This is a genomic window from Mycobacterium gordonae, from assembly GCF_002101675.1.
Taxonomy (GTDB): Bacteria; Actinomycetota; Actinomycetes; order Mycobacteriales; family Mycobacteriaceae; genus Mycobacterium; species Mycobacterium gordonae.
The window spans coordinates 1-44,256 of record NZ_LQOY01000071.1 but is presented as its reverse complement, the minus strand read 5'-3'; the positions used below and the strand labels follow the sequence as shown (position 1 = coordinate 44,256).

The 44,256-nt window shown below is 63.5% G+C and carries 66 protein-coding genes and 1 tRNA gene; 4 read left to right on the top strand and 63 right to left on the bottom strand.

The window, feature by feature from the left end:
* Positions 1 to 384 precede the first annotated feature (384 nt).
* The 53 genes from AWC08_RS11495 to AWC08_RS11260 form a co-directional block, all read right to left on the bottom strand.
* A complete protein-coding gene (locus tag AWC08_RS11495; protein ID WP_244906495.1) occupies positions 385 to 1,725 on the bottom strand; it encodes a terminase in 1,341 nt (446 codons plus the stop codon).
* 82 nt (positions 1,726 to 1,807) lie between these two features.
* On the bottom strand, positions 1,808 to 2,107 hold the full coding sequence (locus tag AWC08_RS11490) for a hypothetical protein (protein ID WP_085087798.1): 300 nt from the start codon (positions 2,105 to 2,107) through the stop codon (positions 1,808 to 1,810).
* Positions 2,108 to 2,450: 343 nt separating this feature from the next.
* Positions 2,451 to 2,960, bottom strand: coding sequence for an AAA family ATPase (locus AWC08_RS11485; protein WP_085087807.1), 510 nt, complete (start codon positions 2,958 to 2,960; stop codon positions 2,451 to 2,453).
* Positions 2,961 to 3,226: 266 nt separating this feature from the next.
* The gene (locus AWC08_RS39015; protein WP_069435506.1) at positions 3,227 to 3,613 is read right to left on the bottom strand and encodes an HNH endonuclease; all 387 of its coding nucleotides are present in this window, start codon (positions 3,611 to 3,613) and stop codon (positions 3,227 to 3,229) included.
* Positions 3,614 to 3,643: 30 nt separating this feature from the next.
* A complete protein-coding gene (locus AWC08_RS11470) occupies positions 3,644 to 4,267 on the bottom strand; it encodes a hypothetical protein (protein ID WP_069435507.1) in 624 nt (207 codons plus the stop codon).
* A complete protein-coding gene (locus AWC08_RS36430) occupies positions 4,264 to 4,410 on the bottom strand; it encodes a hypothetical protein (RefSeq protein WP_156803213.1) in 147 nt (48 codons plus the stop codon). Before AWC08_RS36430 ends, AWC08_RS11470 begins: the two co-directional genes overlap by 4 nt.
* The gene (locus AWC08_RS11465; RefSeq protein ID WP_069435508.1) at positions 4,407 to 5,123 is read right to left on the bottom strand and encodes a hypothetical protein; all 717 of its coding nucleotides are present in this window, start codon (positions 5,121 to 5,123) and stop codon (positions 4,407 to 4,409) included. Before AWC08_RS11465 ends, AWC08_RS36430 begins: the two co-directional genes overlap by 4 nt.
* Positions 5,120 to 6,127, bottom strand: a complete 1,008-nt coding sequence (locus AWC08_RS11460; protein WP_069435509.1) for a hypothetical protein — start codon at positions 6,125 to 6,127, stop codon at positions 5,120 to 5,122. Before AWC08_RS11460 ends, AWC08_RS11465 begins: the two co-directional genes overlap by 4 nt.
* Positions 6,124 to 7,044, bottom strand: coding sequence for an NAD-dependent epimerase/dehydratase family protein (locus AWC08_RS11455; protein WP_069435510.1), 921 nt, complete (start codon positions 7,042 to 7,044; stop codon positions 6,124 to 6,126). Before AWC08_RS11455 ends, AWC08_RS11460 begins: the two co-directional genes overlap by 4 nt.
* A 1-nt stretch (position 7,045) precedes the next feature.
* The gene (locus AWC08_RS11450; protein WP_069435511.1) at positions 7,046 to 7,354 is read right to left on the bottom strand and encodes a hypothetical protein; all 309 of its coding nucleotides are present in this window, start codon (positions 7,352 to 7,354) and stop codon (positions 7,046 to 7,048) included.
* 377 nt (positions 7,355 to 7,731) lie between these two features.
* Positions 7,732 to 8,466, bottom strand: coding sequence for a hypothetical protein (locus tag AWC08_RS11440; RefSeq protein WP_085087795.1), 735 nt, complete (start codon positions 8,464 to 8,466; stop codon positions 7,732 to 7,734).
* Positions 8,467 to 8,671: 205 nt separating this feature from the next.
* Positions 8,672 to 8,938 (bottom strand): hypothetical protein, encoded by a 267-nt coding sequence (locus AWC08_RS11435; protein ID WP_085087792.1) that lies wholly within the window; start codon positions 8,936 to 8,938, stop codon positions 8,672 to 8,674.
* Positions 8,939 to 8,974: 36 nt separating this feature from the next.
* Positions 8,975 to 9,229, bottom strand: a complete 255-nt coding sequence (locus AWC08_RS11430; RefSeq protein WP_069435595.1) for a hypothetical protein — start codon at positions 9,227 to 9,229, stop codon at positions 8,975 to 8,977.
* 501 nt (positions 9,230 to 9,730) lie between these two features.
* Entirely contained in the window at positions 9,731 to 9,949 is a 219-nt protein-coding gene (locus AWC08_RS11425) for a hypothetical protein (RefSeq protein WP_069435596.1), read from the bottom strand.
* 220 nt (positions 9,950 to 10,169) lie between these two features.
* Entirely contained in the window at positions 10,170 to 10,370 is a 201-nt protein-coding gene (locus tag AWC08_RS11415) for a hypothetical protein (protein ID WP_069435598.1), read from the bottom strand.
* A complete protein-coding gene (locus AWC08_RS11410) occupies positions 10,367 to 10,726 on the bottom strand; it encodes a hypothetical protein (RefSeq protein WP_069435599.1) in 360 nt (119 codons plus the stop codon). Before AWC08_RS11410 ends, AWC08_RS11415 begins: the two co-directional genes overlap by 4 nt.
* Positions 10,727 to 10,885: 159 nt before the next feature.
* A complete protein-coding gene (locus AWC08_RS39010; RefSeq protein ID WP_264073094.1) occupies positions 10,886 to 11,008 on the bottom strand; it encodes a hypothetical protein in 123 nt (40 codons plus the stop codon).
* Between the two features lie 48 nt (positions 11,009 to 11,056).
* Positions 11,057 to 11,716 carry a DUF7341 domain-containing protein gene (locus AWC08_RS11405; RefSeq protein WP_069435600.1) on the bottom strand — a complete coding sequence of 220 codons (660 nt, stop codon included), beginning with the start codon at positions 11,714 to 11,716 and terminating at the stop codon, positions 11,057 to 11,059.
* A gap of 2 nt (positions 11,717 to 11,718) precedes the next feature.
* Complete coding sequence (locus tag AWC08_RS11400) at positions 11,719 to 12,117, bottom strand: DUF7374 family protein (protein ID WP_142283530.1); 399 nt, start codon at positions 12,115 to 12,117, stop codon at positions 11,719 to 11,721.
* Complete coding sequence (locus tag AWC08_RS11395; protein WP_085087786.1) at positions 12,114 to 12,293, bottom strand: hypothetical protein; 180 nt, start codon at positions 12,291 to 12,293, stop codon at positions 12,114 to 12,116. The genes AWC08_RS11400 and AWC08_RS11395 overlap by 4 nt, the downstream gene beginning before the upstream one ends.
* On the bottom strand, positions 12,290 to 12,538 hold the full coding sequence (locus AWC08_RS11390) for a WhiB family transcriptional regulator (protein ID WP_159459984.1): 249 nt from the start codon (positions 12,536 to 12,538) through the stop codon (positions 12,290 to 12,292). The genes AWC08_RS11395 and AWC08_RS11390 overlap by 4 nt, the downstream gene beginning before the upstream one ends.
* 92 nt (positions 12,539 to 12,630) lie before the next feature.
* On the bottom strand, positions 12,631 to 12,954 hold the full coding sequence (locus AWC08_RS39615; protein WP_419196909.1) for an FDXHR family putative zinc-binding protein: 324 nt from the start codon (positions 12,952 to 12,954) through the stop codon (positions 12,631 to 12,633).
* Positions 12,954 to 13,094, bottom strand: a complete 141-nt coding sequence (locus AWC08_RS36425; protein WP_159459983.1) for a hypothetical protein — start codon at positions 13,092 to 13,094, stop codon at positions 12,954 to 12,956. Before AWC08_RS36425 ends, AWC08_RS39615 begins: the two co-directional genes overlap by 1 nt.
* Positions 13,095 to 13,123: 29 nt before the next feature.
* Positions 13,124 to 13,435 (bottom strand): hypothetical protein, encoded by a 312-nt coding sequence (locus AWC08_RS11385; RefSeq protein ID WP_085087779.1) that lies wholly within the window; start codon positions 13,433 to 13,435, stop codon positions 13,124 to 13,126.
* 344 nt (positions 13,436 to 13,779) lie between these two features.
* A complete protein-coding gene (locus AWC08_RS39610; RefSeq protein ID WP_419196908.1) occupies positions 13,780 to 14,013 on the bottom strand; it encodes a zinc finger domain-containing protein in 234 nt (77 codons plus the stop codon).
* Positions 14,006 to 14,617, bottom strand: coding sequence for a hypothetical protein (locus AWC08_RS38125; RefSeq protein WP_232008136.1), 612 nt, complete (start codon positions 14,615 to 14,617; stop codon positions 14,006 to 14,008). Before AWC08_RS38125 ends, AWC08_RS39610 begins: the two co-directional genes overlap by 8 nt.
* 101 nt (positions 14,618 to 14,718) lie before the next feature.
* On the bottom strand, positions 14,719 to 15,171 hold the full coding sequence (locus tag AWC08_RS35175; protein ID WP_142283528.1) for a hypothetical protein: 453 nt from the start codon (positions 15,169 to 15,171) through the stop codon (positions 14,719 to 14,721).
* A gap of 171 nt (positions 15,172 to 15,342) precedes the next feature.
* The gene (locus tag AWC08_RS11380) at positions 15,343 to 15,705 is read right to left on the bottom strand and encodes a DUF4326 domain-containing protein (RefSeq protein WP_085087776.1); all 363 of its coding nucleotides are present in this window, start codon (positions 15,703 to 15,705) and stop codon (positions 15,343 to 15,345) included.
* Complete coding sequence (locus tag AWC08_RS11375; protein WP_069435665.1) at positions 15,698 to 15,961, bottom strand: hypothetical protein; 264 nt, start codon at positions 15,959 to 15,961, stop codon at positions 15,698 to 15,700. Before AWC08_RS11375 ends, AWC08_RS11380 begins: the two co-directional genes overlap by 8 nt.
* Positions 15,962 to 16,180, bottom strand: coding sequence for a hypothetical protein (locus tag AWC08_RS11370; protein ID WP_069435664.1), 219 nt, complete (start codon positions 16,178 to 16,180; stop codon positions 15,962 to 15,964). It lies immediately after the preceding gene.
* Complete coding sequence (locus AWC08_RS11365; protein WP_142283527.1) at positions 16,173 to 16,790, bottom strand: hypothetical protein; 618 nt, start codon at positions 16,788 to 16,790, stop codon at positions 16,173 to 16,175. Before AWC08_RS11365 ends, AWC08_RS11370 begins: the two co-directional genes overlap by 8 nt.
* Positions 16,783 to 17,124, bottom strand: a complete 342-nt coding sequence (locus AWC08_RS11360; protein WP_069435662.1) for a hypothetical protein — start codon at positions 17,122 to 17,124, stop codon at positions 16,783 to 16,785. The genes AWC08_RS11365 and AWC08_RS11360 overlap by 8 nt, the downstream gene beginning before the upstream one ends.
* 166 nt (positions 17,125 to 17,290) lie before the next feature.
* Positions 17,291 to 17,938 (bottom strand): DNA cytosine methyltransferase, encoded by a 648-nt coding sequence (locus AWC08_RS39605; protein WP_372513477.1) that lies wholly within the window; start codon positions 17,936 to 17,938, stop codon positions 17,291 to 17,293.
* Between the two features lie 65 nt (positions 17,939 to 18,003).
* The gene (locus AWC08_RS35170) at positions 18,004 to 18,303 is read right to left on the bottom strand and encodes a DUF6197 family protein (RefSeq protein WP_142283526.1); all 300 of its coding nucleotides are present in this window, start codon (positions 18,301 to 18,303) and stop codon (positions 18,004 to 18,006) included.
* Positions 18,300 to 18,608 (bottom strand): hypothetical protein, encoded by a 309-nt coding sequence (locus AWC08_RS11350; RefSeq protein ID WP_069435320.1) that lies wholly within the window; start codon positions 18,606 to 18,608, stop codon positions 18,300 to 18,302. The genes AWC08_RS35170 and AWC08_RS11350 overlap by 4 nt, the downstream gene beginning before the upstream one ends.
* A gap of 612 nt (positions 18,609 to 19,220) precedes the next feature.
* Positions 19,221 to 19,388, bottom strand: a complete 168-nt coding sequence (locus AWC08_RS36420; protein WP_156803182.1) for a hypothetical protein — start codon at positions 19,386 to 19,388, stop codon at positions 19,221 to 19,223.
* The gene (locus AWC08_RS11340) at positions 19,385 to 20,356 is read right to left on the bottom strand and encodes an AAA family ATPase (RefSeq protein WP_069435322.1); all 972 of its coding nucleotides are present in this window, start codon (positions 20,354 to 20,356) and stop codon (positions 19,385 to 19,387) included. The genes AWC08_RS36420 and AWC08_RS11340 overlap by 4 nt, the downstream gene beginning before the upstream one ends.
* The gene (locus AWC08_RS11335; protein WP_085087765.1) at positions 20,346 to 20,552 is read right to left on the bottom strand and encodes a hypothetical protein; all 207 of its coding nucleotides are present in this window, start codon (positions 20,550 to 20,552) and stop codon (positions 20,346 to 20,348) included. The genes AWC08_RS11340 and AWC08_RS11335 overlap by 11 nt, the downstream gene beginning before the upstream one ends.
* Positions 20,549 to 21,022, bottom strand: coding sequence for a hypothetical protein (locus tag AWC08_RS11330; protein ID WP_069435324.1), 474 nt, complete (start codon positions 21,020 to 21,022; stop codon positions 20,549 to 20,551). Before AWC08_RS11330 ends, AWC08_RS11335 begins: the two co-directional genes overlap by 4 nt.
* Positions 21,019 to 21,333 (bottom strand): hypothetical protein, encoded by a 315-nt coding sequence (locus AWC08_RS11325; RefSeq protein ID WP_142283525.1) that lies wholly within the window; start codon positions 21,331 to 21,333, stop codon positions 21,019 to 21,021. Before AWC08_RS11325 ends, AWC08_RS11330 begins: the two co-directional genes overlap by 4 nt.
* Complete coding sequence (locus AWC08_RS11320) at positions 21,330 to 21,911, bottom strand: 3'-5' exonuclease (RefSeq protein ID WP_232008131.1); 582 nt, start codon at positions 21,909 to 21,911, stop codon at positions 21,330 to 21,332. Before AWC08_RS11320 ends, AWC08_RS11325 begins: the two co-directional genes overlap by 4 nt.
* 14 nt (positions 21,912 to 21,925) lie before the next feature.
* The gene (locus tag AWC08_RS11315; RefSeq protein WP_069435327.1) at positions 21,926 to 22,180 is read right to left on the bottom strand and encodes a hypothetical protein; all 255 of its coding nucleotides are present in this window, start codon (positions 22,178 to 22,180) and stop codon (positions 21,926 to 21,928) included.
* A complete protein-coding gene (locus tag AWC08_RS11310) occupies positions 22,177 to 22,458 on the bottom strand; it encodes a hypothetical protein (RefSeq protein ID WP_069435328.1) in 282 nt (93 codons plus the stop codon). Before AWC08_RS11310 ends, AWC08_RS11315 begins: the two co-directional genes overlap by 4 nt.
* A gap of 276 nt (positions 22,459 to 22,734) precedes the next feature.
* Positions 22,735 to 23,232: an NUMOD4 motif-containing HNH endonuclease gene (locus tag AWC08_RS11305; protein WP_083271415.1), complete on the bottom strand. Its 498-nt coding sequence runs from the start codon at positions 23,230 to 23,232 to the stop codon at positions 22,735 to 22,737.
* A gap of 691 nt (positions 23,233 to 23,923) precedes the next feature.
* A complete protein-coding gene (locus AWC08_RS11300; RefSeq protein WP_069435329.1) occupies positions 23,924 to 24,232 on the bottom strand; it encodes a hypothetical protein in 309 nt (102 codons plus the stop codon).
* Between the two features lie 332 nt (positions 24,233 to 24,564).
* Positions 24,565 to 24,750: a hypothetical protein gene (locus AWC08_RS35165; protein ID WP_142283524.1), complete on the bottom strand. Its 186-nt coding sequence runs from the start codon at positions 24,748 to 24,750 to the stop codon at positions 24,565 to 24,567.
* A complete protein-coding gene (locus AWC08_RS11295) occupies positions 24,747 to 24,974 on the bottom strand; it encodes a hypothetical protein (protein WP_142283523.1) in 228 nt (75 codons plus the stop codon). Before AWC08_RS11295 ends, AWC08_RS35165 begins: the two co-directional genes overlap by 4 nt.
* 182 nt (positions 24,975 to 25,156) lie before the next feature.
* Positions 25,157 to 25,459, bottom strand: coding sequence for a DUF4406 domain-containing protein (locus AWC08_RS11290; RefSeq protein WP_085087762.1), 303 nt, complete (start codon positions 25,457 to 25,459; stop codon positions 25,157 to 25,159).
* Positions 25,456 to 25,683 (bottom strand): hypothetical protein, encoded by a 228-nt coding sequence (locus AWC08_RS11285; RefSeq protein ID WP_142283522.1) that lies wholly within the window; start codon positions 25,681 to 25,683, stop codon positions 25,456 to 25,458. Before AWC08_RS11285 ends, AWC08_RS11290 begins: the two co-directional genes overlap by 4 nt.
* A gap of 278 nt (positions 25,684 to 25,961) precedes the next feature.
* Entirely contained in the window at positions 25,962 to 26,756 is a 795-nt protein-coding gene (locus tag AWC08_RS11275; RefSeq protein WP_069435332.1) for a phage antirepressor KilAC domain-containing protein, read from the bottom strand.
* Entirely contained in the window at positions 26,753 to 26,968 is a 216-nt protein-coding gene (locus AWC08_RS11270; RefSeq protein ID WP_159459982.1) for a helix-turn-helix transcriptional regulator, read from the bottom strand. Before AWC08_RS11270 ends, AWC08_RS11275 begins: the two co-directional genes overlap by 4 nt.
* Positions 26,969 to 27,162: 194 nt before the next feature.
* The gene (locus AWC08_RS11265) at positions 27,163 to 27,408 is read right to left on the bottom strand and encodes a hypothetical protein (RefSeq protein ID WP_069435334.1); all 246 of its coding nucleotides are present in this window, start codon (positions 27,406 to 27,408) and stop codon (positions 27,163 to 27,165) included.
* Positions 27,409 to 27,480: 72 nt separating this feature from the next.
* Positions 27,481 to 27,553 (bottom strand) — tRNA-Asn (locus AWC08_RS11260).
* Positions 27,554 to 27,730: 177 nt separating this feature from the next.
* Between AWC08_RS11260 and AWC08_RS11255 the strand changes: the two genes are divergently transcribed.
* Positions 27,731 to 28,021, top strand: a complete 291-nt coding sequence (locus AWC08_RS11255) for a hypothetical protein (RefSeq protein ID WP_065137528.1) — start codon at positions 27,731 to 27,733, stop codon at positions 28,019 to 28,021.
* Between the two features lie 7 nt (positions 28,022 to 28,028).
* On the opposite strand, the gene dnaG is transcribed toward AWC08_RS11255, so the two are convergent.
* Both dnaG and AWC08_RS11245 read right to left on the bottom strand, forming a co-directional pair.
* Complete coding sequence (gene dnaG, locus AWC08_RS11250) at positions 28,029 to 29,957, bottom strand: DNA primase (protein WP_065137527.1); 1,929 nt, start codon at positions 29,955 to 29,957, stop codon at positions 28,029 to 28,031.
* Between the two features lie 9 nt (positions 29,958 to 29,966).
* Positions 29,967 to 31,241 carry a deoxyguanosinetriphosphate triphosphohydrolase gene (locus AWC08_RS11245; protein ID WP_065137552.1) on the bottom strand — a complete coding sequence of 425 codons (1,275 nt, stop codon included), beginning with the start codon at positions 31,239 to 31,241 and terminating at the stop codon, positions 29,967 to 29,969.
* A 189-nt stretch (positions 31,242 to 31,430) separates the two neighbouring features.
* Here AWC08_RS11245 and AWC08_RS11240 point away from each other — a divergent pair, with 189 nt between their 5' ends.
* Both AWC08_RS11240 and AWC08_RS11235 read left to right on the top strand, forming a co-directional pair.
* Complete coding sequence (locus AWC08_RS11240; RefSeq protein WP_065137526.1) at positions 31,431 to 32,387, top strand: esterase family protein; 957 nt, start codon at positions 31,431 to 31,433, stop codon at positions 32,385 to 32,387.
* Positions 32,388 to 32,446: 59 nt separating this feature from the next.
* On the top strand, positions 32,447 to 34,456 hold the full coding sequence (locus AWC08_RS11235; protein ID WP_065137525.1) for a TPM domain-containing protein: 2,010 nt from the start codon (positions 32,447 to 32,449) through the stop codon (positions 34,454 to 34,456).
* Between the two features lie 134 nt (positions 34,457 to 34,590).
* Here AWC08_RS11235 and AWC08_RS11230 read toward each other — a convergent pair whose 3' ends face one another.
* The 4 genes from AWC08_RS11230 to AWC08_RS11215 all read right to left on the bottom strand — a co-directional run bounded on the left by AWC08_RS11230 (position 34,591) and on the right by AWC08_RS11215 (position 37,796).
* Positions 34,591 to 34,875: a WXG100 family type VII secretion target gene (locus tag AWC08_RS11230; RefSeq protein WP_065137524.1), complete on the bottom strand. Its 285-nt coding sequence runs from the start codon at positions 34,873 to 34,875 to the stop codon at positions 34,591 to 34,593.
* 61 nt (positions 34,876 to 34,936) lie between these two features.
* Positions 34,937 to 35,233, bottom strand: a complete 297-nt coding sequence (locus tag AWC08_RS11225) for a WXG100 family type VII secretion target (RefSeq protein WP_065036524.1) — start codon at positions 35,231 to 35,233, stop codon at positions 34,937 to 34,939.
* A gap of 128 nt (positions 35,234 to 35,361) precedes the next feature.
* On the bottom strand, positions 35,362 to 35,691 hold the full coding sequence (locus tag AWC08_RS11220) for a hypothetical protein (RefSeq protein ID WP_082977931.1): 330 nt from the start codon (positions 35,689 to 35,691) through the stop codon (positions 35,362 to 35,364).
* A gap of 563 nt (positions 35,692 to 36,254) precedes the next feature.
* A complete protein-coding gene (locus AWC08_RS11215) occupies positions 36,255 to 37,796 on the bottom strand; it encodes a phospholipase C (RefSeq protein WP_065137523.1) in 1,542 nt (513 codons plus the stop codon).
* Between the two features lie 782 nt (positions 37,797 to 38,578).
* Between AWC08_RS11215 and AWC08_RS11210 the strand changes: the two genes are divergently transcribed.
* A complete protein-coding gene (locus AWC08_RS11210) occupies positions 38,579 to 39,295 on the top strand; it encodes a GAP family protein (RefSeq protein WP_174900767.1) in 717 nt (238 codons plus the stop codon).
* 81 nt (positions 39,296 to 39,376) lie between these two features.
* Here the strand turns inward: AWC08_RS11210 and AWC08_RS11205 are convergent, their stop codons facing one another.
* The 4 genes from AWC08_RS11205 to AWC08_RS11190 all read right to left on the bottom strand — a co-directional run.
* Entirely contained in the window at positions 39,377 to 40,570 is a 1,194-nt protein-coding gene (locus AWC08_RS11205) for a PPE family protein (protein WP_065137522.1), read from the bottom strand.
* A 236-nt stretch (positions 40,571 to 40,806) separates the two neighbouring features.
* Positions 40,807 to 41,091 (bottom strand): WXG100 family type VII secretion target, encoded by a 285-nt coding sequence (locus AWC08_RS11200; RefSeq protein ID WP_065049602.1) that lies wholly within the window; start codon positions 41,089 to 41,091, stop codon positions 40,807 to 40,809.
* A 162-nt stretch (positions 41,092 to 41,253) separates the two neighbouring features.
* A complete protein-coding gene (locus tag AWC08_RS11195; protein WP_069434379.1) occupies positions 41,254 to 42,432 on the bottom strand; it encodes a PPE family protein in 1,179 nt (392 codons plus the stop codon).
* 235 nt (positions 42,433 to 42,667) lie between these two features.
* Positions 42,668 to 44,256 (bottom strand): PPE family protein (locus AWC08_RS11190; RefSeq protein ID WP_218621743.1); only part of this gene is annotated, 1,589 nt, incomplete at its 5' end.

The window sequence follows — 44,256 nt, the reverse complement described above, 5'->3', positions numbered from 1 at the left end:
CCTGAGCCACCACCTCCTCGCCGAGGTGGTCCCGAATCAAGCCGTCACAGTGGTCCTGAGTCAGGTTGACATAGAGAGATACACGCCCACGCCGTATCAACAAGCCGACTCAACCCGTGCGCACCGTTAAAACCCCCCGCAATGCCCCACATCGGGGTATCCCACTGCGACGGCCACCCCGACCAGGGAGACGGCGCCGGGAACGGCAGGGACCGACTGTAGGTCTCCTCACCCTCCAACACCACCCCATCGGGGTCGCCGGGGTTGAAGTCCAGTCCGACACTTTCAGGGTTCTCGGTGGTGGCGTTCGGGACGACACCATCGAAAGATGGTGCACCGTTACGCAGCCACGTCCAAAATCCCAACCGTCACACCACCTTTCATCTAGTAGATCGCCGCTATCGGTGAATCAATCAAGCCCCACCGGTAAAACGCCGCCGAGCACGCCACCAGCGGCGAATCATCCACCTGCGGGTCTCGGCGGTCCCACACCTCCGACTCACCCGAGAAACGCGTTTTAGCGTTAGTCATCGCCACATACAGTTGCGTCTGGCCCACATGGGTGACAGCACCATCGGCCACCGCTACCTGGAACGCCGCGCACGCGGCACCCATGTCTGAAGCCGATAACGTCACGAAATCCACGCCCACACGCACCAAATCCGGCTGCAACGCCCGCGCCTGCGCCCCCGCCAACGCCACCTCAACCACATTGTGAGACCGCGACAACTCAGCAACCTTCTCCGCAACACCCGACAATCCGGCCATTGAGAAACACAGCACCACCGTGCGCTCGCCCGCTTCGCCCGCAACTCCGATACACGCCCATGAACGGTCCTGGGCCACCGCAACCGCCAACGCCACCTGGCTAGGCTCTGCCACATCAGGGTCAGCGGCAGCAGACCAGCGCTCCATGTCGAACACTCGCCCACCCGAAGCCGGCCAAATCCCCATCGCCTCACGGCGCCAGGCGTCGTCATCGGGGATGTTCTCGCGCATCCGCAGCATCGACTCCAACGGGGTGCGGTGCGGAAACGACGGATTCATCCGCGGCCACTGCGACTGGTCATCCGGGGACGCATCCGGCTCAGCGCCGATCTCCGCATACACCTGGTTGCCGCCGGTGAACACCGTCTGGCCCTCAGGTTTAAGTTTGAGCGCCTGGTTACGCTTGGCCAGGAACGCCTCTCCCGGGTCCGTTGGCCGCGGCGGCGTACCCAAAAAGAACAGCAGCCCGCCGTGGGGATGGCGGGCCTGGTTGACCGCCGGAACCATGTCCTCCAACGCCTTCAGCGTCAAAATCTGCGCCTCGTCGAACACCTCGACGTCCACAGCGTCCATCCCACGGCCGAAACCTTGCTCCCGGGCGCCAAACATTAGGATGGAGCCGTTTTTGAACCGGATCTCCTGCTCACCGTTGGCCGCCCGGATACCGTCGCTACGCGGCGAATGGTCCAGATGCGGATAGATCGCCCGTCGGCGCACCAATCCCTGAAGCGAACGGAAAGTGTTCATCGTCGTGCGGTTGTGATGCGACGTCCACACCGCTTTGAGTCCGGGAAACTCCAACGCCATGCCGATTATCAGCCCGCCAATTGTGAACGTTTTTCCGGTCTGGCGTGGAATCGACACCACCACACCACCGATAGTCGCTGCGTACTTGCCGTCCGCGCGGCAGCCCAGCGCCACCGACGCCAACCCCTGCTGCCAGGGGTCGAACTCCACCCCCGCACGCGACAACCGCCGCGCAATCCTCGGATAAACCGATGTCACAATCCCCTCGGGGATCACCAAGTGACGGGCGACCTCAGATAGCCGAGGCGTCGAAACTGCTGTCGACATCACCGCGGTCGGCCGGCGGGTCCTGGGCGGCCCGCTCGTCGAGGACCTCGATTTCCTTCGCGATCTCCTGCAGTCGGCGAGTCAACGCCGCCAGGTCTCGCGGGGGGCAGTCCGGGCTCGAGACCGCCTTGGCTACCCGCTCGCGCATCGCCAACAGCAGCTCGCGGTGGCTACCCGATGCAGCGGCGGCAGCGACGGTTTTCGGTGCGCTCGGCGGCGGCGGATCATTTGGACGAACCGCACGCAGCCCCGGCTTCTGAGCCATGACTGGCCTCCTTGATGTTTGCTGACGGAGTTTGCTGGGTGTGTTTGCTGGCGGCGCCTTTTCAATGGTCCGCTTCCCAACCCCCAGTTGTGGTCGCGTGAAAGGCGTTGCAAATACGCCACTTTCGCGGCCCCCTAAGTGCCTGAAAGCTGTTGTGCCACAACCACTTTGGGTACCCCCAGGGGTATGGGGTATACCCCCCCGTGGGTAAAGGAAAAAACGGCGGAGGGAGATTTGACAGGAGAGGGAGGAGTCAGAACGCGCCTACTTAAAAAAACGCGAATCTTGTTGTGCCTCAACGATTTTCGGATGAGCGACTTCCGTTGTTACACAACACTTTCGGTTACCCGCCCATCTCCCGTCCATGCCCACCATCATCATGCTGGATTGAGGTGAAGAACCGCAGTGCCGGCGCATCGCTGTCGTGTTTGCTGGCACTGTCGGGAAGTTTGCTGGCGTCACCTGGGTGTTTGCTGGCGTACCACTGCTTGGCTGCCTGCATGATGCGCCACGGACGTTCGACCTTGCATCGCGCCATGACGATCTCCTCACCGGGATCAATCGTGATGACCTCAGCACCATGCGATCGGTATATGTCCATGAGTGCGGCACTGGGTGTGGAGTGGATGACGTACACCGCGTGGTTGCCAGGCTGGGTGAGAGCTGTGTCGATGGCAGCTTGTCTGGCCGCCTTAGTGACGGCTTTGATGTGCTGCGGGTGATCATGTGGGTTTGGTCCAGGTGGGCTTAGCGTGTTGGCGATTGCGTCGAAGTCGATAGTAATGTCTCCGGGCTGCGCGTGTTGGCGTACCCAAGTGGATTTCCCTGCGGCTGGTGGCCCGATGACGAGGATGAGGCGGCCGGTATGTGGTTGCTTGGTGTTGCGTCCGTTGGTGGCGCGGTTGCAGCGGCGGTGCTCTGGGCCGCGGTATTGGGTGCGGTCGTGGTCGTCGTGGCCGAGGTCCCACGGTTCGCTGGGGTGGATGGGGTGTGCGCAGCGCCAGCAGACGGCTTTTCCTGCGGCGACTATGGGTTTGTAGTGGGCTCGGATTTTCTGGTGGGAGTTGCCGTATCCGCGGCGAGTGGTGTTGGAGTGTGCCCTTGCGCGGCCTGGCATCGTCATCCAATTAGCGCGAGCTGGTCGCCGTGTCCGGTCCAGCTCTTGGTTGCGTTGCACTTCCAGTGCGCGGCCTGGACGTTTACGTAGGTGTTCGGTCCGCCTAGTTTGATGGGCACCACGTGGTCGACTACCGCGCTCATGGGGTGTGGATGTTGAAGGCGTTTGTCTATCTTCTTACGGCAGATGCCGCATTTCCAGCCGTCGCGTTCGAACACGGTGGCGCGCTTGATGGGTTCGTGTCGGTGGCGGCGTTTGGCTGCCAGTAGGCGGTTGGGGCCTGGGCATAGCTTGTGGACGCACTGGCCGGCAGAGACGAACGCTGAGATCACGTCGTTGATGGGTTGTCTGCAGGCAGCGCATTTGACCGGGCGGTTGGAGAGCGGCATGGGAGGGGCCTTCGCTTGCGGATTGTGCTGTTATCGGTAGTCGACGTATTCGGTTGAGCCGGCGTATTTCTCCGCTACAGCTCGTCGGTGTGCTGCGGTGTCGGCTCGTTCTTGTGCGGTGACGGTGGAGGGTGTTTGGCGGGTGTAGTCCAGGGCGTGCCAGACACCGTGCTTGGCGGCGGTGAGGTCGGTGAAGGGGTGTGTGGTGAGTCCGGCGTTGTGGATTCGTTGTGACCATTCGGCGTGTTCGCCGCCCCAGCGGCCGAATTCGGTGCGCATGCCGCCGATGGTGTCGATGACTGTGCGGTGGGCGTAGAGGAGGACTCCGCGGGGCCAGGTCCAGGTGGTGTAGTGGCCGTCATCGTTGATGAGTCGGCGTGCGCCCCAGCAGTGCATGAGGTGCAGGGCTGGGTCTTCGACGTATGGCCGCCACCATTCGGCTTTGATGGGGGTGAGGTCGTCGTCGGCGAGGAAGAGGTGTTGGCAGCCGGCGTCCATGAGTGTGGCGATACCGCGGTTTTTCGTCGCCGCTACACCGTGTCCGTGGACGTCGTGGGTGACGGTGAGGATGTCGGGTAGGTATTTCGCCCACTGCCGTAAACCTCGGGAGAGGACGTCGGGTCGTTGGTGGGTGGAGATGGCGACACCGATCACTTCAGGCGGACTCTCTCCACCCGGCCGTTGATGATGCGGCGCTCCCACACTTTGCGGGGCTGGTAGCGGGTTTTCATTTCGGCGAACTTGGCGGCCAGTATGGCTTTCGCCTCGTCGGACAGCTCGTCGGTCAGCGGGTTCATCGTTTGCCTGTGGTCAGTTCCCGGACTTGCGCTGCTGTGGTGGCCCGCCGGTAGAGCTGGTGGCGGCGGCGGTTGGCTTCGGTGGCGGCGTGTTCACGTGGGGGCACGTCTGCGCCGCCCCGAAACGATCCTCCGGCCTTCCAACCAGGTGTGTGCCACAGATGCACCCCAGGCCCGGATATGAACCGGGTAGGCGATTCTGTGGCGATTTCGAAAGCGTGGGACATGGCGCGGTCGTCATAGCCCCAACCTTGGAATTTCTCATCCCAACGGCCCACGGCGGTCATTGTTTCGGCGGAGACGACGTTCACGGCGCCGACGGAGCGCCCTTGGGGCATCACATAGTCGGGGGTGCAGTCGTGAGGGGTGGCGCCGTTGTGGACGCGGGTGGTGTCTTCACGGGTGAGGTAGCGGTAGATGGTGAACGGGACGATCAGGCCCGGTTGGGTGGCGGCGTCGATGGCCTGCTGTAACTGCTCAGGGTTGATGATCATGTCCGCCTCGTAAAACACGTACACATCCGAGCTGGGGTGTTGGCGTATGCCGGTGTTGTAGGCGGCTGAGCGGTTGAATGGTGCGCTGCCGGAACGCCCGTCGGGGGTGACGACCACGGGTGCAATGTCGATCTTGGAGAGGTGGCTGAGGACGGTGTTGAGGTTCGCTTTGCGCCACGGGTCGCCCTTGTCGCGGAAGGGGACGATGATGACGGTCATCGTAGGACGGTGGGTCGCCCCGGTTCGTGCCGCAAACTGTCGACCAGCCTTGTGCGGCCGTTGCCGCGGAACCCGATGTGCGCGCACACCGCCCTTGTCGGCTCGGGGAGAGGGCCGGGGTTGGTGAAGTCGCTGCGGGACAGATACTCGCGCGCTAACTCTGCGTACCCGGTACGCCACCTCGACAGTTGTTCGTCGGTGGGGTTCTGCGGCCCGTAGGACAGGTGCGCGGCGGTGAATCCCTGCATGATGATGCGGCGGCGGGTCTGGAACACCCCTTCGTCGCCGAACCGTTTACCCCAGTTACGCATGTTGCGGCCCGCCAAAGCCGGAGGGTGCGGGGTTCCGATTGTTTTCAGGATGTTCGTCAGGAACTCCCAGTCGTATCCGACGGCGTTGATCGACAACCAATCCTCGGTCGGCACCAACGTGATCGGCTGGTCCAACACCTCGTCGTGGTGGTGGCGCATGTAGGTGTGGGCTGCGTCGGCGAAAGCGTTGCTGCGGTGGATATCCAGCAGTGGGATGCCGAGTTTGGAGAACTCTGACCACAGTTTCGGTGTCAGGGGTGTGCAGGCGCCGTTGTTGATGGTGTTGGCGACCAGTGAACACCCCCGGTGGGTGTCGATGGCCTCAATGAATTTCCCGAACCGTCCGGTTTCGAGGAACGTGATGTCGTCGTCGAGTTTGACGAACAAATGGTCCCGATATTCGGGGTTGGCGTAGTGGTTGTAGGCGGCGTTGTGTTCGTTGGCGCCGAACTGCACCGCCCCGGGGGCGTTGGTGGGGGCCGGGGAGTCGAACCCTTGTTCGGCTGGCCCGTTCCACACGGTGATCCGTTCACCTGTGATGGTTTTGATGTATTCGCGGTCTTCGTCGTTGCGGGCGAAGTTCCACAGGTGATACTCAACGTTCGGGTGGTCTTGCAGGATGCGGTGCGCGAACGGCAACTGCAGCTCGAGGTTCGGTCGGCGGCCGGCGAAAACGAACACAATGACGTTCACAGTGTTTTCATCTCCGTAATCCCATCGACCAGTTGGATTCTGGGACTCCACCCGATGAGGCGTTTCGCGCGGCCGATGTCGGCGTGAGTTGACTTCAGGTCGATACGGCGCGGCGGGAGGTGGGTTTGGTTCGGGGAAATCATGTCCGCCAACTCTTTGACGGTGTGGCGTTGACCGGAGCCGATGTTGACCGGCAAACCTTCGGAGTTCTTCACCAAAGCCATGACGTTGGCGCGCGCCACATCCGTGACATGGACGAAGTCACGCGACTGGCTGCCATCACCCTCGATGGTCAACGGTTCCCCCGCACAGTATTGGCGCAGGAAGATTCCCGTGACCAGGGCGTAAGCGCCGGTGGTGGGCTGGCCGGGTCCGTAGACCTGGAAGTATCTGAGCACGGTCGCTTTGATCCCGAACGTGACAGCGAACGCCCGAATGAGTTCTTCGCCGGCGAGTTTGGTTGCGGAGTAGGGGCTTTGGACCGCAGGAAGGTCGTGTTCACTCTGCTTAGGGCGGCCACGTAGGTAGGCGCCGTTGCCGTAGGCGGTGGAGGAGCCGGCGTAAACCAACGCCAAATGGGGGGCGGTTTTCGCGATGGCGGCGAGGATGTTCGCGGTCCCCAGGACGTTGGTTTCTGTGGAGGCGATGACGTTGTTCGGGTCGCTCAACGACGGTAGGACGCGGCTGTCGGCGGCCAGGTGGATGACGCCGTGGCGGCATCGGCTGACGAGGTCGGTGACGACTTCCTGATCACGCACATCGGCGTTGACGAACGTCACCCGCTCCCCCAAGTCGGTGTATTCGCTCAGGGAAAGGTTGTCGAGGCAGCAGATTTCCGCCGTCGGATACTCCGCTTTCAAAGCGGTGATGGTGTGGCGGCCGATGAAGCCCATGCCGCCGGTGACGAGGTAGTCCATGTCAGGGCACCAGTTCGCCGAGCATCACAGCGGGTTTGTCGTCAGGGTCGGCCCAGTGCGCCGACTGTAATTGCCAGGTCCAGCGTTTCTCCGGCCCCGCCAAATGCAGAAAAGTGTGGTCTTCAGCTTGAGTGACGGTGGTGGACAGACTGTTATCAATGTGGGGTTGTTCCCGCAGAACCTCGACAGCGTCGGCGGCGATCACCACCAACCGGGGGGGTTGGCTGCTGTTGAACACCAAGCTGGAGTCGATGTCACCCAACGGTGAGGTGATGCGGCCGTCTGTGGTCATGCGCAGTTCGACGGACATTTAGTCAGGCCACCTTCCGATAAGAATTTCTGGCCCCTGCCCATCCCACCAGTGGGCGTCGAACAGTTCCCACGTCCATCGGTGCCCGTTAAATTCCTTGTGCACGAATACGCGTTCGTCCACCACGGTCGCGGAGTCAATATCCCCGTATGGCCCAATGTGCGGTTGGAACTGAAGCAGTTGCGCATGTTCGGGCGTAATCAACATCAGATGCCGAGGTCCGCCCTCACGGAGTGGGTCTGCGCTCGTGTTCTCTAAAATGCCCCACTCGCAAACTAGTTCATGCTGGCAGGACGCCTTTTTGCGCTTCGTTACGATCAGGCCATCGGAAACTGGATGCGGTGTCCCACAACGGCAATCGCCCGTTACCGCCATTCTCAGTTCGACGGACATTCGGCCTCATATCGACTCGGGGTGGGGAACATGGTTTTGAACCGGGCGCCGAAGTACATCCGCCATGACGCGTCGTCGGTGGAGTGGAACGGTGCGTGGATCGGCCCCGGTTTGCTCATCTTGCAATCACGTGTTGCCTGCTGGCCGCCGATGTTGTTGACGTTGCCGTACAGGCTGCGCCATTGCGGTGGGTTCTCCGGTGTGACATCAACGAACTTTTCGAGGGTTTCCGCCATCAAATGTTTGTTGACCACGAACGGGGTGTGCAGTTCGTAGCTCAGCGGTGCGTCGTAGCCGAGTTGACGCAAACAATCCAGTGTGGTGCGCAGCGACGTCGCCCACCACCCGCCAGGGTTTTGGCGGAGCTTCGGAATCCGCAAATGCTCCACCAGCAGGCCCCGGTACTGGGTGGGGATCTCCGTCACCGGTTCGGTGACGAAGAAGTCATCGTTGAACACCACGAACTCGTCCGGGGTGTGCGGGTGCCGGCAGGCGGCGAGGATGTTGTGGAACACGTTGGCGTGCCGGAACTGTTGGGTGTTCCCGGGAATATGGTGGACCCACGTCATCCACGGTGGCCGTTCTCCAACAATCCACACCCGGCCGTGGGGGTAGTTCGCCTCGACACTGCGCAGCGACCACCGGAGTTCTTCGTTCACCACGCCCGGGCGGACCGGGTAGACGATGTCGAGGAGCTTCCGGGGGTCGGCTAAAGTCATAGACGACACCCGCTTCTCCGCGTGGGGTTTTCAGATTCGGTAGCCGGTTATCGTCACGGCACACACCCTGAGGGTGTCATCCAAAATTATTTGTGGGTCACCAAAGACACCTCTGACACAATAACCCGCCACCTGCGGATTCGCACGCACTCACTGCACCGGCGTGGCGGCGTGTCGTCAAGTCCCATAGGAGCCGGTTCTTCTGTCAGGTAGTGGTTTGCCCGGTGTCGGGTTCGTACTTCGCTTTGAGGCGCGCTAGCTGTTCGCGTTCGCGGCGCTCGCATTCCTCGGCTCGCTGCATTTCAACGAGGGTGTTGTAGCCGCTGCGGGCTTTGGCGTAGCAGTTGAGGAACCATTCCTCGATGCGGGTGTCCATGCCGCCAGGGTTGTTCCAGTTCAGCGATGCATCCCAGTCGAAGTCCTGGCCGTAGATGCTGAACTTGACGTCAATTTCAAACCTGTGGTCGCTCATCGTTGCCTCTCCTGTAACTCACCGGGTAAGTGGTCTTTACGTCAGCCCGCCGGGGAATCGCGGCGACACCGCGTAAATGGTGGTCCGTCGCTCGTCGGCGTACCAGTTGACCTCAATCGTGCCGTCTGTATTGGCGAGCGTCACTTCATGCCAAGCTGGGCCACGGCTCCAAACGTTGCGCTCAACGCGGTAAACCTTGTCATCCCAGATGATCAGGTGGCCGACGCGCAGGTCTTCGACTGCGGTCGAGGCGTTGGCGATTAGCGCGTTCAATGTGTGCTGTTCAGTCATGCTGAGTATCCCTTCTTAATGTCGGGTGGCAGTTTGCGGTGTGTGTGGTCAGGTGTCTCCACTCGCCGCGCTCGTAGTAGCGCCACCGGCCACACTTCGGGCACGTGCCGAGGTCTGGGATCACGTAGGGGTGTTCACTCATATCCTTACGTTAACTGCCGATTTGCTAGCGGCAGTCGCCGCAGCCACCACCGTTGCAAGTCGCACACCCCCCAAACTCGCGGCTGATGTAGCGGCCATCGCCAAGGTCTTCGTCTATCGCGTTCTCTGCCTGGTAGTTCTCCCAGAACATTTGCGCGTCTGGGTTCATCCAATCCGCGCCGGTCCAATCGGTTTTCACCGTTCCTCCGTTCTTACGTCAGGTAGTGGTTTGCTGCGGCGGGTGCGCTGGACACTCGGGGTTCCACTCCATCTGGCTCCCCGGTTCGACGGCCCCGCAGTGGGTCGTCCAATACTTCGGGTCAACCCAGAAGCATTCACACTCAGGCGTTTCGCTCATAGTCAGGTAGTGATTTGCCAGCGGTCGGCCATGGCCGCCAGGTCGGTCGCCAGACTGGGGAACTCGGCGGCGCATGATTCGGCGTATGCCCGAAGTGCAGCGACCGCGTGGGGGTCGTGTTCTTCTAGAACGAAGCATTGGCCGATTGGCTTGCCGTTGACCTTCTCGACGCGGTACTTGCCGTACAGGCCGCGCTGGGTGTCGGGGTCGGTAATTGTCATTGCTACTCCTGTGATTTCGTGCCGTGTGGGATTTCTTACGTTAGGTAGTGGTTTGCTCGGGCTGCGCGGTCGCAGTGTTGGTCGGTGATACATTCCGTTGCAGGCGCATTCCGCACGGGCCGTAGCTGTTTCGACAGTCGTCGCTGCAGTAGTGGCGGTCTGCGCGGTTGGTGGTGAAATAGTCACCACACTCAGGGCAGGTGCGTCCGATGATTCCCATTTAGGTCAGGTTGCGCTGGGACATGATGCGTTGCTCCGCCGCCTTGGCGAAGGGGTGCAGCTTGTCCAATGCCTTCGCAACGTCCTCGCGATTCATCGTTGAGTCGACCAGGCCGCGATGGTGCAGCAAGCTCAGGATTGAATAACTACTGACCAACGCCTCAAGCAGCGCGGGATCGTCTCTCTGTGCGTCATCACTCATCGTTGCCACTCCTGTATCTCGCAGATGACGTGGTGCCCTTTACGTTCCGCGCAGTTTTCGAGTGCGTAGTCGGCGCGGACGGGGTTCTCGAATACGGCGCTGATCGGCACGTACACGAAGCCTGATTTGTGGTCGCGGTAGTTCGGGTGCTCGCGGGTCACATGGTCACGGCGGCACACGAGGTATCCGGCTGGTGGTGGCCGGTTCTCCCCGGCCGCGATAGCGCGTATTGCGTCCTGCACTCTGGCGACAGCCCGCTCACGGGGATCGAACAGGTAGCGTTGCGCGGCTGGCCCGATCCACGCACCGATGAACGTGTCGAGTTCGTGAAGCGCCAGGTCAGTTGCGTTAGTCATACTCGCCTGTCGCCTCGTCGTGAAGGTTCGTTACGATCTTGCGTCTCATCCCCGGTCGCTCCCGCAACTTGTCGTCCAGGGGGTCGCGGCCAAACTCAGGGCAACGGCATTCCAGGCATTGGCCATCGTGGACCTGATGGCCGCCGCAGTCATAGCACCTCATGGCAGCCCGTGGGCATCGCGTGTCTCGCCGCAGTAGGTCGCATCGGTCCCGTCGCGGCGGTAGGTGCATTCGTCGTCGTCGGGGTGGCCCTCGACGGGCTGGAAGTCGTGGTCAAGCATTTTTGCTCCTTTGCTGGCTACCGATATGCAGGCGCCGTGTCAGGTTGGTCATGTCTCGATGACCCCCTCGATTTTTGGGCACCCGAGCAGCCGGCCGAGGAACGGCAGTTCCCGACGGTCCCAATGCTCCCCGCAGTTATTACACGTGGCGGAGCAGTCGTCGGGGCCGTTGATGTCGATGCGCAGCGCGGGGCCACGCACATACTCCCCTTCGTCGTTGAGGCGGCGGGCTATCTTCGCCTGGCAGTGAGGACACGGCCCGTCGAGGAACTTCGGGGGGACAGCGAATAGCTTGTCGACAGCGGCGGCGAGTCTGACGAGTTCTTTCGTGAGTTCCTCGATGATGTCGGTGTCTTGGGGCCGCCACTTACGGGCGTCGATGATGCGGAACCGTTGAACCGTCGGATAATCATCGCAGTCACTGATAGGCCAGTGGGGTTCGTGCCTGTGCGCAAGTGTGTCGATTTCGATGAGGGCAGCCAGGGCAGCCACCCACAGCGGGGCCTGCGATTCCGGTTTCCCGCGGCTGCTGCCGATCCGTTGGGCGTCGATAGCTTCACGGAGTTCGTGGTAGAGAGGGTTGAGCCAATGAGTGTGCCCGTCGAGGTGTTGTGGGCGGGGATCAATCAACGCGGAGATAGCGTCCCCCAGGAGGCGTTTGGCTTGGGGGAGATTCCCATCCGTCGGAATAGGGCGGGTAGCGGTCACAGTCACAGGGCCTCCGGGTCGTCTTCTGTCAGCGGCCGTTTCCAGCCGTCGATGGCGGTGCAGCTGTGACACCAGGAGCAGTCGTCTTCGGAGTCAACGAAGATGGCGGCCACGGCTGCCGCGACTGCGTTCATGTCGAGGCCCGCGCCGGATGCGTCGACCATGTCCATTTCCCGGTCTACGTACGGCCCCATGCCTTCTTCGGATTGGCGTTCGAGTTCCGCCCAGATGGTGTCGGCGATAGTGGCGATGAGTTGGTCACGGTCCGACGGGGGCGGTGGTGACGGCTTCGGTTGGGTCCACATGCAGCCGCAGACGTCGCAGCGCTCTAAGCCTGTGAGAAGGCCGTCATGGTTATCCCAGAGATACCCACAATGCGGACAGATGTCGGTGTTGCTCATGCTGTTCCTCCCGCTGAGCCGTCGCGGTGTGTCGCTTCAGACCACCAACCGGCGTGCCTCGTTATCTCGTCCATCAGCCAGAAGATGTCGGTCCCTGCCTCTTTGGTGATATGGCGGAACCGGTGGCCGAACTCCGCGTTCAAAGCATCCAATTCGTCCGGGCTTAGGTCGCTCATGGTGTTCCTCCTGCCACGTGGCGCAGCATCTTCAGCGCCGCTGACCTACCGCCTCCCATGCCCGGTATCCACACCCCCGCGTAGAAGCCCATCGGCATGTCCCGGACAGCGTGTTGGGCGCATTGGCGGCGGATGGGGCAGTCGTTGCAGACGGCCCGCATCTGGGACTGGTGGAACGGGCTTGGGGCGGTCTCTGCCACCCACGGCAGGCCGGGTCGGAGGGTGCAGGCGGCGGCGGCGTCCATCGTCCCCAACGTGGAAGGCCCCGTTTTACGCCTCCGTGGGGCTGTGTAGCGCCCGTTGGCCCGTTCGGTGGGTGTGGGCATGGGTATGACACTCACTGCGCCTCCCACCGTGTGTCGTCACCAGGAAGCCCCCAGCCGGACCAGTGCGGCTTCTCAGCCCGGACGAGGCGGTGTTCGCCTTTCTGGTTGACGATGTCGGCGGGGTCGCTGCACTGGCCGCCGACGCGGTGGATGTCGAACGCGGACAGTCCGGTGAAGGTCCTATGACAGCCGGAGCAGTGACAGGCAGACAGCCCCGTCCAACCCGCCCCACACCCGGCGCACGTGATGAGGTTTGGTGGCCTCGTTTTGCCGTCGCATGAAGCCGTGGAGCGACGAACCCCGGTTTCCGCGTGTGGTTGGGTGGGCAGCGGCATCACAGCGTCTCCTCGGTGGTTTCGTCGGTTAGGTTCAACATCGCCTTCAGGTTGGCGATGAGCCGGTCCCAATCCAGGTCCTGCACGGTGGCTTCACGCTTCGCCGCGGCCTGCTTCCGTGCCTTCCCCGAGTTCTTCACAGCGTTAGCCCGCTGCAAAGCAGACAACCTCACAACGCCTCCCCAGGAAGAAGTTCGCGCTGCCCCGCGTCTATCGCGACATCCCCAGACTCCGGGCTCCACACCTCGAACAGCGTTCGGAACGCTTCGCTGTAGCTATCCGCCATGACCACCACGTAGTCGCGCATTTCAGCCTTGACGAAGTGCCGCTCCCTCGGCGGGAGCATGTAGCGATAGTTGAGCCAGTCTGGTCGCTCGGCTTCCATGCGAAGTTCGACCTCGGTCAGCGACTTCGATGCGAGGAGGTAAAACTTCCCGGCGTCCTGTCCGCCAACCATCACAAAGTCTGGGCGCTCGCTCATGCTTGCTCCTTCGGCATGGTTCCTGCCCCAGCCTGCAAGTTCGTCAGCCACGACCTCGGGTCACCCTCAAACGGCACCCTGCAAGCCACGGAGCACGGAGCCCACCTGACTCGGTCATCACAGTGGGAACACACACGCAAATGCTTCAAAGGCATCGGTTCGTCCCCTTCACCGCGCGCACTCGAACTGGCAACGGCACCAACCTCGGAGGAAGCGGTCGCAGTCTGGCCGCCAAGACAGCACCTGAGCGAAGGTCCCGAACGATGTGATGGGCTGCCGCTCGCCGGGATGCCAGACGTACCAGAGGTTGTCGTGCTTTCGGATGGTCCATTTCGTGGGTGCGCTCACTGTTGCTCCTTTGCTTTTGTGGCGTCTTTGATGCGTCCCTGATGAGCCGCCGCAGTAATCCGCTTCGGGCACGGCATCTTCCGTTCATTGCCCGACTCATGCCGACAGAACTCCCCAGCCAGCACATGACAACTCGGGCAGTCCAACTCAAGGACGTCTGTGTCGACGTACGCCTCGACAACGGCTCCGCGAGACCTTGAGTGGCCCGGGCCGGTTGCGTACTCAGGCATGTGCAGACTCCCGCCCGTGCTTGCACCTAAGAGCTGGCTCAACCGGCTTCTTGTCCGGGCCAATAACCCAGCCCTCGTCGCAGAGGGTGCAGTCGGCTTCGGCCTTCGCCGCTGCGGCGCGTGCGGCGCGCTTGCGCTCAAGCTCGTCGGTCTCGGCTAGGGCTGCGTGTTTCTCGTCCCACTCGCGGCGGCGCTTGCACTTTCGGCAAGGGCCGTCGTAGTTCTCTTCATGGTCGGGGCACTCGGGGCGGGGGCCGTCAGCGCCTACCTGCGTAACTCCCCCACCTAAATCAACCAAAGAGTTATTGGTTTGGTTTGGTTTGGTATGGACCAAGCGTTCGGTGTGACGTACGCCGTCCGTCACGCGTGACGAACACTGTGACTCACGGGATTTTTCCTTGCGCTCGCGGGCCTTCTGGCGAACATCGAGAACATGCGCTTTGGTACACCAGGGCTTCCAGTCATGGAACCAAAACCCATCCTCGCCATCCTTTTCGCCAACTCGCCACAGTTGAGCTTCAACCAACCTGCGCGCCTTAGCTAACCCTTTCGGCTGCTGCTTGACCCACCGCTCTGGAACGAAACCGTCAGTCAAATACGCCATGCAAAATGCGCCTGCGCGAGCCCACAAACCGAGCGCTTCATCGCCTGCGCGGGCTGCTTTCGGATGGCTATGGAAGGCGTCATCAACGGGAAACCAGGGCATCAGGCGCTCAACCCAGCAAGGTTCCGCCGCGGTTTAACGTCGATGATGGCCTTGCGCTCCCACAGAACTGCTATGCGATTCAGGGCGCTCCTGGGGTCGCTACCGAATCCTTTGCAGGTCTCTTCTGGGTGGGATTCGCATGAGACGACGTACAGGTTCAGGTGGGCTACCTCCGGCCACCACGTCTTTCTTTTGTGCTTCTCGAAGCGGTATGAGGGTTGGGCAGCTTTGCCGAAATACACTGGCTCTCCGGCAGAGTCGAAGAAGTGGTAGATGTAGCTGCGATGACTACTTCGCGGAACGCAAGACGGGGTTTTGTCCAGCTCCCGCATGGCCGCTGTCGACGGCGGCGGGGCATCGCTGAATACAAGCCTGGGTAAGTGGTTGAGCATCAGGCGGCGTTCGTATTTGAACACGCTGTTGAGTGCGGGTGAGCGCCAAAACTCAGCCATCAGCCGGTTGCCTCCTGTTGTGGTTCGTGTCGTGTAGCCACAAAAACGACATGACATGGAGAACAGCGAGGACGGCCGGCGGAGTACCGTTCCTTGCCGCAATCAACGCAAAGGAAGTCCACGTAGCGGCGATGGGCATCGTCCCGGGCCTGCTCGTCGGTGTAGTACGGCTCAGGCATGGTCCACCACCGTGGGGTGAAAGATGGGGCTGTTGGCGACATACAGCAAGACGTCGCCGTGGCAGGGGACACCGGCGGGGCACCAGCAGGCCAGGTCGCGGCCGTGAAGCTCGTTGAACACGTCATCGGTGGTGATGGCAAGCTCGTCATTGGTCAGGGCTTCGCGGTATAGGCGGACCGCGAGAGCGCGAGCTGTTCCGGGCTCTGCCAGGTGCTCACGCCCAAGGTGGTCTATCAGTGCGTGTTGATTCAGCAGCCGGAACGGGTTGCCCCACTTGCTCGGCCGGGCAACAACAATCGCGCCTTCGGGTTTCCGCCAGCCTTTGGTTCGGCGTAGCTGTATCCGGCTAGGCATCAGCAACCGCCTCTACAGCGTCAGCAGCAGCCTCGGCGGCTTCCTGTGCGTTAAGGATGGCAATCAGCGCGTCCCGGTCGTACCGGACAGTGGCGTACGCCCCTTCGGGAACCGCCACGATGGCGACGCCTTCCAGAGACAGCAACACATCAGCGAAATGCCATGCCACCTGGCCTCGTTTCTCGTCGTCGTCTTCGTAGCCGTGCTCGTCTATCTCGGCGGCGAGTGCTTCGGCGAGTTTCGCGCGGACGTCCATTCAGCATGTCTCCCCGGGCGCGAGTGGATATGCGTAGCGGCCCTTCGGAACTGGCACCGCCCACACGATGGGGTGGTATTCGGTGTGAATCGGCAAGCCATCCTCGACGACCTTGTTGATCTCGTTGGCTTGACGCACCGCGTCGGCGTAGTCGGTGGCGGGCATGATGTCGTCGGGGCCGAGCACGTGGACGGTCCACTCGTCGTTGTTGTCAGGCATTGTTAGTCTCCTGTGGTTCCCAGAGAATGAATGCCGGCAGCGGAACATCTTCCGGCGCTGTCCGTTCGCCTTCGGTTGTTGTGGCGTCGAAGTCGTTCCATGTGCCGTCGTCGTTGAGCTCAAAGACGGCGCCGAAGCTGGGTGCGCCGATAGCCCGAATGAGAACACCGTTGATTAGGTCCGGCCGCGGCTTGAGTGCTTTGAGTTGTTCGACGGTTGCGATGCGGCGTTGTTCCAGTTGTGCCCGTGTGGTTTTCAGCTCGGCAACCAACTCAGGGAGGTGCTCAGACGCCCAGTCACCGAGCCATACAAGACCCGTGGGGACCGGCTCGTGGTAGTCGGGTCCGGGTTGTTCCCACCGAAGCCGCAGTACACGGTCGGCCTGGTCGGTGATGTCGTCACTCATTGGTGTTGTCCCCTCCGCTGCTCGTTTCCTCGCTGCTGCCAGGACCTCATACACGTCCTGCCGTTCAATGCGTTCCGCAGGGGTGTCCGCCCCGAGGTCGTCACATGGGTTGGTGAGCCAGGTCAACCCGACAGCGGGGCGTATCCCGGCTGTCTCGAAGATGTCGAGGACAGCGTTAGCGACTTGCCAGAACTGTTCACTCATTGGTGTTGTCCTTCCGTACCCACCCAGACACCAGCCGGGACATAATGTGGCGCTTCAGGGATGAGTGGCGCTTTGAATCAGAGTCAGCGGCGAACATCGCGTCAAGTTCGGCTACGCGTTCCCGCGCCTCACGCTCACTGCCATAGGCTTTCGGAGCAAAGTCGCCTAACTGCCACCCCCACTGCTCGGTGAGTCCGAGTGCGGCTGTGTGTGCGTCGATAGCAGCCCGGGCACGCTTGTAGTACGGCTCCCGCTCCTCCTGAGTTAGTAAGTCCCAGTAGTAATCGTCAGCCTCTTCAGCTATCGCCCGCGCTACTGCGTCTACGGTGTCCATCAGCTTGCCTCCCTGCACGAACCCCACCGGAACCCCTCCAACTCCTCACGAAGCCCAGCGTTTTCGGTTTCCAACTCCATCAGTCGAATCACAAGCTCCGCGTTCTCATCCCGCAACCGGTCCACCTCAGTGGGTTCGGGGGGTTCAGGGAGGGAATCGAAAGCAATCACGCCGCAGCCCCAATCGCAGCAAGGAGCTGAGCGCCGATGTACTCCGATACCTGTGGGACTACAGCGTTTCCAAGGGCATAATTTCGGTCCACCCGTCGGGGAACCCCATCAGCCACTCGGTGTGGTTCGGGTTGCGCCGCCCAGTGATGTAGGTGCCGTTGCGCATCGCCGTCTTGCGCGCATTCGACCCGCCGGCCGAACAACTGCCCGCGGCCCGCGGGGTGGGCCACCAGGAACAGTCGTCTCCGCAAGTGTGGGGCGCCCACCGAACATGCCGATACACAGTCCCATTCGACATCGAGCCCGAGGTCGGATAGGTCGCTGAGGATGATTGAAAATGCTTCAACATCCCTAAGCAGCGCGGCGACGTTCTCTGCGATGATGTATCGAGGTCGAACAGCGTCAACGACGTCGCGCATCCAAGGCCATCCCCACCGCTCATCTGTGATTCCTTTGCGTCGTCCGGCGAGGGAGAACGGCTGGCAGGGGAATCCGCCGCAGATGAGGTCGACATCGGGTCTGGGCTCGCTTTCCCACCACTCAACCGCGGTGCGTACATCGTCGTGTCGGGGAACGTCAGGCCAGTGCTTGGCGAGGACTTTCCGGCAGAACGGGTTGATCTCCACCTGGCCGACCACATTCATCCCGGCGCGTTCTAGGCCAAGCTCGAGGCCGCCTATGCCGGCGAACAAGGAGAGGACGTTGAGGGTCATGACAACCCCGCAATCGCTTTCTCAAGCACGTCCTCGACGTCTTGTTGTGTGCGGCCGGGTGCTGACTCCCAGTAACTTATTAACCCCAGTGGCTGACCGAGAGCCTGGGAGATGGCTTGTCGTGCGGCTTTGTTCGCGTCGTCGCGTTCCCTGCCGATAGGGGTTGACTTGTTGACCGCATAATTCACCGCGGCCCGGAGCGCATACGGCCCTACCAGTCCCCACCCGTTGGGTTTCCAGCCGTCACGGCGAATTACATCAAGAGTGGCCTGGAGGATGGACTCGGTGTCGCTCATGACTCGGGTACCTCCACAGAACGCCGGAGGGTCATGCAGACCCACCCCGGCACTTCTTGGTCTGTGAATTCGGCGCGCCAGCCGTGTCGCATCGCGATAAGGTCGGCCTGCTGTGCGTTCTCAGCCCTAATCGGTTGTCCATTTTCGTAAGGGCTGATCATGAAACGCCCTAACGTGGCGTCCAACAGGCCCATCTCGTAGCCAGCCGTAAAGGCGTCGTCGTCATGCGGGCCGCCCTTGGATTGCACTGGAAGGAACGGCATCACGAGGTCGTAGTTGGACTCGTCTTCAGGTTTGTCGCTCATGCGACTACCCCACTACCCGGGTAGTCCTCGAGGTTCCCGAGATCGTCAAGAGTCACCAACGAGCCGCGGTATAACACCGGAACCTCCCGGGGGTCTTCTGTGCTTCGCACCGACCAACCCTTCAGATAGGACTCCGCAGGATGCTCAGTGATGTAGCCGTGGCATCCCGTCGTCCCGGAGCCGCAGACCGCCAACAGATTTGAGAGTTCATCACCGCCAGCCTGGGACCGGTTCTTGCGGTGGTGAGCGTTGGTGGGGTAAGCGAGCCCGCACACCTCACAAGCACCATCAGCCCTCTGACGAAGTGCTCCACGGACTTTCGTCGAGATGGTCACTTCTCTGAACACCTCCGGGGCTGGTGATGCGCCAGTCTGGTGATGCGCCAAGCCCACGTCTCAGGCTGTCCACCGCACCACTCCCAAAGCCGCCCCTGGTCGTCCACGAATGTGCGGTCAGGCACATTCGTACTGCCTCGCATCATGTCGCCGCTAATGACGATCATCTGCCGCAGCTCGTCCTCGGCCTCTGCAAGCTGTTTCCGAAGGTAGGCGATGCGGTCGGTAATGCCCTCCATGCGCCCGGTTACTACGTCGGGGTGCCGAATCGTCTTACTCATATCCATGTCGGCCCCTCCATCAAGCCGCCGCAGTTGGCGCAGTAGATCGAGCCGTCGTACTGGTGGAACTCCTGCCTCAGCTCGCATTCAGGGTCGTGATTGCGATCGACTAGGATTGCGCGGTCGATGATGGTGCGGCGTACACCTGGGGAGAAACCAGTCACGCGGCCTCCTTCTTCAGTGTGTCGAGGAAGTTGAACACCGCGGTCGGGTCAAGTGTTGTCTCCAACTCCTCCCCCTGTTCGGCGTAGAACCGTTCCGCGACAGGCTTGTACGGCAGTTTCTTCAGCCGCAGGAAGTCCCCTAACGCCGCCCGCGCCTGGTTAGCCAACGCGATTTCGTCAGAGACCAGATCCGTCAATTCGCGGGCTTGTGCGGCTTTCGGGTCGATCTTCAGCACCTCGAAAATCAGGTGCTCCAACGTGAAGTTCGGGTACCTGCGCGGCTTGTCCACCCCCGGCCGAAGACCGGCGTGGACGGAGCGGCAACCCACCACTGTGGGTGGTTCATCCCTAGATAGCCTGACCCACACCGACGCGTCATAGGGGAGGGTTTTATGCCCTTCCACGCGATACTCTTTCGCGTTCGGAATCGGCTTCCCATCGGCGTCGAGGGCGGCGACTTCCTTACCCCTAGCAGTCATCACGACGATGCCGGGGAAGGTCATGAGGAGCCGCATCAGGTGGTGGTGGCGGTCGCCGGCGTCGTTCCACAGATTCATGGACGGTTTGATTTCGGCGTTCGGGTCCTCACGGAGTTTCCGTTGCGCGAACTTCGATTCCCGGGCGCGTTTCGACGCCCAGTCCTTGAGCATCTCCCACTCGGCGGTCATGGAGTCGATGATCAGAACCACCGGCCTCTCCGATGTCGCTGCAGCCGCGTGGATTTCGGTGACCTGCCCGATGATGTCGTGCCACGTGCCATCATGGTCGACCACCAGGTAGTTGGCGCCGGGGATGGCGGCGTACTCGTCAGCTGCACCCTCCCCGAGGTCCAGCCAGTAACACTGGCCGAGTTTGTCGCAGCCGGTGAACTCCGCCGCCGCATAGGATTTGCCGACCTTCTCCCCACCTTCGATGAGGATCAGCGGCCACGGCGGAATGCCGCTGGGTTTGCGGGTCCTAATCGCCATCCGGCATCCCCTCCACCTGCTCTAACACGGCGTTCAGGCAGGCTGGGCAGCCTGATTCCAACAGCCCGTGTGGTGTGGCGTTGTGCATCCCCTCCCACTGTGGTTGGGGGGTGACCAGCCATTGGTAGACCTGGTCGCCCATCTTCTGTTTGGCGAGGTCGAAAATCTGCTGCTTACCGGGGCCGAGGAGATTCACACGGCCTCCCTGGCTAGCCGCCGCACCCACCCCAGGAGTTGTTCCTTGGTGGCGTGGATGTTGATGGCGCACAATGCGATGACGGTGAGTTCCTGCAACTTCCTGCGGTCCAGCCGCGACAGCGTTCCCCAAGCCACGAGTGGATCCTCGTCCCGGAGCACCGAAGCCAAATACAAAGCCAAATCGGCTCCCGCCTCTAAATCCTCCGCGCGTTCCTCACTGACTGACGCCCCGTCGTACAGCAACGGTCGTTGGGGTGGTGGGGGTTGGAGTCGGTGGCGTTGCACCGTCCTGTCCGAAACCCCTAACGTGACAGCGATTTCCTCCGCTGACTGGCCTACCTGCGTCAAATGCTGCACCTTGCCCCGGAGTTCGTAGAGGTCGCGGTAGGTGTCGAAGTGCCGCAACTCGCTCCTCGCTGCGCGGAGGGCAGGGTGTTTCTCGGCGGGATGCTCAACAGCCAAAGTCACAGTGACACCTCTTTGCGCCAACCCTTTTCGACCATCGCCTTAGCGGTGTGGAGGTGCGTTCCCGGACTCACGACAAGTCCGACGCGCAGTCCGACGCTCAGGAGGTCGCAGGCGAGCGTATTGACCTGCGCATCCAACTCGGCCTGCTCCCGCTCCTCGGCTTCCTGGTGCTCTGCTTCGTTCCGTAAATCCGAGGGCCGCCACCACCCGTCAGGCTGATACGAGTCCGGGTGGGCGGTGTTGAACTCTTCCAACAGGTCAGCGGCATAACGCATCCGAGCAGACCGGGTCGACAAATCCGGGTCGCTCATGCCGCACCACCCACGCGCGACGGTAGGGAATCGAGGTTGTGCGCGTAGTAGCCCTGAAGTTTGCGGAAGCACTCAGCGGTTGCTCGGGCGTCCCCCAATGCCGTGTGCTCGCCGTCCATCTCGACGTCGAGCGCATCACAAACCTGCTTCAACCCGACCAGTTCATTCGGGGCCAGCAGCAGCGCGGGGCCGGCGTAGGCGGCGAGGTCGGCTAGGCGGTGATGCCAAACCTCCCCCATCGGGTGGACCCAGCAACCCGTAACGAATTCTGGCTGCGGATAGCGTCGGACCAATGCGGCATCAAAGGACGGGTTACTACCCGCGAAAGTGTTTCCCTGCAACATCACGGCAAGGTCGGTAAAGGCACGCGACGTGGCTTCACTCAACAGCATCTCGCGGAACAGTGCCCGCTCGTAGTAGCGGTTGACGTGCAGCGCCTCTGGCGAAGCCTCCGCCAACTGCTCGGCGCTGACATACGGCACGAACCGAACTTCCTCACCGGTTGCGACGTTGACGGCGGCGATTTCCAGGATTGCGGCGGAGTTCGGGTTGAGTCCGGTGGTCTCGGTGTCGACCACGATGAGTTGCCGAGTCATGCGGCACCGCCGGCTGCGTTCCACATAACCCGGAAGTGGGCGGGGGTGGTGGGCCATCCCCCAAATACGGCCCTGCGGGCTTCTGGGGACATGTCGTTACGCAGCTGCGTGAAAATGGTGTCGTGCTGCCACGCCGGCCTACCGGTGAACGCCGACCCCAACACCCGAAGCGCGGTCATGTCGGCGGCGAACCGCTTCTGGTCGTGGCGGTCAGCTAGGACACGTGTCCAGCCGCCAATCGTCCTGCTCATGCTGTCTCTCCTTCGATGTTCGCTGCAGAACCCGACACGTCAGCCGACACAGCGAAATTCGGGCGCGGCGAAGCCAACACCTCCTGCCCCCTACGAACCAACTCCCGCAGCGTGTGCTCAGACATGTCCAGCCGCAGGTTCTTGAACCGGACCTCCACGGTGGGTTCGTGGCCGGGGCGTTCGGAATGCCAGGAGGAGTAGCGGCGTATCCCGATGAGGTCTCCGAGGGCGAACTGGACGTGGGCGGCGGTCGCGTGCGCCAAAGTGGTGCGGCTCATGCGACGACCCGCGGTGCGCCAGAAGCCATCCCCGCCCGCACAGCGGCGTCAATCTCGTCCCACTGTGCCGCGTTCACGCCGAGGGCTAGGGAGAGGAAATCCACGACGTAGCGGCCTGGTTCCCCGATGACTCTCCTCACATTCGGAGGAATCTTGAGAGGTACCGATGCGTGGGCGAACGCCGGGACGGTATCGTTAGATGGACTCATCTGCAGAACCTGCCTTTCTGTTGGTGGTGTAGGGGCTCCGGCTGTTCCCGCAGCCGGAGCCGCATTTTTATTGAGCCGCCAGCTTTCGGAGCCGCTTCCTGATCCCATTTCTTCTGTGAATTGCGTGGCAGGCTCGGCATTTACGCTTCCCCTCTGCAGAGATCCTGAGATTGGAGCCAGCTAATTCATGCCCGCGAATGCAGTGCGTCTTACCGAAGTTCTCTTGCCAGTTGTGCCTGCCATGCCGGATCAGGTCTAAGTTGTTTTCACGCACGGTCGCCCAGCGCAGATTCTCTAAGGTGTTGTTCCGCTTGTCGCCATCGTTGTGACAAACGACCGCACCGGGGAACCACGAATCTGGCAAAAAGGCTAAGGCCATGAGGCGATGCACTGAACCCAGTGACTTTTTCCCATTGAGTGACAACAGCACACGTTCATAACCCTTATGGTCAAGCGGCAATTTCATAAGCCTCGGCTGAGGCCTCGCATAAGACATCACCTGGCCGTCATTGCTTACTTGATATCGCCCCTCAAAGCCCGGCACGTCGCGCCATTCGGTGCTCATAGTCGCCGCTCCCCGCGGTCTTTGTTCAGCGCCCGTGTCAGCGCCTGCTTATGCGCTTCAGCGGGGGAAGTTGGGTGCGGCCCCGGGGTCGGGTCGGGGGGGGTGACCCCAGGGCCGCTGTCCGCTGCCTCAACAGGCGACACACCCGGGACAGCGGAAGCGGTGGAATAGGTGTGGTAGAACCTGATGTCGACCTGCACTGAGCGCTGGCAATGCGGGCACGCGATTGTGGGTGCGGCGCTGTAGGTTAAGGGCATGGACCCGAGACCACAGTCATCGTAGGTTGGCCCACACAACACGTCGTCGTGCTCCGACAGCTCTTGTCCGCAGTGGCACCAATCACCGGGCGTCCATGCCACTGGATTGCAGGCCGCGCAAGCAGGTTCGCCCTCAACGCATTTGCAGCGCGTGAACGCTGGTGCTTCCAGGCATTCCACCCCAGCCTCATACTCAGCCAGCCGCTCGGCCGCTTCGTCGGGGGTAAGCGTTGCGCCCGCAGCGATGGACTCCCGCCGTAGGTGTGGCGATCCTGGCCCATGCTTGACGGGGAATGAAGAACCCGCTTCACGGGCGCAACGCTCGTTCTTGGGCGACTCCTCATCCTGTCCCGGAGTGAACGCCACCAGTTGCTTCGCGGCGTCCACCACTTCAGACACCACCCACCACAAACCACGAACAGCGCTATACAGGCTCATGCGATACGCTCCCGCCCGCCGAAAGTCATCAAAGCGGCGGCCTGCATCCACTGCTCGTCGTCGAGGTTGTCGAAGTCCAGCAGTCTGTCCAGGATGAGCAGGCACATCGTCCGCTTGTTGGGGTAGGTGACCCACTGCTCGCGCGGGAACTGCGGAATATCACCCGGATTCGGGACCAGCGCGTCAGGATGGCCGCCAATCGTCCACTGGCCGATGTCCAACATCCATTGAGGGTCAACGCGCTTCGCCGCTTCGACTGCGAACTTCTCCCCGACGCGCTGCTCCAACTCGTCCAGGGTGCTCACAGTCCACCCCCGCTGGTTAAGTCTTGTGCTGTGGTGAGGAACGGCACTCTCCCCTGCTGCATCGACGCCATTTCCTCGATGGTTTGCGCTTGACGTGTCACAAGGGTGTTCAGGTAGGCGTTCATCCCCTGCACAGCAGCAAGCCGGTCCACCTCCGGGGCCGCATTTCGTCAACTCCTGCAACGACTTCCCACACCGGCAACTCCCACCGGCATCCCTGCGGGTTGCGCCGATGCGAGCGCTCTGGACCCGGGCTAGGCAGTGGTCGGTGTGCAACCACATTGCGTGACCACACGAGCACGGGTAATCCAACGGATGAACCAGACGCAGAGTCACCGCGCACCGCCGTTCAGCGCCCACCGAGACGCCTTCTCGTCAGCAATCACCGACGCCGCAAGCAACTCCGCAGCAACCGTCCGGGCTTCGTCCGGGGTGAAGGAGTGGTCCAGGCGGTCACACTCCATCCGCACTGTGCCCACACAGGCACTAACACCGCTGATGCTGGGGGGAAGACTCACAGCCCCGCCTCCCGTCTGCGCCAAACCTCATCCCTATGCGCTGCAAGCCTTTTCCGGGACTCCTGCTCAACGTGGTCGATGAGGAAGAACCCACCCAACGCGCACACCGCCACAATGCTGTACACCTGGCAATCCCCGCCCATGTTCGCGAACCCGCAAATCACCGCGTTCATCGACGCCAACCCCGCCGTCAGCAGCAACACCACACGCAGAAGCGACACCATCTCTAGGACCACCTTTGAATAGCGACAGAAACCACAACCAGAGCGAGGATGTAGAGGTAGATGAGAACCATCACGACGCCACCAACGATGCGCCGCCACCCGGGCTATGCAGTGAGTGGTGTGCAGCCACATTGCGTGACCACACTGGCAGGGATTGTCGAGAGGATGAACCAACCGCAGACTCATGCCGCCACCGCCTCATACTCGGTGACTCGCATCCCCAGGGCGACGGCTACGTGGTGCTCAAGGGTCGCGCCACGGCTATCCCGCCATCCGGGAAGCATCACAATCTCGTCGCACTGAAGCAGGAGCTTCATGTCCTCACGCATGTACCAAGCCCAGTCCTCGCCCGGGTTGTCACAGCCCAGTTCATGCGGTGATAGAACATCAATCCCTTTGGCCCGTAGTGCCGCTGCGGCAGCCGCGAACGCCGGAAAGTTGTGTTCAGGCAACCCGGTCATTGGGCCAGCGAGATAGACGCTCATCGCTGGCCCTCCCTGCGCGCCCAAACCTCATCCCTATGCGCTGCAAGCCTTTTCCGGGACTCCTGCTCAACGTGGTCGATGAGGAAGAACCCACCCAACGCGCACACCGCCACAATGCTGTACACCTGGCAATCCCCGCCCATGTTCGCGAACCCGCAAATCACCGCGTTCATCGACGCCAACCCCGCCGTCAGCAGCAACACCACACGCAGAAGCGACACCATCTCTAGGACCACCTTTGAATAGCGACAGAAACCACAACCAGAGCGAGGATGTAGAGGTAGATGAGAACCATCACGACGCCACCTCCTCAGTCGCGAAGGGGTGGGTCGGGCCGGACAACAACAACGCAGCCACATCCCACACCTGCATCAACAACACCCGGACGTTTAGACGGTTCACTGCGGGGAACAAGGAGACCCGGGAAACCCTGAGCCCAGTGACAGGGCGGAAAACAGAGGCGGCCGTGGTCATGCGCTGGCCTGGTCGGTTCGAACGAAGGTCATTTCGTCCCGCCGTTCATCGGCAGCGGGTCTATCGTCGGCAGCCCCAACTTCCGGCGAATGAAGTCGATACCACTGGGCTGTACATAGGTCGTGTAGGAGCAGCCCATCTCGCCGTTGCTGCGCTCAAACTCGTGCGGGATGACTTCGAAGTGGTGCGCGTACTGCTGATACGGGGTGTTGCGCCGCGAGCCCGACGCGATGAACACGTGCCGGTTACGCAGCTCCCGGAACAGCTTGTTCTGTGAGGTGCCGAGCATCTGGGCGACCGCGCCGACCGCGTACTTGCCGGTCGCGTCAAGGAAGCTGTCGTACGCCTCAGCCTTCGGAGCCAACACCTTGTTCTCGGCTTCCAACGCCAGCCGCTCGTTCTCGGCGTTCAGGGCCATCGTCAGGATCTCGGCGCGGGTCAGGCTGGCCGGGTCGAAGGTGGGGCGGGTCTCGGCCTCTCGGGTGCGCACCGCAAAGTAAGTCTGCGCGGCAGCGACCTCAGGCTTACGCGGGTCGCCGTTCATCGCCACGAGGTAGCAGGCGTACCGGGAGAGGTGTACGTCGTTCGCAGGCTTAGTGCCAGTAATTTTGGTGGCGCCAACGAAATTAACCACTGGGTCGACGCCCGAGTTGGAGCAGGTAGCGCGGGCTCGCTCAATCGCGGCGTGGAAGTTCCGCCAATCGGCCCCGTATCCCAGCAACGGCATCAAGTCGCGCGCCGACCACCATTCACGACCCTCTGGGGTGGTATGGCGGATGGCGTCGAACGGGGTGGCCGTGGTGGGTGTCAGGTCGGCGCTCATGCGCTGGCCTGCTGTTCGGCGACCAGTGTCGCGATGGGGACTTCGAGGTAGTCGGCGATGGCCTGCAGTTCGGCGATGCGGAAGTCGACACGTCCGAGGAGCCGCTGTGAGACGGCTTGTCTGGTGAGTCCGAGGAGTTCCGCGAGGTCTTCTTGCCGTTTCCTGCGCCTGGCCAGTTCTGCTCTGACATTGGCGGGTACGTGCGATTGCATCACGGTCATGTTTGTACGCGCTCAGCGTGCGCCTGTCAACGACATGTGCACGCTAAGCGTGTCGTGTTAAGTTACAGGCGTGGCATTTGCACGCTGAAGTTGCAAAAAGCGGGGTTTTCGCGCACCATTACGGCATGGACGCTCTCTACATGGCGGCGAAGCCTTCCAACCTCGCCGAAACCGCAGCTAGCCGCCTACGCGGCTACCTCGCCGAGCGGCGCATCAGCCACAAAGAATTCGGCGAAATGGTCGGATGGGACCGCGGCAAATACCAACGTCGCCTCGCCGGTGAGGTCGCACTGGACCTCGAAGACCTCCAAGACATCGAGCAGAACACGCCGATCACTGTCGCATTCCTGCTTACTGGATTTGAGGAGCAGCCGCCGCGGCCGCCGGCGACCAGGCACTCCGCGCCGCGCCAACTGGGGCAGGTCGTCCATCTTCGGCAGGTCACCGACGAGCCGGTTGTGGAGGACGCTGCGGCGGCCTACATCGAACTCGCCGAAAGCAAGCTCCCCCGGAAGGACTCGAACCTTCAACCCTTCGGTTAACAGCCGAATGCTCTGCCAGTTGAGCTACAGGGGACTATCAGTCCAGCGAACGCTGGTGCTGACCGCGGGACGACTCTAGCGTACTGGCTGCGCCCACAGCCAACCGGCACCAGCTGAACCAATTCCGGGCCGGCCGCCCGGATCGGGCGCGCCACTTTCCGGCGGGATAAGGCAGGATGGAACGAACGCACTTCTTCTCGGAGGGATCGCTTTGATCGGGTATGTCGCCGTGCTGGGCGTGGGCTACGTGTTGGGCACCAAGGCCGGGCGCCGTCGCTATGAGCAGATCGTCGGCACCTACCGTGCGCTCACCGGCAGCCCCGTCGCGAGATCGATGATCGAAGGGGGCCGTCGCAAGATCGCCAACCGGATCTCTCCCGACACGGGCTTCGTCACATTGGCCGAGATCGACAGCCAGACGGCCGTCATGGAGCACAGGGCGCGTGGCGACCAGGTTGATGACGTCGAGATCGTCGCGCCGCGGGTCAACGCCGCCCGCTGATCGGAGCTCAGGCGGTCAGATCGTTGCCGCTGGCCTGTTCCAGCAGGCTGCGCCGGTAAGCCTCCATCGCCACCAGGTCGCCGAACAGCGCGTGGTACTCGTCGCCCTGCTCGATCGGTGACATGCGCTGCAGCTTGGACTTCACCTCCGCGATCTGGCGGCCCATCCACACCTCCTGCAGCCGCGCCAGCACCCCGGAGATGTACCGGGGCAGCTGCTCGTCTTCGGCGTTGATACTTTCGACCCCCAGCTCGCTGACGAGGCCGGCCGTGAGCGCGGAGTTGGTCTGGTGGCGCACCATGTCCAGCCATTGCGCCCCGCTGACGCCCACCGAGGTGCCGCCGGCGGCCTCGATCGCCGCCCGCACCGCCGCATAACCGGGGTGGGTGAAGCTTTCGACGGTCAGGGTGTCGAACACCGGACCGGCCAGCGCCGGAAACTGCAACGCCGATTTGAGGGCCTCGCGTTGCGGCCACAGCGTCGGGTCGCGCGGGTCCGGACGTGCCGCCGCGGACGCCGAGGTGACGGCGCCAGGCGCCGTCTGAGCGGGCTGCGCGCGGCGCGGCGTCCTGCTGCCCGGGCCGGCCTGGCCGGCGGCCGGTGATTTCTTGGCCTGGGTGCGCACTCGGTCGACGACCTGAGCGACGTCGTCCCAACCCACCCAGCCGGCCAGCTGACGGGCATACTCGTCGCGCAACGTCGAATCTTTGATCTGACTGACCATCGGCACGCACCGGCGCAACGCCGCCACCCGGCCCTCGGCGCTGTCCAGGTCCAATTCGGCCAGCGCGGTGCGAATCGCGAACTCGAACAACGGGGTTCGCCGGGCCACCAGATCCCGCAATGCGCCGTCGCCCGATTTCAGCCGCAGATCACACGGGTCCATGCCGTCTGGCGCCACCGCCACGAACGACTGGCCCGCCAGGTTCTGTTCACCGTCGAAGGCCTTGAGCGCGGCCGCCTTGCCGGCCTCGTCTCCGTCGAAAACGTAGATCAGCTCACCGCGAAAGAAACTGTCGTCCATCATCAGTCGGCGCAACATGGCCAGGTGGTCGTCGCCGAACGCGGTGCCGCACGACGCCACCGCGGTGGTGACCCCGGCCAGATGCATCGCCATCACGTCGGTGTATCCCTCGACCACCACCGCCTGGTGGCCCTTGGCGATGTCGCGTTTGGCCAGGTCGATTCCGAACATCACCTGGGACTTCTTGTACAGCAACGTCTCCGGGGTGTTCACGTACTTGGCTTCCATCGGGTCGTCGTCAAACAGCCGCCGGGCCCCGAAGCCGATCACCTCACCCGAGGCGGTGCGGATGGGCCACAGCAGCCGCCGGTGAAAGCGGTCCATCGGTCCCCGGCGGCCCTGCCGGGACAGCCCGGCCGCTTCCAGCTCTTTGAACTCGAAACCTTTGCGCTGCAAGTGTTTTGTCAGGGTCTCCCAGCCCGAGGGCGCGAATCCGCAGCCGAACCGGCGGGCGGCCTCGGCGTCGAAACTGCGATCGGTCAGATACTTGCGCGCCGGCGCCGCCTCGTCGGACTGCAGCGCCTCGGCATAAAACTCGGCGGCCGCCGCGTTGGCCGCGATCAGCCGGCTGCGGCTGCCGCGGTCGCGCTGCACGCTGGTGGCCGGACCGGAGTAGGTGATGGTGTAGCCGACCCGATCGGCGAGCAGTTCGACGGCCTCGACGAAGCTGGCGTGCTCGATCTTCTGGATGAAGGCATACACGTCGCCGCCTTCCCCGCACCCGAAACAGTGGAACTGATGGTTCAGGGGCCGCACGTGGAACGACGGTGACTTCTCGTTGTGGAATGGGCACAGGCCCTTGAGCGAATTCGCGCCGGCCGCGCGCAGCTGAACATAGTCGCCCACGACGTCCTCGATACGCGCCATTTCGCGGATGGCGGCGATGTCACGATCAGGGATCCGGCCGGCCACGGGCTCAGTCTAGGCCGTGGGTGCGCCGAGTTGGCCGGCGTCGATACGTTCCAGCCGCCCCTCGGTGTAGGACGCGATCTGATCCACGATGACCCGCAGACGCGCCCCGTCGTCAGCAGCGGTGGTAAAGGCAGCGGCGAACACCGGATCGAGAGTGTGCGGCGCGCCGGCGTGCAGCCACTGCGCCACCCGGTGGATGCGTTCGCGCTGCTGGGCTTGCGTTTCCAGATGCCGCGGGTCGGACATGATGAACTGCAGCGCCAGGATCTTGAGCAGCGCCACCTCGGCGCGCACCATGTCCGGCACCTGCAGGTCAGCCTGATAGCGCACCAATGGGCCCGGGCCGGATGCCGCGCGGGTGGTGGCGATCGCGGCGGTGGCGAACCGGCCGACCAGCTCACTGGTCAACCGCTTGAGTGCGACGGCGGCCGCCAAGGTTGCGTCGTACTTGCCGACCGAGGCCACCACCGGCAGCCCCGACAGCCGCTGTGCGGCCTGGATCAGATCGTCGGCCCTGATGAGGGGAAACTCGCTTTCCCCTAGCTTGGCCAGGGCGGCCGCCTCGTGCTCGTCGGCCAGCACTCGCAGGTCGATCCGTTCGGAGACGACGCCGTCTTCGACGTCGTGCACCGAATAGGCGACGTCGTCGGCCCAGTCCATCACCTGAGCTTCCAGACAGGTCCGCCCCGCGGGGGCGCCCTGGCGGACCCACGCCGCGGCGGCACGGTCGTCGTCGTAGAAACCGAACTTGCGCACTCCTTCCGTCCGCTCCCACGGATACTTCGTCACCGCGTCCAGGGCGGCGCGGGTCAGGTTCAGGCCCGCGCTGCGTCCTTGCGGGTCAAGCACTTTCGGCTCGAGGCTGGTGAGGATGCGGAAGTTCTGCGCATTGCCCTCGAATCCGCCGTAGGCGGCGGCGACCTCGTTGAGCGCCCGCTCGCCGTTGTGGCCGTAGGGCGGGTGGCCGATGTCATGGGCCAGTCCGGCCAACTCGACCAGGTCCAAGTCGCACCCCAGCGGGATCGCCATGCCGCGCCCGATCTGGGCCACCTCCAGCGAGTGGGTCAGCCGGGTGCGTGGCGTGTCGCCTTCACGGGGTCCGACCACCTGCGTCTTGTCCGCCAGCCGGCGCAACGCGGCGCTGTGCAGCACCCGCGCCCGGTCGCGCGCGAAGTCGGTACGGTGCTGGCCTTCCGTACCCGGCAGACCCGCGGTCTTCGGCGCTTCGAGTACCCGCCGCGCGCGGTCGAAGTCGTCGTAGGGGTCCTGCTGATCGGTGCTCACCGACCCACAGTCTGCCAGGGCCAACGCGGCGGGCGTGTCAACCCGCCTGAGGTGGTTGAACCGTCCCGTTGTGGGTACCAATCGCATCACTGGGTCGGATCCAGGGTTGCCGACGACCGGGCGGCACGAGCTAGAGGCGCCCCCAGCGAACCCGCCACATACACGACCCAGCCGATCACAGGAGTCACCATGCCGGAACACAGAAATCGTTGGACGCGTCGACTGACGGCCGCAGCTGCGGCGGCCGCCGCACTGCCCGGTCTGCTCGGTGTCACGGGCAGCGAACCGACCGCGCGAGCGGCGGCGCCGGAGTTCCTGCAGGTTCCCTCCGCGGCGATGGGCCACAACATCACCGTGGAGTTCCAGCAGGGCGGCGCGCCGGCGGTCTATCTGCTGGACGGATTGCGTGCCCGCGACGACCGCAACGGCTGGGACATCGAAACCAACGCGTTCGACGAGTACCAGGGGTCGGGCATGTCGGTGGTCATGCCGGTTGGCGGGCGCTCCAGCTTCTACGCCGACTGGTACGGATCGGCCAACGGCGCCACCTACAAGTGGGAGACGTTCCTCACCAGTGAGCTACCAAGCTTCCTGGCCGGCAAAGGCGTCCGCTCGACCCGCAACGCCGTGGTCGGCGTGTCGATGTCCGGGTCGTCGGCGTTGACCTTGGCGGCTTACCACCCGGGCCAGTTCGCCTACGCCAGTTCGCTGTCGGCCTATCTGACTCCGTCCAGCGGCAACGGGCCCACCCTGATCAAGTTCGCGATGAACGACGAAGGCGGCTACAACCCCGAAGACATGTGGGGCCCCTCCGGTGGGCCGGGTTGGCAGCGCCACGATCCCACCGTGCAGGCCGGACGGCTGGCCGGTAACAACACTCGCCTGTGGATCTACAGCGGCAACGGCACACCGTCGGAGTTGGGCGGAGCCAACGGAAGCAGCTTGCCGGGCCAGATTATCGAGCAGGTGGTGCTGCAGAGCAACGTCGACTTCAAGAACGCCTACACCGCCGCCGGCGGCCGCAATGCCACCTTCAACATCGACGGCAGTGGCCAGCACGGCTGGGGTTACTGGAACGCGCAGTTGGTGGCCATGAAGGGTGACATGCAGCGCACCCTGGGTGCGGGCGGTGGCGGACCGAGCTGACATCTCGGGAGGCACAGGCCGGTCGCTGATTGGGGGGCCGTCCACGTTTAATAAGCGGTATGCGCATAACTCGCCTGATCGGCGTGGTCCTGACGATGATGACGGTGGGGCTGAGCGGGGGGCTGCTGCTGGCGCCCCCCGCCGGCGCGCAGCCGCCGCTGCGGTTGGCGGACTACCTCACCGACAACGCGGGTGTGCTCGGCGATTCGGATCGCGCCGCGGTCACCGTCGCGGTCGACCGGCTCTACGCCGACCGCCACATCCGCCTCTGGGTGGTCTATGTCGACAACTTCTCGGGACAGAGTGCCGAGAACTGGGGCCAGCGCACCTTCCGAGCCAGCGAACTCGGTAAGTACGACGCACTGCTGGCGGTGTCCACCGGCGGCCGGGCGTATTCCTTCCTGGTGCCCAACGACATGCCGGGCGTCACCCCGAGTCAGGTGGATGATCTGCGGCACAACAAGATTGAGCCCGCGCTGCGGAACACCCAGTGGAGCGCCGCGGCCGTCGCCGCGGCCGACGGACTGAACACGACTCCCAGCTCCACCGGCCGTTATGTGCTGCTGGGTGCGCTGGGCGTCATCGTCGTTGCGGTCCTGATCTTGGTGCTGGTGATGCGCCGCCGCGCCCGCCGGCGGCGCGCCAACGCGGTGGCCGCCGCGCGACGGGTGGATCCCACGGATGCGACCGCGCTGGCCGCGGTTCCGCTGGACATCCTCGACGACTTGTCGCGGACGAAAGTGGTAGAAGTCGACAACGCGGTGCGCACCAGCTCCAACGAACTCGCGCTGGCCGTCGACGAGTTCGGCGCTGAGCGGACCGCCCCCTTCTCGCAAGCCGTCGATAACGCCAAAGCCGCTCTGGCCCAAGCATTTACGGTGCGCCAGCAATTGGACGACAGCACGCCCGAAACGCCGGCACAGCGCCGCGAGCTGCTCACCCGGGTCATCGTCTCGGCGGCCAGTGCCGATCGCGAGCTGGAATCCCAGACCGAGGCGTTCGAGCAGCTGCGCGATCTGGTGATCAACGCCCCTTCCAAGCTCGACGCGTTGACCCAGCAGTACGTCGAGCTCACCGCACGCCTGGACCCGGCGGAACGGCATCTGGCCGACCTGCACAACGAATTCGGTTCGGCCGCTTTGGCTTCCGTATCGAGCAACGTGAACATCGCCAGGGAACGGCTGGAGTTCGCCGACCGCAATATCGGGGTGGGGCGGGAGCTGGCCGAGAAGGCAGTCAGCGGCCAGCAGAGCCGCTTGGTCGATGCGGTGCGCGCGGCCGAATCCGCTCTGGGACAAGCACGGTCATTACTCGACGCGGTCGACAGTGCGGCCGGTGACATCCGGCAGGCGGTAGCGAACCTGCCGTCGTTGCTCGCCGACATACAAACGGCCATCAAACGCGCCAACGAGCAGTTGCAGAAGACCCAGGGCAATCAATCGGCCCACACCGGCGAACTCATCGCCGCGCGCGACGCGGCCGCGCGGGCGTTGGACAGCTCAAGCGGCGAGCGCGGCACCGCTGATCCGTTGAGCGCCTTCGCCCGGCTGTCGAAGTCCGACGCGGAGCTCAACCAGCTGCTGGCCATGGTGGCGCAGGAGCGGGCTAACGCCGAACGGCTGCAGCGGTCGTTCGAGCAGGCGCTGTTCACGGCCGAGTCGCGGGTACGCGCGGTGTCGGAGTACATCGACACCCGCCGCGGCAGCATCGGCCCAGAAGCCCGGACCAGGCTGGCCGAGGCCAAACGCCAACTCGAGGCCGCGCACGCCCGCAAGTCGGCCAATCTCACCGAAGCCATCGCGTACGCCAACGGAGCCTCGACGCTGGCCGCACACGCCCAGTCGCTGGCCAATGCCGACGTGCAGGCGGCGCAGCGCGCTTACGCCCACCGCGGCGACGGCGACACCGGCGCCATCCTGGGCGGCATCATCATCGGGAACATCCTCAGCGGGGGCCTGCGCGGTGGCTTCGGCGGCTGGAGCCCCACGTCCTTCGGGGGGTCTGGCACGTCCGGCTCGTCTGGCAGCTCTTCCGGCGGTGGCTTCATGGGCGGCGGCGGGCGGTTCTGAGCCCCGCACCGTCCGACACAAAAAACTGCGCACGCCCACCGAGGCAGGCGTGCGCAGTCTTGCTCAGTTCAAGAGGCCCACGACGGGCACATCGGGTTACGGCCCGATGTGCCGCCGCGAACCGAGAACTTCTATCAGGCCCAGCTGGACCCGACGGCGCTGTCGGTCTGCGCCATGTTGTTGCCGGCGCTCTGGACCTTCTGGCCGTGGGTGTTGGCCTGCTCGTAGATCACCTGGAAGTTGCGGCCCAACTGGGCGATGAACTCCTGGCAAGCCACCGAACCGGCGCCGCCCCAGAAGTCACCGGCAGCCAGCACATCGCGAACGATGCTCTGGTGCTCGGCCTCCAGGTTGGCGGCCTGGGCGCGGATCAGCGCGCCGTGCGCGTCGACGTCACCGAACTGGTAGTTAATGGTCATTGAACTGGTCTCCTTAGTTTGTGAAAGTTTTTAAGCTGCAGCGGCTTTCGCCGCCATCGGGCTAGCTGCTGAGGATCTGCTGCGAAGCCTGCTCTTGCTGCTCGTAGTTGTTGGCGTCGCGGATCAGTCCGTCACGCACTCCGTGCAGCATGTTCACAATGTTGCGGAAGGCCTGGTTCATCTGGCCCATCGTGTCCAGCGAGGTCGCCTGAGCCATACCGCTCCAGCCGGCGCCGGCGATGTTCTGCGAGGACGCCCACATGCGACGGGCCTCGTCCTCGACGGTCTGGGCGTGCACTTCGAAGCGGCCCGCCATGTCCCGCATAGCGTGCGGGTCGGTCATAAAGCGTGTTGCCATCTTGGCTATCTCCTTTGGGTTCGTGGATGTGTTGCTTGGAACTCAACCAGTTTGATCGATGTGATCACCGGTCCGGACTTTCCGGAGCCGCTAATCACCCGTAGACATCGACAGTCTTTCCCCTTCTCTCATCCGGCTGCCGGCGAATGCGGGACCACGCTGCTTCCGCGTGGCATCTCGAAACGAGGTTCAGCGTTCTCCGCTTCCCACTGTTTCCACTCCGCCCACTCATCCCACTCGTCGTTGGCCGGTTCGATCGGTTCCGGATCGACCGCACCTGGCACCACGACGACGTCCTCGACACCTGATTCAGACTCCTTCGCCCAATGGTCGTAGTCGTCTGGTGGAACGGCCGTGCCCCAGCTCAGCGGAACCGATAGTCCGCCCAGCATCCCCGACTCGCCCCGTTTCGCCGCCACAGAATCCGGCGGCAAGGGCGGACCAAGAGGCAAAAGCACGCCTGTCCCCTTTCAGTGCCGATCTCAACTTCTCCGTGCTCCATGGTAAGTACCCGAGCACCAGCATCGTAAGACAATCCTCCAATAAATTTCGACGAAATCAGGATTTCCGTGCCGTTAGAGCTCCGTATCGCCGTACCTGCGTCTTTCCGGCCGGCGTCGGCCCCGGCGCGGCCGCTGCCTGCCTCGGATCCGCCTGAGCCGAACACGGCGGCGCCCAGCGGCAGCCGGTGCGCCGAACCCGCGATCGTCGTCATCCGTCGTCAAGGTTCCTTTCGGGTGACCGCCGGGGCGGCAGCTCAATGCCGGGCCCCAGAAAGGGCTATGTGATCGATGGGCTTCGGCGATCCGGCGTGCGAATCGGTGCCGCGCCCGTCGGGACAATTCCTGCCGATTGCCCGGCCGTCGGGCGATTTTTCCCCAACACCTTGAGACACATCGCATGCGCGGTGAGTGAAAGTTGCCGGCGATCGTTTGACGATGGCCGCTTACCAGCATCAGCGATCCGGAATTGCGGCGAGACTAGTAAGGGTGATCCGGCCGATTCAGAATGCTATTCGAATTCAGCAGGGACCACTGGGCAGCCCACGCACCGGTTGAGTTTCCTGGGTTGGCATCATTTGCGGGTACGGCACCCGGTAGGGAATGGACGTTTTCGTCGTCGTGCCCAATATCGCGTTCGGCACGCACTGGGGAAGTTTGGGCAGCGCCTTGAGCCGCGGATGATCCAGGTTCGGCTTCGACGTATTGGGTGGCTGGGCGAAGTTGAACGTCGAGGTCATATCGCCGACCGTGGCGTTGCGCCAGGCGGACAGGTTCGGCACGGGCACGTTGAAGCGGGTACTGATCAACTTCAGCGTCGAGGTGTGGTCGAAGGTGTCGTGGTTCATCAACGGACCACGGCTGTAGGGCGATATGACGATGCAGGGGACTCGGAATCCCAGGCCGATGGGGCCACGGATTCCGCCGGACCCTGGCACGGAGTTGATGTCCGGCACGGTGAGGTACTCCCCGGGTGTGCCCGGTGGCGGAGTCGGCGGGACGACGTGATCGAAGAATCCACCGTTTTCGTCATAGTTGACGATCAGCGCGGTCCTCTCCCACACCGCCGGATTGGACAGCAGAATCCGCAACGTATCGACGATGCCGACGGCCCCGATCGAGACCGGGAAGGCTGGGTGCTCGGACAACAGGAAGCCCGGCAACACCCAGGAGACCTTGGGTAACCGGTTGTTTCTGACGTCGGAGGCGAAGTCCAGGGGGTAGGTGGGGGCGACGCCGTAACGCGCGAGATTCGACCTCGGGTCGGCCGCCTGCTTGAAGTCGTTGATCAGGCCGTTGTAGCCGACGACGGTGTTGTTCAGCGGGCCGAGCAGCTTGTTCTGATACACCTTCCAGCTCACGCCGGCGGCTTCCAGATTGTCCGGCATGGTGGGCCAGCTGTAGTGCTGCAGCGGCTGAATATTCGGCTCCAGGATCACCGGCCCGCCCTGGGTACCGGCGGGGTCGATCCAGGCGCTCATCCAGTACAGGCGGTTGGGGGTGGTTCCGCCCAGCAGCGAGCAGTGGTAGTTGTCGCAGACGGTGAAGGTGTCAGCCAACAGGTAGTGGATCGGGATGTCGGCACGCGTGTAGTGCCCCATCGTCACCGGCACATTGCCCTGCACCGAGCTCACCTGAGCCTGCGCCGCGAGCCACCCGTCCATCGCGCCGCCGTTCCAGGACTGGTGCTGCGAAATCCAACCGTGGTCGGGGTCGTTGACGCATTCGCCGGCGACCAGTGGCCCCCGGGTGGTGTCGAAGCGGAATGGCATGGTGATCCCGGCGGGGTCGTTCGCCTGGGTCGCGGGGTTCCATCCCTTCTGCTGGAAAACGCCGGGCAGCGCGTTGGGGTCCTGGAAACCCGCGGTGGAGGACATCGCGCCGAAATAGTGGTCGTATGACCGGTTCTCCTGCATCAGCAACACGATGTGTTCGATGTCGGTCAGGTGACCGCTGCACGGACCCGCACCATAGGCTTTTTCGATTATTGGCCCCGCCAGGTCCAGAAACGCGCCGGCGGTGGTGGCGGCGGCAGCTTTCGCCAGAAATTGCCGACGGGTCATTCCGTCGACTGGGTGTTCGCTCCGCACACGCCCTCCTTGGAGGCTTCTTGCGCCAGGTCGAGATCACGGTATAGTTGCGCGGGCTCTCGGCCCGGATACGCGGACCGGCGTGTCGTCTTGATTTGTTTGCTGAGACCGAACAATTTGCGCTCTATCGCTTGTCTGGCGAATCCTTATCGACCGGACGAATTGGGGTTTTTCAACGCACAGCGCCAGCCGTTTCGCGAAACGATTGCTTTTTAGTCCGGCAGCAGAATTGATCGCGGGCGGGCGTCGGCAACTTTGAGGAGACCGCGGAAACGCACAGGCGAACGCTCCCAGCGGATTTCGGTGCCGGAGTCATCCGCCGACAGCCACCCCAGCCGTCAGCCAGTCCGTCGCACGCCCCGGCCGCCGCCATCGGCCGCGCGGGCCGTAAAAACCCGCCCGCAGTGTCGTGATCGCGGCATCTTCCCCGAAGGGTCCGAGATCGGTATCGGAATGCGCCGGCCCCGGTGACGTCAATCAATTGTTAAAGGGAATCAGAGAAAGAATTTATGCAATTCCACATTCCTGGCCGGTCTCTCAAGAAGGCAATTCCCGCACGTGCCCCGACACCGAGGACAGCCGCATTGTGCCAGGTCAGCGCCCCTTTTGGCCTGCCCGTGGATACCAAATTTGCCCTCGCGGTTCTTACTGCGGCGCCAGAAAACATTGGTTGCCCCGATGCGGCCCCGGCGAAAGAGAATTGCACACCCACTGCTGGGTTCCGCAGCCGGTAACCACCTTGTAGCGTCCGTTTCATGTGGCTCACGGTGCTGGTGTTAGCTTGTGTGGCGACTGCAGACCCGCTGCGCATCGGAGTCGGTGTTGCGCTGTCGTCGCGGCGGCAGGCTGTCGGACCGCTGGCGGCGTTCTGGCTGGGCGGTATGGCGGTCAGTGCCGTCCTGGCGGCAGTGGTGTTGTTCGGGGTGCGCGACACCGCCCTGGCAACGATGCACCGGATGCAGGTGGCCACCGCGAGCGCCACCGCCGGCCACATCCAGATCGGGATGGGCGTGGTCGCCCTGCTGATAGCCGGCGCCGGCGTCGCGCCACGGCAACGCTCGCGCCTGGGCATTTCCGACAGCCATGGGTCCGCGCTGCAGTTGCGGACCGCCGCAACCATGTCCCGTTTGTCCCACCGCGCCCAGGATGCACTGCAGGCCAGGCCAATTCGAATGTCGTTCACCCTGGGCGTGGGGATGTTGGTGGACTTTCGATACCTGGGTGCGCTGACCGCCATTGTGACCTCGGGAGTCGCGATGGGAACTCAGATCAGCGCCGCCGGCGCGTACTCATTGATTGCGCTGGCCTTCGTCGAACTCCCCCTCGTCAGCCGACTGGCCGCGCCGGCGAAGACCGACCGCATGATGAGCGCGGTCAACAAGTGGGCGAAAGCTCGCCGGCAGCAGGTTTTCGCGTTGGTCATCGGTGTGCTGGGCGTCTTCCTGATGACACGCGGTCTCGACCACATCTGACCGGTAGGCCATCGGCACCGCAACGAAAAAAGCGCGGGCGACGTAACTCCTCTACGTCGCCCGCGCCCAAGTTCGCCTGGCTTATCCGACGCCGGTCCGCGGGATGACGCTCGGACGGTTCTGCACCACGTGCGGGCTGGCGCCGCCGCGGCCCATCATGCCGCCGGGCATACCCGCTCCGGCGCCGCCACCGCCCATCGGCATCGGCATCATCGGCATTCCGCCGCCGGCACCCATGCCCGCGGCTCCCGCGGCCTGTGCCATCTCGGCGGCGTTGACACCCAACCCCGACATCGCGGAGCTGGCCATTCCCTTGGGGACCGAGCCCTGCCAGGTCGGCGGCACCGACATCGAACCCACCAGCCGAGCGTTGCCCAGACCTGCCGACATCCCGGCACCCAGACCAGCGCCGCCGCCGCCCAGACCCTTCATCGGGTTGACGTCACCGACGAACTTGGGTGCGTCGACCAGGCCGGCGGCCGTCGACGCACCAGCCAGCCCGGCAGTGCTCGAGGCGGACGTGCCGGCCTGCATGAGCGGGCCGATCAGCATGCTGGCGGGCATGGCGCCCAGCTGGGCCACCGACGACAGCGACTGAATCGGCAGGGCTGCGGCTGCCGACTGCACACCGGCCACCATGCCGGGGGCCGCTGCGACCACGCCCTGGACGGCCGGGCTCACCGCGGCAGATGCCGTGGTGGCCAGTCCGGTGAACTGGGCGCCGACGTTGGCGGCCAATCCGGCCAGATCCACCGGCGGAATGGCGAACGGGGTCAGGCTTTCGGCCACCGCCGTCGCGCCACCGTGATAACCGAGCATCGCGGCCACATCCTGCGCCCACATCTCCACGTAGTCGAACTCGTTGGCGAAAATCGCCGGAGTGTTCAACCCCAGGAAGTTCGTCGCGATCAACGTCATCAGCGATATCCGGTTGGCTTCCACCACCGCCGGATGCACCGTCGCCGTCAACGCGCCCTCGAAAGCCGTTGCCGCCGCCCGGGCCTGACCGGCCGCCAGCTGCGCCTGCGCACCCGCCTGACCTAACCAGTCCACATACGGCAGCGCCGCGGCCGCCATCGCCGCCGACGCCGGACCCGCCCACGGACCACCGGTCAAACCCACGACCACCGCATTGAACGACGACGCCGACGCCGCCAGATCGGCCGCCAAACTTTCCCAGGCAGCCGCCGCCACATGCAGCGGACCCGACCCGGCGCCGGCGAAAATCCGCGCCGAGTTGATCTCCGGCGGCAACCACGCAAAGTCCAAAATCATCGCATCCCCAAATCAGCCAGCCGCGTCAACGGCTCCATCACTCCACAACCATCACTGCTACCCGACCTGCGAGCCTGCCCCTATCGGATCGTAAAACAATCCACCGCAGCAGTCTGGGCTTTCGCCAAACTGGCCACAATTCGGTATTCGCACGCGCAATCGAACTTAGTTACTTGCTCAGTATATTCGGTTTCTGACCAGCCCCGGACACCAATAACGTCCGCCCGACCGCTTGATCAAGCCCAGCTCGAGCCGACGGCGCTGTCGGTCTGGGCCATGTTGTTGCCGGCGCTCTGGACCTTCTGGCCGTGAGCGTTGGCCTGCTCGTAGATCACCTGGAAGTTCCGGCCCAACTGGGCGATGAACTCCTGGCAAGCCACCGAACCGGCGCCGCCCCAGAAATCGCCCGCAGCCAGCACATCGCGAACGATGGACTGGTGCTCGGCCTCGAGGTTGGCGGCCTGGGCGCGGATCAGCGCGCCATGCGCGTCGACGTCGCCGAACTGGTAATTGATCGTCATCGGGTGAATCCTTCCTAGCTGCTCAAGATCTGCCGTGCAGCCTGCTGTTGCTGCTCGTCGCTGCGGGCGTCGCGGATCACTCCGTCGCGACGCCGTTGACGATGTTGCGGAAATTGCCTCTCAAAAAGAATGAATTTAATTCGGCGTCGACTAATCTTCCGATTATCCGACGCCGGTCCGCGGGATCACGCTCGGCCGGTTTTGCACCACATGCGGACTGGCGCCGCCGCGGCCCATCATGCCGCCGGGCATACCCGCTCCTGCGCCACCGCCCATACCCATCGGCATCGGCATCATCGGCATTCCGCCGCCGGTCGCCTGCGCCATCGCTGCCGGGTTCGGCATCGCACCCAAGCCGGCCATCGCCGAGCTGCCCATCCCCTTGGGCACCGAGCCCTGCCACGTCGGCGGTACCGACATCGCTCCCACCAGGTGCGCCTTGCCCAAGTCGCCCGCCATACCGGCGCCCAGCGCGGCACCACCCAGGCCCTTTGCGGCCGGTGCCACATCGCCGACGAACTTCGGGATATCCGCGAGATCCGCGGCAGCCGTGGCGCCGGCCAGTCCAGCCGTGCTGGTGGCTGATTGTCCGGCCTGCATCAGGGGGCCGATCAGCATGCTCGCCGGCATGGCGCCCAGCTGAGCCACCGATGCCAACGACTGAAGCGGCAGACCCGCCGCGAGTGACTGCACCCCCGTCGCCAACCCTGCGCCCGCCGCGACGGCGCCCTCGATCATCGGGCTGACCGCGGCCGACGCCGTCGTCGCCAGACCGGTCACCTGGGCGCCGACGTTGGCCGCCAAGCCGGCCAGATCAAACGGCGGAATAGCGAACGGGGTCAGGCTTTCGGCCACCGCCGTCGCACCGCCGTGGTAGCCGAGCATCGCGGCCACATCCTGTGCCCACATCTCCACGTAGTCGAACTCATTGGCGAAAATCGCCGGAGTGTTCAGCCCGAGGAAGTTCGTCGAGATCAGCGTCATCAACGAAGTCCGGTTGGCCTGGACGACCGCCGGATGGACCGTCGCCGTCACCGCAGCCTCAAACGCCGTCGCCGCCGTCCGAGCCAGCAAACCGGACGCATCCGCCTGAGCGGCAGCCGCCGTCATCCAGTCCACGTACGGGAACGCTGCAGCGGCCATCGCCGCCGACGCCGGCCCCGCCCACGGACCACCGGTCAAACCAGTGATCACGGAGCTGAACGACGACGCCGACGCGGCCAGATCGGCCGCCAAACTCTCCCACGCCGCCGCCGCCGCATGCAGCGAGCCCGGCCCGGCCCCGGCGAAGATCCGCGCCGAGTTGATCTCCGGTGGCAACCACGCAAAATCCAGAATCATCGCAACCCCAACCCCGGCCAACTGTTCCGACTAGTCACGGGCCGCCCGCGACGCGAACCAGCCCATGGGCGGATCGTAAGCCAGATCACAGTAAAAGTCTGTAGTTTGGCCGAAACTGCCTCGAAGAATTTGATAAGGGCGGCCTCACCTGGGCATACCAGACGACTGTCCAGCCGTTTGTCCACAAATTCGACAGGGCGATAAGCGCTGGAATGCTGTTCCAAAAGGTCTGCCGTCAGAAAAAGCCTTTGAAGATTCCGGAAAGGCTGTTACCTGAGATGAGCAGACCCGAACTTCCGGTTCCGAACACAAAAAGTCCGGAGCTGGTCACGCCGGCGATGAAGAATCCCGCGTTCTGGACAGCCGCGTTGTAAATCCCCGCGTTGCCGTAGCCGGTGTTCAGGATGCCCGAATTGCCGCCGAGGGCGAGCGTGGTGCTGGTGTTGACGTAGCCCGAGTTGCCGAATCCCGAGTTCTGCCAGCCAGAATTGCCACTGCCCGCTGGGTCGTTGTGGCCGAAACCCGAGTTGCCCGTACCGACATTGAAGAACCCCGAGTTGGGTCCCGCCTGGGTCGCCGCGCTGAAGATTCCGGTGTTGAGGTCGCCGCCGTTGAGGGCGCCGGTGTTGGTGTCCCCCGCATTACCGAAGCCGGTGTTCACGTCGCCCGCATTAGCGAACCCGGAATTGACAACACCCGCGTTGAGAAATCCACTGTTGGCGCTTCCAGCGTTTCCGAAACTGGTGTTGGAATTGCCGGAGTTGAAACTGCCGGCATTAAAATTGCCGGAGTCGAAGAATCCGAAGTTGCCGGCGCCCGCGTTCGCCGCACCGGTGTTCGTGTTGCCGGCATTCCAGAAGCCGGTGTTGATGTCGCCCGCATTGCCGAAACCGAAGTTGCCGGTGCCCGAATTACCGAACCCCAGGTTGCCGGTGCCGGAGTTGAAGAAGCCGACGTTTCCGGTGCCGGAGTTGAACAACCCGATGTTGCCGCTGCCGGAATTGAGTGCGCCGAACCCGAATTGATTGTCACCGGTCAGGCCGAAGCCGATGTTGTTGTTGCCCGTGTTGCCGAACCCGAAATTGCCGCTGCCGGTGTTGCCGAAGCCGAAGTTGCTGCTCCCGAGGTTTCCGCTGCCGACATTGCGGCTCCCGTTGTTTCCGGAGCCGACGTTGGTATCCCCGATGTTGCCCGCGCCGACGTTGGAGTTACCGAGGTTGCCCGATCCGAGATTGGCACTGCCGATGTTGCCGCTCCCAAAATTCTGGCTGCCGATATTGCCGCTGCCCACGTTGAGATTGCCGGTGTTGCCGCTACCGACGTTGGTGTCGCCCCGATTGCCGCTGCCGAAGTTCGTGTTTCCGGTATTGCCGCTGCCAGGGTTGGAGCTGCCAATATTGCCGCTGCCCAGGTTGGTGTCACCGATATTGCCGCTGCCCACATTGAGGGAACCGATATTCCCCAGACCGAGGTTGATGCCCTCGAGCGGTGCGGGCACCGCGGCAGCGGGCCAGTCCTGCCAGGACGACAACGCCGACGCCGCCGCCGAAGCCCCACCGTGATACCCCACCATCGCCGCCACATCAGCAGCCCACATCTGCTCATACACGCCCTCGACCGCAGCGATCGCCGGCGCGTTGAGACCCAGCACATTCGACAACACCAACCGCACCAACACATCCCGATTAGCCGCCACCGCCACCGGATGCACCATCGACGCCCGCGCCGCCTCGAACGCACCCACCACCGCACTGGCCTGCGCGGCCGCCCCCGCCGCCCGCGCCGCCGCCTCACCCAACCACCCCGCATAGGGCATGGCCGCCG

Excerpts from the sequence above, each read along its gene's own strand:
- AWC08_RS11365 (WP_142283527.1), bottom strand. The coding sequence starts at position 16,790 with ATGAGTGAACAGTTCTGGCAAGTCGCTAACGCTGTCCTCGACATCTTC.
- AWC08_RS11235 (WP_065137525.1), top strand. The coding sequence starts at position 32,447 with ATGCGCATAACTCGCCTGATCGGCGTGGTCCTGACGATGATGACGGTG.
- AWC08_RS11215 (WP_065137523.1), bottom strand. The coding sequence starts at position 37,796 with ATGACCCGTCGGCAATTTCTGGCGAAAGCTGCCGCCGCCACCACCGCC.
- AWC08_RS39610 (WP_419196908.1), bottom strand. The coding sequence starts at position 14,013 with ATGCCTGAGTACGCAACCGGCCCGGGCCACTCAAGGTCTCGCGGAGCC.
- AWC08_RS11290 (WP_085087762.1), bottom strand. The coding sequence starts at position 25,459 with ATGAGCGTCTATCTCGCTGGCCCAATGACCGGGTTGCCTGAACACAAC.
- AWC08_RS11210 (WP_174900767.1), top strand. The coding sequence starts at position 38,579 with ATGTGGCTCACGGTGCTGGTGTTAGCTTGTGTGGCGACTGCAGACCCG.
- AWC08_RS11400 (WP_142283530.1), bottom strand. The coding sequence starts at position 12,117 with ATGAGCAACACCGACATCTGTCCGCATTGTGGGTATCTCTGGGATAAC.
- AWC08_RS11490 (WP_085087798.1), bottom strand. The coding sequence starts at position 2,107 with ATGGCTCAGAAGCCGGGGCTGCGTGCGGTTCGTCCAAATGATCCGCCG.
- AWC08_RS11375 (WP_069435665.1), bottom strand. The coding sequence starts at position 15,961 with ATGGACGTCCGCGCGAAACTCGCCGAAGCACTCGCCGCCGAGATAGAC.
- AWC08_RS11305 (WP_083271415.1), bottom strand. The coding sequence starts at position 23,232 with ATGAGCACCGAATGGCGCGACGTGCCGGGCTTTGAGGGGCGATATCAA.
- AWC08_RS11455 (WP_069435510.1), bottom strand. The coding sequence starts at position 7,044 with ATGGACTACCTCGTCACCGGCGGCATGGGCTTCATCGGCCGCCACACC.
- AWC08_RS11325 (WP_142283525.1), bottom strand. The coding sequence starts at position 21,333 with ATGAGCGACCCGGATTTGTCGACCCGGTCTGCTCGGATGCGTTATGCC.
- AWC08_RS11430 (WP_069435595.1), bottom strand. The coding sequence starts at position 9,229 with ATGACTGAACAGCACACATTGAACGCGCTAATCGCCAACGCCTCGACC.
- AWC08_RS11465 (WP_069435508.1), bottom strand. The coding sequence starts at position 5,123 with ATGACCGTCATCATCGTCCCCTTCCGCGACAAGGGCGACCCGTGGCGC.
- AWC08_RS39615 (WP_419196909.1), bottom strand. The coding sequence starts at position 12,954 with ATGCCGCTGCCCACCCAACCACACGCGGAAACCGGGGTTCGTCGCTCC.
- AWC08_RS11425 (WP_069435596.1), bottom strand. The coding sequence starts at position 9,949 with ATGACAATTACCGACCCCGACACCCAGCGCGGCCTGTACGGCAAGTAC.
- AWC08_RS11450 (WP_069435511.1), bottom strand. The coding sequence starts at position 7,354 with ATGTCCGTCGAACTGCGCATGACCACAGACGGCCGCATCACCTCACCG.
- AWC08_RS11270 (WP_159459982.1), bottom strand. The coding sequence starts at position 26,968 with ATGCAATCGCACGTACCCGCCAATGTCAGAGCAGAACTGGCCAGGCGC.
- AWC08_RS11225 (WP_065036524.1), bottom strand. The coding sequence starts at position 35,233 with ATGGCAACACGCTTTATGACCGACCCGCACGCTATGCGGGACATGGCG.
- AWC08_RS11240 (WP_065137526.1), top strand. The coding sequence starts at position 31,431 with ATGCCGGAACACAGAAATCGTTGGACGCGTCGACTGACGGCCGCAGCT.
- AWC08_RS11360 (WP_069435662.1), bottom strand. The coding sequence starts at position 17,124 with ATGGACACCGTAGACGCAGTAGCGCGGGCGATAGCTGAAGAGGCTGAC.
- AWC08_RS11195 (WP_069434379.1), bottom strand. The coding sequence starts at position 42,432 with ATGATTCTGGATTTTGCGTGGTTGCCACCGGAGATCAACTCGGCGCGG.
- AWC08_RS11435 (WP_085087792.1), bottom strand. The coding sequence starts at position 8,938 with ATGAGCGACCACAGGTTTGAAATTGACGTCAAGTTCAGCATCTACGGC.
- AWC08_RS11390 (WP_159459984.1), bottom strand. The coding sequence starts at position 12,538 with ATGGACGCCGCCGCCGCCTGCACCCTCCGACCCGGCCTGCCGTGGGTG.
- AWC08_RS36430 (WP_156803213.1), bottom strand. The coding sequence starts at position 4,410 with ATGAACCCGCTGACCGACGAGCTGTCCGACGAGGCGAAAGCCATACTG.
- AWC08_RS11275 (WP_069435332.1), bottom strand. The coding sequence starts at position 26,756 with ATGAGCGCCGACCTGACACCCACCACGGCCACCCCGTTCGACGCCATC.
- AWC08_RS11315 (WP_069435327.1), bottom strand. The coding sequence starts at position 22,180 with ATGAGCAGGACGATTGGCGGCTGGACACGTGTCCTAGCTGACCGCCAC.
- AWC08_RS11440 (WP_085087795.1), bottom strand. The coding sequence starts at position 8,466 with ATGACTTTAGCCGACCCCCGGAAGCTCCTCGACATCGTCTACCCGGTC.
- AWC08_RS11350 (WP_069435320.1), bottom strand. The coding sequence starts at position 18,608 with ATGAGCGACAAACCTGAAGACGAGTCCAACTACGACCTCGTGATGCCG.
- AWC08_RS11310 (WP_069435328.1), bottom strand. The coding sequence starts at position 22,458 with ATGAGCCGCACCACTTTGGCGCACGCGACCGCCGCCCACGTCCAGTTC.
- AWC08_RS11410 (WP_069435599.1), bottom strand. The coding sequence starts at position 10,726 with ATGACTAACGCAACTGACCTGGCGCTTCACGAACTCGACACGTTCATC.
- AWC08_RS11200 (WP_065049602.1), bottom strand. The coding sequence starts at position 41,091 with ATGACGATCAATTACCAGTTCGGCGACGTCGACGCGCATGGCGCGCTG.
- AWC08_RS35175 (WP_142283528.1), bottom strand. The coding sequence starts at position 15,171 with ATGGCTGAGTTTTGGCGCTCACCCGCACTCAACAGCGTGTTCAAATAC.
- AWC08_RS11205 (WP_065137522.1), bottom strand. The coding sequence starts at position 40,570 with ATGATTTTGGACTTTGCGTGGTTGCCGCCGGAGATCAACTCGGCGCGG.
- AWC08_RS11415 (WP_069435598.1), bottom strand. The coding sequence starts at position 10,370 with ATGAGTGATGACGCACAGAGAGACGATCCCGCGCTGCTTGAGGCGTTG.
- AWC08_RS11285 (WP_142283522.1), bottom strand. The coding sequence starts at position 25,683 with ATGGTGTCGCTTCTGCGTGTGGTGTTGCTGCTGACGGCGGGGTTGGCG.
- AWC08_RS11230 (WP_065137524.1), bottom strand. The coding sequence starts at position 34,875 with ATGACCATTAACTACCAGTTCGGTGACGTCGACGCGCACGGCGCGCTG.
- AWC08_RS11370 (WP_069435664.1), bottom strand. The coding sequence starts at position 16,180 with ATGCCTGACAACAACGACGAGTGGACCGTCCACGTGCTCGGCCCCGAC.
- AWC08_RS39605 (WP_372513477.1), bottom strand. The coding sequence starts at position 17,938 with ATGAATGTGGTCGGCCAGGTGGAGATCAACCCGTTCTGCCGGAAAGTC.
- AWC08_RS39010 (WP_264073094.1), bottom strand. The coding sequence starts at position 11,008 with ATGCTTGACCACGACTTCCAGCCCGTCGAGGGCCACCCCGACGACGAC.
- AWC08_RS11385 (WP_085087779.1), bottom strand. The coding sequence starts at position 13,435 with ATGAGCGAGCGCCCAGACTTTGTGATGGTTGGCGGACAGGACGCCGGG.
- AWC08_RS39015 (WP_069435506.1), bottom strand. The coding sequence starts at position 3,613 with ATGCCGCTCTCCAACCGCCCGGTCAAATGCGCTGCCTGCAGACAACCC.
- AWC08_RS35170 (WP_142283526.1), bottom strand. The coding sequence starts at position 18,303 with ATGAGCGACACCGAGTCCATCCTCCAGGCCACTCTTGATGTAATTCGC.
- AWC08_RS38125 (WP_232008136.1), bottom strand. The coding sequence starts at position 14,617 with ATGGCGTATTTGACTGACGGTTTCGTTCCAGAGCGGTGGGTCAAGCAG.
- AWC08_RS11395 (WP_085087786.1), bottom strand. The coding sequence starts at position 12,293 with ATGAGCGACCTAAGCCCGGACGAATTGGATGCTTTGAACGCGGAGTTC.
- AWC08_RS11295 (WP_142283523.1), bottom strand. The coding sequence starts at position 24,974 with ATGGTGTCGCTTCTGCGTGTGGTGTTGCTGCTGACGGCGGGGTTGGCG.
- AWC08_RS11380 (WP_085087776.1), bottom strand. The coding sequence starts at position 15,705 with ATGCCTAGCCGGATACAGCTACGCCGAACCAAAGGCTGGCGGAAACCC.
- AWC08_RS11265 (WP_069435334.1), bottom strand. The coding sequence starts at position 27,408 with ATGGACGACCTGCCCCAGTTGGCGCGGCGCGGAGTGCCTGGTCGCCGG.
- AWC08_RS11340 (WP_069435322.1), bottom strand. The coding sequence starts at position 20,356 with ATGGCGATTAGGACCCGCAAACCCAGCGGCATTCCGCCGTGGCCGCTG.